The 57,671-nt window shown below is 72.3% G+C and carries 51 protein-coding genes (2 of these 51 running past the window's edge); 33 read left to right on the top strand and 18 right to left on the bottom strand.

Features of this window, described 5'->3' with window-relative positions; all coding sequences use genetic code 11:
* Together OHA99_RS03410 and OHA99_RS03405 are read left to right on the top strand one after the other, a co-directional pair.
* Positions 1–477: the 3' end of a C40 family peptidase gene (locus OHA99_RS03410; protein WP_153176762.1), read on the top strand. Its footprint begins 627 nt before the window's first position; 477 of the gene's 1,104 nt are visible here — the last part of the coding sequence; the start codon falls outside the window, past its left edge; its stop codon occupies positions 475–477.
* A gap of 4 nt (positions 478–481) precedes the next feature.
* Entirely contained in the window at positions 482–1,420 is a 939-nt protein-coding gene (locus OHA99_RS03405; RefSeq protein ID WP_366471461.1) for a hypothetical protein, read from the top strand.
* Positions 1,421–1,482: 62 nt separating this feature from the next.
* Here the strand turns inward: OHA99_RS03405 and OHA99_RS03400 are convergent, their stop codons facing one another.
* Entirely contained in the window at positions 1,483–1,992 is a 510-nt protein-coding gene (locus tag OHA99_RS03400; RefSeq protein ID WP_405693942.1) for an SRPBCC family protein, read from the bottom strand.
* Between the two features lie 129 nt (positions 1,993–2,121).
* Between OHA99_RS03400 and OHA99_RS03395 the strand changes: the two genes are divergently transcribed.
* The 4 genes from OHA99_RS03395 (at position 2,122) to OHA99_RS03380 (ending at position 6,805) form a co-directional block, all read left to right on the top strand.
* Positions 2,122–2,715 (top strand): GNAT family N-acetyltransferase, encoded by a 594-nt coding sequence (locus OHA99_RS03395; protein WP_153176759.1) that lies wholly within the window; start codon positions 2,122–2,124, stop codon positions 2,713–2,715.
* 624 nt (positions 2,716–3,339) lie between these two features.
* On the top strand, positions 3,340–4,665 hold the full coding sequence (locus OHA99_RS03390; protein ID WP_282881884.1) for a uracil-xanthine permease family protein: 1,326 nt from the start codon (positions 3,340–3,342) through the stop codon (positions 4,663–4,665).
* A complete protein-coding gene (locus OHA99_RS03385) occupies positions 4,662–6,098 on the top strand; it encodes an amidohydrolase family protein (protein WP_405693938.1) in 1,437 nt (478 codons plus the stop codon). Before OHA99_RS03390 ends, OHA99_RS03385 begins: the two co-directional genes overlap by 4 nt.
* Positions 6,095–6,805 carry a sulfite exporter TauE/SafE family protein gene (locus OHA99_RS03380; protein ID WP_108989050.1) on the top strand — a complete coding sequence of 237 codons (711 nt, stop codon included), beginning with the start codon at positions 6,095–6,097 and terminating at the stop codon, positions 6,803–6,805. The genes OHA99_RS03385 and OHA99_RS03380 overlap by 4 nt, the downstream gene beginning before the upstream one ends.
* Positions 6,806–6,994: 189 nt before the next feature.
* On the opposite strand, the gene OHA99_RS03375 is transcribed toward OHA99_RS03380, so the two are convergent.
* From OHA99_RS03375 to OHA99_RS03365, 3 genes are all read right to left on the bottom strand, one after another.
* The gene (locus tag OHA99_RS03375; RefSeq protein ID WP_366471465.1) at positions 6,995–8,035 is read right to left on the bottom strand and encodes a substrate-binding domain-containing protein; all 1,041 of its coding nucleotides are present in this window, start codon (positions 8,033–8,035) and stop codon (positions 6,995–6,997) included.
* 219 nt (positions 8,036–8,254) lie between these two features.
* Positions 8,255–8,977 (bottom strand): hypothetical protein, encoded by a 723-nt coding sequence (locus OHA99_RS03370; RefSeq protein ID WP_405693933.1) that lies wholly within the window; start codon positions 8,975–8,977, stop codon positions 8,255–8,257.
* A 321-nt stretch (positions 8,978–9,298) separates the two neighbouring features.
* Positions 9,299–9,700, bottom strand: coding sequence for a hypothetical protein (locus OHA99_RS03365; protein WP_153176755.1), 402 nt, complete (start codon positions 9,698–9,700; stop codon positions 9,299–9,301).
* Here OHA99_RS03365 and OHA99_RS03360 point away from each other — a divergent pair.
* Complete coding sequence (locus OHA99_RS03360) at positions 9,699–9,920, top strand: DUF5959 family protein (RefSeq protein ID WP_405693930.1); 222 nt, start codon at positions 9,699–9,701, stop codon at positions 9,918–9,920. The two genes, OHA99_RS03365 and OHA99_RS03360, sit on opposite strands and share 2 nt — an antisense overlap.
* 194 nt (positions 9,921–10,114) lie before the next feature.
* Here the strand turns inward: OHA99_RS03360 and OHA99_RS03355 are convergent, their stop codons facing one another.
* The 5 genes from OHA99_RS03355 to OHA99_RS03335 form a co-directional block, all read right to left on the bottom strand.
* Positions 10,115–10,897, bottom strand: a complete 783-nt coding sequence (locus OHA99_RS03355) for an SDR family NAD(P)-dependent oxidoreductase (protein ID WP_405693927.1) — start codon at positions 10,895–10,897, stop codon at positions 10,115–10,117.
* A 114-nt stretch (positions 10,898–11,011) separates the two neighbouring features.
* On the bottom strand, positions 11,012–11,539 hold the full coding sequence (locus OHA99_RS03350) for a carboxymuconolactone decarboxylase family protein (RefSeq protein WP_153176753.1): 528 nt from the start codon (positions 11,537–11,539) through the stop codon (positions 11,012–11,014).
* 97 nt (positions 11,540–11,636) lie between these two features.
* Positions 11,637–12,170, bottom strand: coding sequence for a DinB family protein (locus tag OHA99_RS03345; RefSeq protein ID WP_405693923.1), 534 nt, complete (start codon positions 12,168–12,170; stop codon positions 11,637–11,639).
* 9 nt (positions 12,171–12,179) lie between these two features.
* Positions 12,180–12,461: a hypothetical protein gene (locus OHA99_RS03340; protein ID WP_153176751.1), complete on the bottom strand. Its 282-nt coding sequence runs from the start codon at positions 12,459–12,461 to the stop codon at positions 12,180–12,182.
* A gap of 131 nt (positions 12,462–12,592) precedes the next feature.
* Positions 12,593–13,480, bottom strand: a complete 888-nt coding sequence (locus tag OHA99_RS03335) for a LysR family transcriptional regulator (protein ID WP_405698885.1) — start codon at positions 13,478–13,480, stop codon at positions 12,593–12,595.
* Positions 13,481–13,608: 128 nt separating this feature from the next.
* Here OHA99_RS03335 and OHA99_RS03330 point away from each other — a divergent pair, with 128 nt between their 5' ends.
* From OHA99_RS03330 to OHA99_RS03310, 5 genes are all read left to right on the top strand, one after another.
* Positions 13,609–14,637, top strand: a complete 1,029-nt coding sequence (locus OHA99_RS03330; protein WP_405693919.1) for an alcohol dehydrogenase catalytic domain-containing protein — start codon at positions 13,609–13,611, stop codon at positions 14,635–14,637.
* 141 nt (positions 14,638–14,778) lie between these two features.
* Positions 14,779–15,885, top strand: a complete 1,107-nt coding sequence (locus OHA99_RS03325; protein ID WP_405693916.1) for a flavin monoamine oxidase family protein — start codon at positions 14,779–14,781, stop codon at positions 15,883–15,885.
* Positions 15,886–15,981: 96 nt separating this feature from the next.
* The gene (locus OHA99_RS03320) at positions 15,982–17,244 is read left to right on the top strand and encodes an MFS transporter (protein ID WP_405693913.1); all 1,263 of its coding nucleotides are present in this window, start codon (positions 15,982–15,984) and stop codon (positions 17,242–17,244) included.
* Complete coding sequence (locus tag OHA99_RS03315) at positions 17,241–17,552, top strand: sulfurtransferase TusA family protein (protein ID WP_164381391.1); 312 nt, start codon at positions 17,241–17,243, stop codon at positions 17,550–17,552. The genes OHA99_RS03320 and OHA99_RS03315 overlap by 4 nt, the downstream gene beginning before the upstream one ends.
* A gap of 386 nt (positions 17,553–17,938) precedes the next feature.
* Entirely contained in the window at positions 17,939–18,301 is a 363-nt protein-coding gene (locus OHA99_RS03310; protein ID WP_153176746.1) for a hypothetical protein, read from the top strand.
* 91 nt (positions 18,302–18,392) lie between these two features.
* Here the strand turns inward: OHA99_RS03310 and OHA99_RS03305 are convergent, their stop codons facing one another.
* Positions 18,393–18,698: a barstar family protein gene (locus tag OHA99_RS03305; RefSeq protein ID WP_405693909.1), complete on the bottom strand. Its 306-nt coding sequence runs from the start codon at positions 18,696–18,698 to the stop codon at positions 18,393–18,395.
* Between the two features lie 662 nt (positions 18,699–19,360).
* On the opposite strand from OHA99_RS03305, the gene panD reads away from it, so the two are divergent.
* From panD to OHA99_RS03290, 3 genes are read left to right on the top strand one after another with little or no spacing between them, the layout of a single operon-like run.
* Entirely contained in the window at positions 19,361–19,780 is a 420-nt protein-coding gene (panD, locus tag OHA99_RS03300) for an aspartate 1-decarboxylase (protein ID WP_365554602.1), read from the top strand.
* 60 nt (positions 19,781–19,840) lie between these two features.
* On the top strand, positions 19,841–20,185 hold the full coding sequence (locus OHA99_RS03295; protein WP_164141769.1) for a GNAT family N-acetyltransferase: 345 nt from the start codon (positions 19,841–19,843) through the stop codon (positions 20,183–20,185).
* Positions 20,186–20,228: 43 nt separating this feature from the next.
* The gene (locus OHA99_RS03290; protein WP_405698883.1) at positions 20,229–20,990 is read left to right on the top strand and encodes an aspartate/glutamate racemase family protein; all 762 of its coding nucleotides are present in this window, start codon (positions 20,229–20,231) and stop codon (positions 20,988–20,990) included.
* Between the two features lie 510 nt (positions 20,991–21,500).
* On the opposite strand, the gene gndA is transcribed toward OHA99_RS03290, so the two are convergent.
* Entirely contained in the window at positions 21,501–22,940 is a 1,440-nt protein-coding gene (gndA, locus tag OHA99_RS03285) for an NADP-dependent phosphogluconate dehydrogenase (protein ID WP_153176742.1), read from the bottom strand.
* A 397-nt stretch (positions 22,941–23,337) separates the two neighbouring features.
* On the opposite strand from gndA, the gene OHA99_RS03280 reads away from it, so the two are divergent.
* Positions 23,338–24,648: a transglycosylase family protein gene (locus tag OHA99_RS03280; RefSeq protein ID WP_405693904.1), complete on the top strand. Its 1,311-nt coding sequence runs from the start codon at positions 23,338–23,340 to the stop codon at positions 24,646–24,648.
* Positions 24,649–24,660: 12 nt separating this feature from the next.
* Here the strand turns inward: OHA99_RS03280 and OHA99_RS03275 are convergent, their stop codons facing one another.
* Positions 24,661–25,812, bottom strand: a complete 1,152-nt coding sequence (locus OHA99_RS03275) for a DMT family transporter (RefSeq protein WP_405693901.1) — start codon at positions 25,810–25,812, stop codon at positions 24,661–24,663.
* Between the two features lie 228 nt (positions 25,813–26,040).
* Between OHA99_RS03275 and OHA99_RS03270 the strand changes: the two genes are divergently transcribed.
* The 8 genes from OHA99_RS03270 to OHA99_RS03235 all read left to right on the top strand — a co-directional run bounded on the left by OHA99_RS03270 (position 26,041) and on the right by OHA99_RS03235 (position 40,200).
* On the top strand, positions 26,041–26,799 hold the full coding sequence (locus tag OHA99_RS03270; RefSeq protein ID WP_366471476.1) for a (2Fe-2S)-binding protein: 759 nt from the start codon (positions 26,041–26,043) through the stop codon (positions 26,797–26,799).
* 99 nt (positions 26,800–26,898) lie between these two features.
* Positions 26,899–28,101, top strand: coding sequence for a glycogen synthase (gene glgA, locus OHA99_RS03265; protein WP_153176738.1), 1,203 nt, complete (start codon positions 26,899–26,901; stop codon positions 28,099–28,101).
* Between the two features lie 11 nt (positions 28,102–28,112).
* Positions 28,113–29,333 (top strand): glucose-1-phosphate adenylyltransferase, encoded by a 1,221-nt coding sequence (gene glgC / locus OHA99_RS03260; RefSeq protein WP_042822757.1) that lies wholly within the window; start codon positions 28,113–28,115, stop codon positions 29,331–29,333.
* A gap of 197 nt (positions 29,334–29,530) precedes the next feature.
* Positions 29,531–32,155 (top strand): PA14 domain-containing protein, encoded by a 2,625-nt coding sequence (locus OHA99_RS03255; RefSeq protein WP_405693897.1) that lies wholly within the window; start codon positions 29,531–29,533, stop codon positions 32,153–32,155.
* A gap of 99 nt (positions 32,156–32,254) precedes the next feature.
* Positions 32,255–34,645, top strand: a complete 2,391-nt coding sequence (locus tag OHA99_RS03250; protein WP_381500744.1) for an RICIN domain-containing protein — start codon at positions 32,255–32,257, stop codon at positions 34,643–34,645.
* Between the two features lie 101 nt (positions 34,646–34,746).
* A complete protein-coding gene (locus tag OHA99_RS03245; RefSeq protein WP_405693894.1) occupies positions 34,747–37,068 on the top strand; it encodes a GH92 family glycosyl hydrolase in 2,322 nt (773 codons plus the stop codon).
* A gap of 185 nt (positions 37,069–37,253) precedes the next feature.
* The gene (locus OHA99_RS03240) at positions 37,254–38,594 is read left to right on the top strand and encodes a wax ester/triacylglycerol synthase family O-acyltransferase (protein ID WP_405693891.1); all 1,341 of its coding nucleotides are present in this window, start codon (positions 37,254–37,256) and stop codon (positions 38,592–38,594) included.
* A gap of 103 nt (positions 38,595–38,697) precedes the next feature.
* On the top strand, positions 38,698–40,200 hold the full coding sequence (locus tag OHA99_RS03235; RefSeq protein WP_366471481.1) for an SDR family NAD(P)-dependent oxidoreductase: 1,503 nt from the start codon (positions 38,698–38,700) through the stop codon (positions 40,198–40,200).
* Positions 40,201–40,207: 7 nt separating this feature from the next.
* Here the strand turns inward: OHA99_RS03235 and OHA99_RS03230 are convergent, their stop codons facing one another.
* The gene (locus OHA99_RS03230; RefSeq protein WP_381500753.1) at positions 40,208–40,651 is read right to left on the bottom strand and encodes a hypothetical protein; all 444 of its coding nucleotides are present in this window, start codon (positions 40,649–40,651) and stop codon (positions 40,208–40,210) included.
* Positions 40,652–41,131: 480 nt separating this feature from the next.
* Here OHA99_RS03230 and OHA99_RS03225 point away from each other — a divergent pair, with 480 nt between their 5' ends.
* The gene (locus tag OHA99_RS03225; protein WP_007389762.1) at positions 41,132–41,305 is read left to right on the top strand and encodes a hypothetical protein; all 174 of its coding nucleotides are present in this window, start codon (positions 41,132–41,134) and stop codon (positions 41,303–41,305) included.
* 55 nt (positions 41,306–41,360) lie between these two features.
* Complete coding sequence (locus tag OHA99_RS03220) at positions 41,361–41,843, top strand: GNAT family N-acetyltransferase (RefSeq protein WP_405693886.1); 483 nt, start codon at positions 41,361–41,363, stop codon at positions 41,841–41,843.
* 7 nt (positions 41,844–41,850) lie between these two features.
* On the opposite strand, the gene OHA99_RS03215 is transcribed toward OHA99_RS03220, so the two are convergent.
* Both OHA99_RS03215 and OHA99_RS03210 read right to left on the bottom strand, forming a co-directional pair.
* Positions 41,851–43,194, bottom strand: a complete 1,344-nt coding sequence (locus OHA99_RS03215) for an amidase (RefSeq protein ID WP_153176730.1) — start codon at positions 43,192–43,194, stop codon at positions 41,851–41,853.
* A gap of 114 nt (positions 43,195–43,308) precedes the next feature.
* Complete coding sequence (locus OHA99_RS03210) at positions 43,309–44,355, bottom strand: LacI family DNA-binding transcriptional regulator (protein WP_164381361.1); 1,047 nt, start codon at positions 44,353–44,355, stop codon at positions 43,309–43,311.
* 223 nt (positions 44,356–44,578) lie between these two features.
* On the opposite strand from OHA99_RS03210, the gene OHA99_RS03205 reads away from it, so the two are divergent.
* The 5 genes from OHA99_RS03205 to OHA99_RS03185 all read left to right on the top strand — a co-directional run bounded on the left by OHA99_RS03205 (position 44,579) and on the right by OHA99_RS03185 (position 52,145).
* Positions 44,579–45,871 (top strand): ABC transporter substrate-binding protein, encoded by a 1,293-nt coding sequence (locus OHA99_RS03205; RefSeq protein WP_405693882.1) that lies wholly within the window; start codon positions 44,579–44,581, stop codon positions 45,869–45,871.
* A 6-nt stretch (positions 45,872–45,877) separates the two neighbouring features.
* Positions 45,878–46,810 (top strand): carbohydrate ABC transporter permease, encoded by a 933-nt coding sequence (locus OHA99_RS03200; protein ID WP_153176727.1) that lies wholly within the window; start codon positions 45,878–45,880, stop codon positions 46,808–46,810.
* Positions 46,807–47,733 carry a carbohydrate ABC transporter permease gene (locus tag OHA99_RS03195; RefSeq protein WP_165683830.1) on the top strand — a complete coding sequence of 309 codons (927 nt, stop codon included), beginning with the start codon at positions 46,807–46,809 and terminating at the stop codon, positions 47,731–47,733. The genes OHA99_RS03200 and OHA99_RS03195 overlap by 4 nt, the downstream gene beginning before the upstream one ends.
* A 31-nt stretch (positions 47,734–47,764) precedes the next feature.
* Positions 47,765–49,057, top strand: coding sequence for a cellulase family glycosylhydrolase (locus OHA99_RS03190; RefSeq protein ID WP_282881869.1), 1,293 nt, complete (start codon positions 47,765–47,767; stop codon positions 49,055–49,057).
* A gap of 64 nt (positions 49,058–49,121) precedes the next feature.
* Positions 49,122–52,145, top strand: a complete 3,024-nt coding sequence (locus OHA99_RS03185) for a glycoside hydrolase family 38 C-terminal domain-containing protein (protein WP_366471483.1) — start codon at positions 49,122–49,124, stop codon at positions 52,143–52,145.
* 18 nt (positions 52,146–52,163) lie between these two features.
* Here the strand turns inward: OHA99_RS03185 and OHA99_RS03180 are convergent, their stop codons facing one another.
* Positions 52,164–53,576, bottom strand: coding sequence for a lipase maturation factor family protein (locus OHA99_RS03180; protein ID WP_405693876.1), 1,413 nt, complete (start codon positions 53,574–53,576; stop codon positions 52,164–52,166).
* Positions 53,577–53,693: 117 nt separating this feature from the next.
* Between OHA99_RS03180 and OHA99_RS03175 the strand changes: the two genes are divergently transcribed.
* Positions 53,694–55,784 (top strand): SpoIIE family protein phosphatase, encoded by a 2,091-nt coding sequence (locus tag OHA99_RS03175; protein WP_153176722.1) that lies wholly within the window; start codon positions 53,694–53,696, stop codon positions 55,782–55,784.
* Between the two features lie 40 nt (positions 55,785–55,824).
* Positions 55,825–56,688 carry an Fpg/Nei family DNA glycosylase gene (locus OHA99_RS03170; RefSeq protein WP_405693872.1) on the top strand — a complete coding sequence of 288 codons (864 nt, stop codon included), beginning with the start codon at positions 55,825–55,827 and terminating at the stop codon, positions 56,686–56,688.
* A gap of 39 nt (positions 56,689–56,727) precedes the next feature.
* On the opposite strand, the gene OHA99_RS03165 is transcribed toward OHA99_RS03170, so the two are convergent.
* Together OHA99_RS03165 and OHA99_RS03160 are read right to left on the bottom strand one after the other, a co-directional pair.
* Entirely contained in the window at positions 56,728–57,378 is a 651-nt protein-coding gene (locus OHA99_RS03165) for an anti-sigma factor family protein (RefSeq protein WP_381500769.1), read from the bottom strand.
* A 206-nt stretch (positions 57,379–57,584) separates the two neighbouring features.
* Positions 57,585–57,671: the 3' portion of a hypothetical protein gene (locus OHA99_RS03160; RefSeq protein WP_164381351.1), read on the bottom strand. Its footprint extends 429 nt past the window's final position; only the last 87 of its 516 coding nucleotides appear in the window; the start codon falls outside the window, past its right edge — the gene reads right to left on this strand; the stop codon is at positions 57,585–57,587.

Genomic DNA, 57,671 nt, shown 5'->3' with positions numbered 1-57,671 from the left:
CAGTTGGAGAAGGACAGGGCCAAGGAGGCGGAGGCCAGGTGGACGGAGTCCGGCGGCTCCTCCGGTGGCTCGGCGGGCAAGGGGAAGGGCAAGGGAGGAGGGCCGGGCGGCGGCACGCAGGTGAGCGGAGCGGCCGGCAAGGCCGTCGGCTTCGCCATGGCCCAGATCGGCAAACCGTACGTGTGGGGCGCGGTGGGCCCGTCCTCGTACGACTGCTCCGGACTCACCTCCGCGGCATGGGCTGCGGCCGGGCACCCCATTCCCCGTACCTCGCAGGCGCAGTGGGGCGGCCTGACCCGCGTCAGCCTGTCCTCGGCCCGCCCCGGCGACCTGATCATCTACTACAACGACGCCACCCACGTGGGCATGTACATCGGAGGCGGACGGATGGTCCACGCCCCGCGGCCGGGCCGCAGCATCACGACCGCGCCGGCCGCCTCCATGCCCGTCCTCGGCGTCGTACGCCCCGGAGTCTGAGCGGATGAGCCACTCGCTGACGCCCCGTGACAAGGGGAACCTGCCCGCGCTCAACGCCGCGCCGCTGGTCCGCCTCGACGCCTATGTCGCCGAGGACGGTTCGACGGTGGTCAACGGTCACCTGCTGGAGATGGGCGGCATGCGGCAGCCCAACGAGGCGATCCTCGACGCCGTCGCCATGTTCGCCCGCACCCTGGGGGCCCCGGTCGCGGCCACCGTCATCGACCGCACCGCGCAGCAGGTGGCACGGCTGCGGGTGCACCCCGACGGGTCGAGCCGGACCATCGCCGAGGAGGACGACCTGCCGCCCGGGCGCGAGCGCACCGCCGCGGAGGAGGCCGCGTTCCCGCCGCTCGCCCGCGTCGAGCGCATCATCCAGCACGCGCAGCGCGAGGAACTGCACGCGGCGTTCGTCCTCGCCAGCGCACTGCGCGAGCACCTCACCCTGCGCCGGGGCGCCGAGGACGAACTCTCCCTGGAGGCCAGGGCGATCGAGGCCTATCTCGCGTACCTGCGCGGCGACCACATGCTCTCCACCGTCCTCGCGCTGACCGTCGCCCGTATCCGCTGCCGCACCGACCTGGACCGGGCCGCCCCCGACGTGGCCCGCGCCACCGCGGCGTGGCAACGGCTGTGGGACGAGGGCCAGGTGGCCACCCGGGGGCAGGAACTGCTCCACATGTGGGAACGGCTGTCCGCGGCGGGCCTGCTGCACGAACCGTCCCACCACGCCATGGCCGAGGCCGTACGGAGCCGGCTCGCACAAGGCGACCGCTCCCTGCCGCCGCAGTCGCCGCCCGCGGCAGCGGCAGCGGCACTGACCGCGGGCCCCGGCCACGCCCCGGCACCCGTGGCTCCCGAGGACAAACCCCTCAAGCCCGCCCGGCGCGGTCTGCGACGCTTCACCCGGCGGGCCGGCCGGTCACCGGGACCGTCCTCCTGAGGCGCGGGGCGCTCAGGAGGCTGTCGGCGAGGGCGGACGAACGGCCCGGCGGCCTCGCCCGGTCAGGTCCGGCGGGCCGCCTCCAGCTCCCGCTTGAGGTTGCGCAGGGTCTGGTCGATGTTGCCGACCTGGAACTCGGCGAACGTCCGGCCGCCCGTGACCACCCGGTCGAAGGCGGCGGCGACGGCGTCGGGCCAGGCCCGCCGGTCGTCGGTCCACGTCTCCGTCACCCGGGTGCCGCTCCCCTCCGCGGCGAAGCGGTACTCCCAGGTGGCGATCGGGCCGCGCAGCCGCGGCCGCCGCACTCCGATGGCGTGCACCCGGAACGAGAAACGCAGACCGGGGTCGGCCGCGGTGACCGTGCACCGCGTCACCCACCGGAACGCCCCGCGCTTGTTGCGTCCCACGAAGCTCGTGCCCGCCGTGGCGGGCCCGTCCGGCGTGCCCGCCGCCGTCCCGAGGTTCTCCGGGCTCCACCGGCCCATGTCGCCGGGACGCGACACCGCCGCGTACGCCTCGTCGGGCGGGACATCGACGACGATGCTGCGGGTCACGCTGAGAACGCGGGGCACGGGGGACACCTTCCGGCGGACGACGGAGCTACTGGCAAGTAGCCTCATGGTACGGCGAAGGGTGCGGCCGTCGGCCGGACCGGTGCGGGCCCCCTTCAACCGGCCGGTCGGGTAGGCCAAGATGCAGACATGACAGAGGGCTCCCTTTCCAGGCTTCCGCGCGAGAACATCCCACTGCCGGACGGATCCGTACTGCGACGGCGCTCTCTGGTCCCCGACGACGCGTTCATCGCCGCGGTGGCCGCCGACGTCGAGCACCTCGGTGAGTGGCTTCGCTGGGCCCAGCACCCTCCCACCCGCGAGGAGACCGCGGGGTTCCGCGCCGAACAGGACGCGGACTGGGACGCCGGCCGGTCGTTCGTCTACGTCCTCACCCCACGGGACCGCTTCGACCAGGTGATCGGCGGGGGCGCGATGTTCCCGAACGGTGCGGACGGCGTGCTGGAGATCGGCTACTGGGTCTGTTCCCCCGCCACCGGCCGCGGACTCGCCACCCGGGCCGCGGCCGCACTGACCGAGGAGGGCCTCGGGCTCCCCGGAGTCAAGGCCATGGAGATCCACTGCGACCGGGCCAACGTCCGGAGCGCCGAGATTCCGCCCCGGATCGGCTACCGGCTGCTCCGCGTCGAACCGGACGAGCCGCAGACCGCGGCGGAAGCCGGACAGAGCATGGTCTGGCGCCGCGACGGCGCCGGACCACACTCCGTGGTTCAGGCGCCCTGACTATTGCTGTCGCCGGTGGTCTCCTTCTTGTCCAGCGGGCGGATCTCGATCTTCTGCGCCATGTCGCGTCCTTCCGTTGGGAGACGGGGTGGCGGTGGTGCGTGGTGCTGGACGTGCTCATGCCAGGGTTCGGGGCGGAGGGCGCACTTGTCAACGACTGGTGGGCGACTGAGCCCGGGCCTCGTTCATCGGCTGCGCCACCGCGCGGCGGTCGCGGCCTTGACGCTGAGTCCGAGAGCTCCGCATACTGGCGGCCAAATCGATTTGGCCAAATCGATTTGGCTCTCCGTCCAGGGCCGGATCGCGGCTGAGAATCCGAACGTGCCCGTATGCCCGAACGGAGCCCGAAACGTGTCCAGTCCCCGTCAGAACCGTCCGCCGACCAATCCACTCGGTCCATCCGGTCCATCCGGTCCATCTGTTCCGTCCGGTCCATCCTGTACGTCCGGTCCGTCCGATCCCTTGACGACGGCTCCGCCACCGGCAGACCCGTCTCCGAAGTCCTCGACACGGAAACCGTCGACTCCGCCGACGCACGCGTCGCCGACGCACGCGGCTCCGGCCGAGGCAGGCTTTTCGCCCCCGGCCGGAGACGGCGACAGCAGCCGGGCCGGGGTGCACCCCGTGGACGAGGCACGTCCGCTCGGCCGGATCCTGCTCTTCGGCATCCAGCACGTCCTCGTCATGGCGGCGACCCCCATCTCGGCCATCTTCCTGATGAGCGCCACCCTCGGCCTCGACTCCGGTCTCACCGTGGACCTGCTCTCGGCGGCCTTCGTGCTCTCCGGCGTCGGATCCCTCGTCCAGTCGCTCGGCATCTGGAAGTTCGGACCCCGGCTGCCGTTCGTGATGCTTCCGGGCGGGGCACCCCTCATCCTCTTCCTCGCCATCGCCGAACAGCACGGCCTGCGCACCGCCACCGGCGCGGTGATCCTGACGGCGGTGTTCACCTTCGTCGTCCTGCCGCTCTTCTCCCGGCTCCTCGCCTACTTCCCCGCCCTCGTCATCGGCACGATGATCGTCATCGTCGGCGTCAACCTGGTGAAGGTCGGCGCCGTGCTGGTGACCGGTCAGCCGGGCTCGCCGGGCTTCGCCGATCCCGGCAACCTCGGCCTCGGCCTGGCCACGATCGGGTTCACCGTCGCCTTCTACCTGTTCTTCACCGGCGTCCTGCGCCAACTCGCCGTCATGCTGGGCCTGCTGGCCGGCGCCGTCCTCGCGGCCGCGACCGGCGCGATCGACGGGGCGGGCGCCGACGCCATGGGCGGCGGCCTGGTGAACCTGCCGCAGCTGATGCCCTTCGGTTCGCCCCAGTTCAACCTCGTCGCCGCGCTGCCCCTGATGCTCTACACCCTGGCCTCCATGGCCGAGGCCACCGGCCAGACCGTCATCAACGCCGAGGCCGTCGGCAAGCGGATCGACACCCGCACCGACGTACCGAAGACCGTCCGCGGCGACGCGCTCACCTCGCTCTTCGGCGGCTTCTTCGGCCTGCCGCTCATGGTCACCAGCGGCGAGAACATCGGCATCGTCCGCGTCACCGGCGTACGCAGCCGCTTCGTCACCGCTGCGGCGGGCGTCGTCCTCATCGCCATCGGCATCCTCGCCCCCGTCACCCGCGCGATCAGCGTGATCCCCACCCCGGTCGTCGGCGGCACCGCCATGGTCGTCTTCGGCGTCATCACCGTGCTCGGCATCCAGATGCTCGGCCGGTCCGACCTCGACAAGCACACCAGCACGTTCGTCTGCGCCGTCGCGCTCGCCCTCGGGCTGCTGCCCATCCTCGTACCCGGCGTGTACGGGGGTTTCCCGCCCAACGTCCGCATCCTCCTCGAAAGCGGCGTGGCCGTCGGCACGTTCACGGCCGTCGTCCTCAACATCCTCTTCCACCACGTCAGGCCCGGCGTCGTCGCCCGCCTGACCACACCGCGCACAGAAAGCGACCGATGAACCGACCCGACCGAGACGCCCTCGCCCACCCCGGCCCGCTCCTCCTCGTACCGGGCTCGGTGCTGCTGCCCGAAGGCCCCGTCGACGGCTGGGCGGTCGTGGTCGACGACGGCCGCTTCACCGCCGTCGGCCCCGCGGACGAACTGACGCGCGCCCACCCGCACCTGAACGCGGTGCGAGCCCCCGGGCACCTGCTGATGCCCGGCTTCGTCGACACCCACCACCACCTCACCCAGAGCTTCGGTGCCGCACTCGCCTTCGGCGAGCCGTCGGAGATCTTCCGCCGCGTCTGGGTCCCGCTGGAGGACGCGCTGGACGAGGAGTCGGCCTATACGGCGGCCAAGCTGGCGGCGCTCGAGGCACTGCGCGGCGGCTTCACCACCGTCGCCGACGCCGGCACCCGCGCCGACGTCGACGTGGACGTGGTCGCCTCGGCCGCGCGAGACGCCGGAATTCGCTGCGTACTCGGGCTGATCTGCAACGACGCCGACGGCACGGCCGGCGCGGACGGTACAGGGGGCGCCGGGGACCCGGCCGTCCTGGAGCGCGCGGAGAAGCACCTCGCCCGCTACGCCGGCGACCCTCTCATCCATCCCTCGCTGGCCGTGTCGATCCCCGAGGCGGCCACCGAACACACCCTGCGCGCGACGGCCCGTACGGCCGCGGAAGCGGGAGCCGTCGTCCAGATCCACGTCAACGAACACCTCGCCGCCGTGGAACGCTCCCTGATACGGCACGGACTGCGCCCCCTCGAACACCTGCACAGCGTCGGCGCCCTCGGCCCCCAGCTGCTCGCCGCGCACGCCACGCTCCTCACCCCCCGCGAGCTGACCCTGCTCGCCGACACGGGAACCGCCGTCAGCTACAACCCCGTCGCGAGCGCCTGGAAGGGCAACGCGGTCGCGCCCGCCACGGCCATGGCCGAGCGCGGCGTGCGCTTCGGCATGGGAACCGACGGCACCCGCGGCGACGGCTTCCGGCTCGCCGACGCCGCCGAGTTCGCCCAGCGGCTCGCGTACGGCCTGGCGACCGGCGACTCGTCCTGCGGCGCGGGCTGGACCTGGCTGGAACGGGCCGCCCGCGGGGGAGCGGACGCCGTCGGCCTCGGCGGCCTCATTGGAACCGTGGAACGGGGAAAGGCGGCCGACTTCCTCCTCGTCGACACCGACACCCCCGAGCTGGCACTCTCGTGGGACCTGCCGTGGGAACTCGTCAGGCGCGGCAACCGGGACCAGATCACCGCCGTGTTCGTCGCCGGACACCTGCGGATGTGGCAGGGCCGGCCCACCGGCTGGGACGGGCCCGCGCTGGTGAGCCGGGCGGCCGAACTGGCCCGCGCCGCCGTCGCCGGGGCCGGCGTCACCCGGGCGCACCCCACGTCGACGGCGGCGCGGGCACTGAGCGAGCACCGGAAGGGAAGTGCACGGCGTTGAGCGCGCAGATGCTGGCGGTTCTCGCGGTCGCGGTGCTCGTCGCCGCGTTCGTCCAGGGCAGCAGCGGACTGGGCTTCGCGCTGATCGTCGCCCCCGTCGCCGGGTTCGTCGACCCCGGCCTGGTCCCGGTGTTCGTCCTGGCGTCGATGATCCCGCTCAACCTGTACGTCGCCTGGCGGGAACGGGCCTCGCTCGACCTGCGCGGCGCCGGCTGGATCACCGGCGCGAGACTCGCCGCCACGCCGGCCGGCCTCGCCCTGCTCTGGCTCATCCCGGAACGCAGTCTCGGCCTCTTCGTGGGCGTCGCCACGGTGCTCGCGGCCGTCGTCAGCCTGACGGCACCCACGTTCGCGCCGGGACGGGCGGCGTACGTCGGCGCGGGCGCGGTCACCGGACTGACGGAGACCGCGACCGGTGTGGGCGGCCCGCCGCTCGCGCTCGTCTACCAGCACCGGCCGCCCGCCGAACTGCGCTCGACCGTCGCCGCCTGCTTCCTCGTCGGCGAGGTCGCCTCCCTGCTCCTGCTCTTCGCGACGGGGAAGGCCGCACCCGCGGAACTGGGCCAGGCCGCCCTGCTCCTCCCGGCGATCGCCGTCGGCGCCTGGCTCAGCCGCCTGGTGCACCACCGCCTGGACGCCCGCAGGATGCGGCTCTTCGTCCTGGTCTTCGCGCTGGTGTCGGGCTTGGTGCTGATGCTGGGGGTCTGAGGCCCCACGGGCCGACTGGGCCGACCGCGCCGACCGGGCGACCGCGCCGGGCCGACCTGGTTGAACCGGGCTGGCCCGGGATGGCCCGGGATGGCCCGTCCGGGTCCGTCCGGGTCGGGCCCCGACCTGCGTCGGGCTGCCGTCCCGTGTGGACCCCCGGCTTGTACCGGACTGCCGCCCCGCCCCCTGTCAGGTCCCGATCGCCCGCGCCGACGACGCGCGGGCGATCACCCGTGGCGGCGGGGACACCGTCACCGAGGCGGTGGCCGTGTCCCCGCGGAGCCGGGCCAGGAGCAGCTCCACCGCGTCGGACGCGGCGCGGTCCAGATGCAGGTCGACCGCGGTCAGCGGCGGCTCGCAGGTGCGGGCGCGCAGGCCGTCGTAGCGGGTGACGACCATGACGTCGTCCGGCACGGTCCGCCCGCTGTCCCGGATGGCCCGGACCGCGCCCACCGCGAAGGCGTCGACGAGCGCGCAGACGGCGTCGGTCTCCGGGTGCTCGGCGAGCAGGGCGGCGCAGGCGTCGTACCCGGCCTGCTCGCCCCCCGACTCCACGACGCGCGCCACGACCTGCTCCCAGCCGTACCGGTCGGCGGCCCGCTCGTAGGCGGTGAGCGCGTCGACGGACGAATGCCGGGAACCGGATCCCACGATCAGCGCCGGCCGCTCCGCCCCCCGTGCACGCAGATGATCGAGCAGCAACTCGGCCACCAGGCCACCGCGCAGATCGACGTAGGGGACGTCCTCGTCGGGCGCGACGGGCCGGCCCAGCGCCACGTACGGCAGCCCGCGCTCACGCAACTGGGCGGCCGCCGCGTCGTCCGTCTCCGGCTCGACCACGATGGCTCCGTCGATGTCCACGGAGTACAGCGCGGAACCCGACTGCACGGGCGGTACGAGCACGAGGGCGTAGTCGTGCAGCAGGGCGCTCTCGGCTGCGGCCGCCGCGACCTCCATGTAGAACCCGAGCCGCGAGGGCCCGCCCGCCACCGCGAACGGCATGGAGGAGGCCAGCGCGATGGCCTTCGCCTGCCCCCGCCGCAGCCGCTGCGCCCGCAGGTTGGGACGGTATCCCAGCTCCGCCGCGGCCTGCCGGACACGCTCCCGGGTCCGGGGATCGACCTTGCCCAGTCCGTTCAGGGCGTGCGACACGGTCGTACGCGAGACACCGGCGAGGCGCGCGACGTCGGCGATCGTCGGCGGCCGCGGACCGGGGGCGGAAGTGACCATCTGCGCGAAGACTCCTCGCTGGCGTGGACGGTGGACGAGACCATCTTCGCCGACGCGTCGACCCGCTGGTCGCACCGGCCGACGAGCCACTCCTGTCCACGCGTCCGGGCCGCGGCCTACGCTGGGCGCCGGGACCTGATGCAAGATGATCCGGTGTCAAGTCTCCGCAGCGACCCACGCACCTCTGCCGCCCTCCGTGGGAGCGGCTGGACGAGCAACTCACCGCAGGACGAACAGCTGTTGAGGCGTCTGGCTCCCGCCGAACGGGTCGATCTGCTGTTCACCACCCTTCGGTTCCACGGCGCACTGACCGCTGAACGTCTCCTCCTGTGGCGCGGCACCTTCAAGATCGAACACATGGAACTGCGCCGCCCCCTCACCGCACTTCGGGACGGGAGTCCGTCCAGGTTCGTCGGAGCAGTCGTGCTGGACGGGCCCGAAGGCACGATGGAGCTCAAGCCCCTCTCCACGGCTGCCACCCGCGCTTTGGACGAGGCCTGCCGATCCGCCGGCGGCGACACCCCTTCTGCTCCTCCGCGCGTCGCGCGGGACAACGGCGACGCCGCCGTAGCCGAGGGACGCACGGTTGATGAAACGGTCACCGAGTTCGCGCACAGGCGTGGGCTTCGACTGCTGGGCGGCGCTCTTCGCCGCGGACTTCTTCGGGGCAGCCTTCTTGCCGGCCGGACTCTTGGCCGGTGTCGCCTTCGCCTGCTTGGCGTTCTTCGCGGCCGGCGTGTTGCGCGCCGCGTACTTCTTCCGGAGCGCTGAGAGTTGCTCGCGTTCCTGAACGGTCAGGTTGGCGGGAAGCGCGTTGGTGAGGGCGCGGGCGCGGCTGAGCGCGTAACGCGCCTCGTTCCAGTGCTTCGTGCTGATTGCTGCGCGGGCCACCTTGACGGTCTGCTGCAAGGCCTTGATCTTCGCGGGCTGCCGCTTGGGCATGGGGGACTCGGCCCCACTGCTCCGCCGCTGCCCGGCGGCACGGGTGCCCCAGTCCGTACCCGAGGTCAGGACGACGACTGAACGGGGATTGCTGCTATGGCTTCGACGTACCACGTGCGCTGTTCCTCGGTTGAGCGGTGGGCGATGCCCTGGGGTGGTCCACCGGGCGGGGGCCATGGTCAACGCCTTGTCGTGGATATCTCCGACCGGCCCGACGCAGACCCCGAACGCCCCCGTCCGGCGGCCTCAGCCGGAGAAGCGTCCTGCTTGGCAGATGTTCGCTTCGGCGCCGTCGTCTCCGACGGCGCCGAAGTCGACTGGCTACCACTTGACCTGATGGAAGTCCATCGTGCCGAAGGTCGCGACGTCCATCGTGTAGCTCCACAACGCGTACTGCTGCTGATCGGCACGGCGATAGGTCTTGCCGAAACCGTTGTCGAGAATCTCGGTCCAGCCGTCGCCCTGTCCGTAGTGCGCGAACAGTCGGTCATTGCGCCGCGACGCGTCCTCCGCGGACTCCGCCGGGGTCTGGTAGATCACCTCATGCAGCCGGCCGCGCCAAAGAGTGAGAAGTAGCCGGCCGCCGTCGATCGTGTAGGCGTCCACCACCGCGTCGGGAGCGTTCTCGTGCGGGAGCGACGACTCGAGTTCGCCAGGGACCCGCACTTCGTCAGCGGCGCACAGCAACTCCAGCAACGGCAGATCATCGGTGAGGCAGCCCATGAGTGGCAATCCTAGGCCTGATCGGAGGAGGGGACCGGATCCGGTCGACAGCCTTTTCGTGTCCGGTCGTATCCACTTGTACCTTGCGAGGCTGGAGAGCTGGGCCAACGTGCTGGACCGGCTCGACGCCGGGGAAGACGTGGCCTGGATGGAGATGAGCAGGGGGCCGTCCATCTGCGTCCAGCTCACGGGCGAGTGCGACGGCCGGAGGTGGTCGTAGAGGATGAGTCCGGGCGGGTCCATGGTCACCGTGCGGGTCCCCGCGACGACCTGCCCCTGCCTCTCGAGGCGGTTTTCGACGAGGGCGGCCAGCTCCAGGCGGTACTCCTCGATCTCGATGTCCCGAGCGGAAGCCGGGGCGGTAAGGGTGACGGTGTAGCAGCCGGCGAGTGCCTGCGACAGGTACTCCGCGGGTCAGTTGCGTCCGGCCATGACGCCGCCGTCGACGTCCCAGATGGCGCCGGTGACCCAGTCGGTCTGGCCGGACAGGAGGAAGGCGACGGTGGCGGCGACGTCGTCGGCGGTGCCGGTGCGGCCGATCGGGTGGAAGGGGTCGAAGCCGTCCATCGCGGAGTCCATCTCCGACCTGGGGATGAACTCTTCGTAGATCGGGGTGCGTACGACGGCGGGGGCGACGGCGTTGGCGCGGATGCCGTGCGGGGCGAGTTCCATCGCGAGGTGCTGGGTCAGGGAGTGCAGGGCGGCTTTGGCCATCGAGTATGCGGAGGAGGGGGTGGCTGCGACGGCCTGGTGGGCCCACATGGAGCCGATGCTGACGATGGCGCCCTTCGCGCCGCGCCCGATCATGTTGGCGGCGACGGTCTGGGTGAGGAAGAAGAAGGCGCGGTTGAGGTCCTGGTAGCGGTCGTAGTCTGCGGCCGTGTGCTCCAGGAAGGGCTTGGGGGCGAAGACGCCGGCGGCGTTGACCAGCAGGGTGGCGTCGGCGTGCTCCTCCGTGAGGGTGGTGCGCAGGCGGTCGACGGCCGCGGGGTCGGTGAGGTCGGCGGCCAGGCCGACAACCGTGCCGTGGGAGGACAGGGCGGTCGCGGCCTGGTCGGCGCTGGACTGGGTGCGGCCGGTGACGACGGCGGTGCCGCCGGCGTCGAGGACGCGGACCGCGACGGCCTGGCCCATGCCGCTGGTGCCGCCGATGACGATGACCTTCTGGCCGGTGAAGTCGAGGGTGTTGCTGGACATGTGGTGCTCCTGTTTCAGGTGGTGTCGTGAGGGGGGCGGGGAGCAACCGGGCTGGCCGTGGGGGCCGGTAGCCACGGTGCCCGGTTGTCCTCTGGCCTCCCCCGCCCGGAGGTGTCAGATGGCCAGTGCGACCAGGAAGCGCGAGACCATGTTGTAGGCCGCGACGGTGGCGACCGCTTCGACCGTCCGGGCTTCACCGAACAGGCGCTTGACCTCTTCGATGACGTCGCCATCGACTTCGACCTGTCGGGTGGACTGATCGGTCAGGGCGAGCAGGGCGAGCTCTTCCTTGTCGAAGAGGCCGCTGTCCGCGGCATCTCCCTTGAGGGCTTCGCACTTCTCTTCCGTGCCACCCGCCCGCAGGTATGCCGGGTGATGCACGCCCCACTCGAACTCGGCGCGGTTGAGCACGGCCACGCGCAGCATGATCAGTTCGCGGTACTCCAGCGGCAGGTCGAACTCGGCGCGGACCCGGCCCAGCAGCCCGTTCCATCCTGTTGCGAGCGGAACGCTCTTCAGCAGGACACGGTCGATACCGATCAGCTCACCGCCCGGCCTGCGCGCCTTCATTCCCGCGAGCAGGTCGGGCGGGGGCGCGGGGAGACTGTCGTCCTGCCAGGGGGTGACTCGCACATCACTCACGTTGTGCTCCTTGATGGTGCACCGGCCCACGATGAAGGATCGGGTCGTGCCGGTGACGAAATCGCTGCCGGTTTCACCGGGACAGAGGTGCAGGCGTTCAGGCGTAGGGATTGCAGACCAGGTAGCCGTCGACGCGGCTGAGCCAGTCCGAGGCCGGGTCGGGCGGCAGCGCGTGGCCGAGGTTGTCGGCGCGGACCTCGCTGATCCACTGGTCGTGCTGGTACTCGTGGTTGATGAGCGCGACCAGCAGGTGATCGGCGACGATGGTCAGCTGGGTGGGGGCGCCGACCCGGCCGGCGGCGATGTCACCGATGCGGGCGTGCACGCGTTCGGCGACGGTGTCGCGGAACGTGGTGAGCCGTTCGACGGTGGGCAGCGCGCCGCGGAACTTCTCCGGATTCGCCGAGTCCATGAGCCCGTCCAGCTCCGGGTCGGGGCTGGGCTCGGCGGCGGTGAGGTTGCGGATCATGAAGTGGGCGACGTGGGCCTGATGGCCCAGGTGCCAGCCAATCGCGCTGGAGTCCTCGTGCGGTCGCCAGGTCACCTCGTCCGGGCTGAGGTCTTTCCACAGCTCATCGGTGTAGGCGCGGGCGCGGTCGTATTCGCGCAGCAGCGCGGTGAGTTCGTGCACGACCGGGCCTCAGGCGATGTCGTAGACGCGCACGTCTGGGTCGGCCTTCAGCAGTGGGGAGAGGCCGCCGACGACGTCGCGGGTGAACAACTCGCTGGTCAGGTATGCCTTGGCGTCGGCGACGCCCCGGAAGCCGTGGAGAACCTGGACGTCCTCGTCGCGGAGGAGGAGTTCCTTGCTGGTGGCGCCGGGGACGGTGTCGAGGAACGGCTGCTTGTACTTCTCGTACACGCCCGCGGCCGCGGCGCGGTGGGCCGGGTCGACCCGCAAGGTGATCTGGAGATACGCCATGGTTATGCCTCACTCGATTGACAGGGAGGGAGCGATGCGGCGATTTCCGCAACGTGCCTGCCACGTTAGGCATTCCCGTCGAGGTCCGGTAGAGGACTTCGCTGAATCGGGATATAAGCAGTGCGTATGGCCTAGGAGTGGCCGGCCGCGAGGCTGTCGGCGAGGCGGAGCAGGTCCTCGGCGAGCGGGGAGTCGGCGCTCCAGACCGCTTCGAAGGAGATCTGCACTTCGCGGCCCTGGTCGTGCAGGGGGCGGTGGCAGACGTCGGGCGAGGTGAGCTTGGAGCGGGGGACCATCGCCGAGCCCAGGCCGAGCTTCGTCCAGTCCTCCAGGACCCGGTAGCTGGCGGCCTCGCCCGGATAGGTGTTCAGCGGCATCTCGTGCGCCTGGAAGAGCTGCGTGGTGAAGGTGGTCAGGCCGCAGGTGTCGGGGACGAGGATGAACTGCTCCTTGCCGGCCTCCGCGAGTTCGACGGGGGTTGCCTCCGCCGTGTCGGGAGTGACGACGACCATCGGCTCGACGTCGATGACCCGGTGCTCGAAGCGGGGCATCGCCGCCACGGCCGGGATCAGGATGATGTCGAGCTGGCCGGCCAGCAGGCATTCCCGCAGCTCCTGCATGTTCGCCTCGCGCAGCACCAGGTCCCTCGGCGTGGGAAGGCCCTGGACCATGCTGAACGCGCGGGCGACCAGGTGCGAGCCGATCAACGGCGAGACGCCCATGCGGATCTTCTGCTCACCGGATTCGGTCAGGCGCCGGGCCTCCGCCCCGACGGCGTCGAGCGCGGCCAGGGCCCGCTCGATCAGCGGTAGGATCCTGACGCCGAACGCGGTCTGCGTCACGCCGCGCGGCGACCGCTCGAACAGCTTGCCGCCCAGGCGCTCCTCCAGCTTGGCGATCCCGTTCGACAGCGCGGGCTGCGTCACCCCGTACGCTCTCGCGGCGGCGCTGAACGACTTGGTCTCCGCCACCGCCTGGGCATAGCGGAGCCCCTCAAGATTAAGGCGTTCCGTTGCCATAGCCACGGCTTATCACTCCATTCACTGATGTCCTCTACCCGGCTGCGATTTCTCTGCCTACGGTGGGTCTCCCGCCAATTCAGCATAACCAGCAGCTATGAGCATCATCGTTCGGAACGGAAGGCACCATGTCGGACAGCGCCATGACCGTGGTCGTGACCGAGCCCCGCGGGCCTCTGCACCCGGAGGCGGCCGAGACGGTCCCGCCTCCTGCCGGGTGGGTCCGCGTATCGGTGGTGGCGAGCGGCGTGTGCAACGCCGACATCGGCACAGCCGCAGCCACCGGAGAGGACACCCCCTTCCCCGTCACCCCCGGCCACGAGGTCGCCGGTGTCATCGCCGAGACCGGCGACACGGTCGAGGGCTGGGCGGCCGGCGACCGGGTGGCCATCGGCTGGTTCGGAGGCAGCTGCGGACACTGCGCGTACTGCCGCACGGGCGACGTCGTCCACTGCGCCGAACGCAGGATCCCCGGCCTGTCCTACCCGGGCGGCTGGGCGCAGAGCATCACCGTCCCCGCCGACGCGCTCGCCCGCATCCCCGACGGCCTCGACCTCTTCGACGCCGCCCCCTTCGGCTGCGCCGGGGTGACGACCTTCAACGCGATCCGCAAGGCCGGCATCCGCGCCGGAGGACGGGTCGCCGTCTTCGGGATCGGCGGCCTGGGCCACCTCGCCGTCCAGTTCGCCGCGAAGCTCGGGTACGAGACCGTGGCCGTCGCACGCGGCGGCGACCGAGAGCACCTCGTCCGTGAGCTCGGCGCCCACCACTACGTCGACAGCGACGCCCGAGCGCCCGGAGCCGCCCTGAAGGAGCTCGGCGGCGCCGACCTCATCGTCTGCACCGCCTCCTCCACCGCCCCCGTGGACGAACTGCTCACCGGTCTGCGCACGCATGGGCAGCTCACCCTCGTCGGCGTCGACGCGGGATCCGTGACCGTCCCGGCGGCCCGGCTGGTCATGCACGGCCACACCCTCACCGGCCACCTGACCGGCAGCCCGCGCGAGACGGAAGAAGCCATGGTCTTCGCCGTCATCACGGGTGTCCGGCCGATGATCGAACGGATGCCGCTGGAGAAGGCCGACGATGCCGTCACCCGGCTGCGCTCCGGCGCTCCCCGCTTCCGCATCGTCCTGGACACCTCCGGCGGCGAGTAGCGGGACCCACGGCCACGCCGCGCGCCCCGGCCACGCGGCGCGCCCCGGCCACGCGGCGCGCGGCACTCCGCCCTGTCTTTCACCCGATGCCCGCAACCACCGACGACCGCGGGGGTTCAGTCTGCGCAGAACGGAGCCACAATGCCCCACCAGGAAACCCACGACGTCGTCGTCATCGGCGCCGGCGCATCCGGACTGGCCGCGGCCACCGTGCTGCACGCCGCCGGCCGCGATGTCATCGTTCTGGAGGCCCGTGAACGCGTCGGGGGCCGCCTGCTCTCCGTCCCCACCGCGCACCCCGAGCGGGCCCTCGACCTGGGAGCCACCTGGTTCTGGGACGGCGAGGAACGCGTACGGACCTTGGCCGCCCGCAGCAACATCGCCACCTTCGAGCAGCACCTCTCCGGCGACACCATGCTCCAGGAGACCACCGGCACCCGCCGTCTCACCGGCAACCTGATCGACGCCCCGTCACGCCGTTTCGCCACCGGTGCGCACAGGCTCGCCACCGCCCTTGCCGCCGGACTGTCCGCCGGGGCCCTGTGGCTGGGCACACCCGTCACCGCCGTCCACCCCGGCGGCCAAGGCGGCGGCCTCGACGTGCTCACCCCCACCGGCACGCTCCACACCGGGCACGTCATCCTGGCCGTCCCCCCGGCCCTCGCACTGGAGCGCATCGACTTCCCCAACGCGTTTCCCGCCGACCTCGTACGCCTGGCCCGGTCCACCCCGGTCTGGATGGGCGCGGCCGTCAAGGTCGTCGCCCACTACCCGACCGCGTTCTGGCGCGAGGACGGTCTGGCCGGTGCGGCGTTCAGCCGGACCGGCCCGCTGCAGGAGATCCACGACATGTCCGGGCCCGGCGGTGAGCCCGCCGCGCTGTTCGGCTTCGCCCACGCGCGCACCGTCCGCCCCGGCTTCGAGCAGGCCGTCACCGCCCAGCTCGCCCGGCTCTTCGGCCCGGCCGCCGCCTCCCCCCTCGCCCTGCACGTGCAGGACTGGAGCACCGAGGAGTGGACCGCCCCGTCCACCGTGCAGCGTCTCGCCGACTACTCGCTCTTCGGCCACCCCCTCTACCAGCGGCCGGCTCTCGACGGCCGGCTGCACTGGGCGACGACCGAGACGGCCACCGATCACGCCGGACACATCGAAGGCGCCCTGGCCGCCGGACAACGCGCGGCGCGGACCGTCCTCGCGGCCTCCGACGCGGACGACATCGCGCCGGGCGCCACCGCCCCCGGCAGGTAGGCCACCGGTCGGACGCCTCACGGAACCCGTACGACTCACCGCGTCCGGCCTTGCGCTCCCCGGCAATGCCCGGCTTCCTCACACACCAGGAGAGAGATGACCAACGCCGCACCCACCGCCCCGGGACTCATATCCGACCCCGCCCAAGCACAGCGGCGGATCCTGCGCGTCCTGGTCGCCTCCCAGATCCTCAGCGGCGCGGGTCTCGCCGCCGGCGTCACCGTCGGCGCCCTCCTCGCCCAGGACATGCTCGGCACCACCAGCCTCGCCGGACTGCCCAGCGCCCTGTTCACCGCCGGCTCCGCCCTCACCGCCGTTACCGTGGGCCGTATCTCCCAGGCCCGCGGCCGCCGCCCCGGCCTCGCCACCGGCTACCTCACCGGCGCCATCGGCTCCGCCGGCGTCATCGTCGCCGCCGTCCTGGACACCCCCGTGCTGTTGTTCCTCGCCCTGTTCGTCTACGGCGCCGGCACCGCCACCAACCTCCAGGCCCGCTACGCCGGAGCCGACCTGGCCCCGCCCGGCCACCGCGCCCGCGCCGTGTCCACCGTCCTGGTCGCCACCACCCTCGGCGGCGTCGCCGGACCCAACCTCGCCGCCCCCGCAGGCACCCTCGCCGAGCACCTCGGCATCCCCCACCTCGCCGGACTCTTCGTCATCTCCGGTGCCGCCTACGCGCTGGCCGCCCTCGTCCTCGCCCTCTGGCTGCGCCCCGACCCGCTGCTTCTGGCCCGAACCGTCGCCCGGGCCAAGGAGGCCGACGCCGCGACCGACCCGGCCGCCGACGGCGGTGACGCCGGCACCGGCGCGCACGGAGGCGTCGTCCTCGGCGCCCTCGTCATGATCCTCACCCAGCTCGTCATGGTCGCGATCATGACGATGACCCCGGTCCACATGCACGACCACGGCCACTCCACCGCCGCCTCCGGCCTCGTCATCGGCATCCACATCGGGGCCATGTATTTGCCCTCCCCACTCACCGGCTGGCTCGTCGACCGATACGGCCGCATGAAGATCGCCGCGGCGTCCGGCACCACCCTCCTGGCAGCCGGCCTCCTCGCCGCCGCAGCCCCCGGCGACTCCGTCGCACTCCTCGCCCTCGCCCTGGCCCTGCTGGGGCTGGGCTGGAACTTCGGCCTCGTCTCCGGCACCGCGATCATCACCGACACCGTCCCGCTCGCCACCCGCGCCAAGACCCAGGGCCTGGTCGACGTCTCCATCGCCATCGCCGGCGCCACCGGCGGCATCACCTCCGGCATCATGGTCGCCGCCACCAGCTACCCCGCCCTCGCCCTCACCGGCGGAGCCCTCTCCCTCGCCCTGCTGCCCGCCGTCGCCGCCACCGCCCGCCGCCGATGAACGCCACCAACCACGAAACCCCCGACCCCGACCTCACCGTCGACGGCACCGGCCTGCTCTGCGTCACACTCCTGCTCCGCCTGCGCAAGGACATCGACGGCGCCGAACCGGGCACCGTCGTGCACGTCGTCGCCACCGACCCCGCCGCCCCGCTCGACCTGCCCGCCTGGTGCCACATGACCGGCCACCACTACCTCGGCCCTGTGCCGAACTCCGCCGATGTGCCCGTGTACGCACTGCGGATCGCTGCCGGTGCGCGCCCCGTCCGAGCAGGCGCACCGTGGCATGCGGATGACCCGGGAGGCTGAAGGCTCACCTCATCTCGGTGGCTTGGCCGTGCGTTCGGGTGGGTGGTCCCGACGTAGTGCATGGCGGTCTGGCTGACCAGCAAATGCGGGTCCGTCGGGGCCGGCCAGCGGCGGTGGCGGTAGGTCAGCCACTCGGCAGTCAAGCGGTGGTGAATGCTCAAGGCAGAGGGTGTGCCGCAGCAGGCCGCGTCGGGCGGGCCGGTCCCCGGTTTGCAGGGCAGCCGGTTGCCGCGCCACCTGGGGGTTTGCGCGGGTAGGCGATGATGCGCCAAGCGCGCCCTGGGTGAGATGTTCGAGGGAAGGGCGGGCGGCTGCCCGACCCGTACCTACGACAGGAAACCCCCGTATCCGACATGCCGTCGCCTCCCAGCAGTGATACTGAATGCATGGACACGACGATCACCGCCGCTCGCGCCGAGGTCCTGCGGGACCGCTACCGCAGCCGGCTGCCCGAGCGCTTGCAGGAGCTGGCCGGTCCCGCCGAGGGCAACGTGGACCTGCCGCTCCACATCGTCTGGTCCGGGCGGACGAGCTACAGCCTGGACCGTCCGAAGTCCCGCATGACGCTCTACCGGACCGTCCTCGCCGAAGGGCTGCGCGAGGACGTGGTGACCCTCCTGCACCACCGGCTGCTCGCCGAGCAGTGGCCCGTGCTGCGGCGCTTGATCAGTCCCTACATCCGCGAGGTCTGGGAGGACGCCTTCCCCGAGCTGCTCCGCACCGCTCCGGCAGACACGACCGCCGCGTGAAGCTCACTCCGCTCCACGAGCGTCTCCTCGCCGACATCCCCATCTTGATCTGGGCCCGCCGCTGATATCGGGAAACCCATTCACTGCGCAATCAGGATGGCTCGTGCACGATCAGCCGCGACTGCCGCCCCGCGAACGAGCTCCGCAGGGCGCGAGCTTCACGATTCCGGACGGCGAAGACTCCGCGCTTGTCCACGTGGACGACCAAGACGTCGTAGCTGTCGATGACATCGGAGATGCCTCGTGTCTGAATGGTGTCGCGCCAAGCTTCGGTGTTCCGGCCAAACCACTCCGGCAGCCCGCAGGGCTCGGCGATGGCGTCCCAGAAGTCATCGAGGGTCTCGAGCGACCGACCTCGTAGGTCTACCTCCAGCTCCGTTTCCGTCTTCTTCGGCACCACAGCAGAGTAACCACCCCCTCAACCTGCCGAGAACGGTTCACCGAGGCAGTCCCTAACCTGCACTGGTTCCGCCGCCCGCGGGATCCGTTGGGAGATCCGCGTTTCGCGTCCCGAGCACTCAGTCCTGCTGCTCGCCGGCGCTTGCAGCAACGTCGGCAGCCGGGTCCGTGCCCGCTTCCGCCCTCAGGGCCGAAGCGGTCCGTGCGTCGTCGGCCGGGTCGGTTCGTACCGAGCCTCCGGCTCGCGAGTTCCACATTGTCGAGGGGCTCGGGCAGGCGGCAGGCAGCGAGCCGGCTTCTGGGACGGCCGAGCGCCGACCGGGCGATGGCCGAACGGACTGTGTTCCATGAACCTGGGCGATGTCGGTGCCCGACGGGTCGGTGACGCGTGGACGCACGTCGTCAGTGTGTGCGGAGGGGGCTCCCGCCCGCCTGATGGTCAATCAGGTGAGTCAGCGTTCGGTCAGCATGAGTCGGCGGGCATTCCCGGAGGATTGCCTGAGCAGGCGTCGGTGACGGCACGAAAGCCCAAGTGAGGGCCCGTATCGCCCGACCGGAGCGATGTTCCTCACAAGCATCGCTCGGCGCGTGCCGGTGTACAGTCGAGAACGCCCTTGACCTGCAGGAAGCAGGCAGGGAGCCGTCTCAGAGGAGTCCCAAGTGCTGCGTACTCTGTTCAAGTCCAAGATCCACCGTGCCACCGTCACCCAGGCCGACCTGCACTACGTCGGCTCGGTGACCATCGACGCCGATCTGCTGGACGCCGCCGATCTACTGCCCGGTGAGCTCGTGCACATCGTGGACATCACCAACGGGGCCAGGCTCGAGACGTACGTCATCGAGGGGGAGCGCGGGTCCGGGGTGATCGGGATCAACGGGGCCGCGGCTCACCTCGTGCACCCCGGTGACCTGGTGATCCTCATCAGCTATGCCCAGGTCGACGATGCCGAGGCGCGGGCGTTGAAGCCCAGGGTCGTGCACGTGGACGGCGACAACCGTATCGTCGCCCTGGGAGCCGACGCGTCCGAGCCGGTACCGGGGTCGGACCAGGAACGCAGCCCTCAGGCCGTGTCGGCCTGACGCACCGGCGTACGTGCCGATGTACTGACCTGCTGATCCCCTGGAAAGAGGAGTGTGGCCGTGAGTGACATCGAGATCCGTGACGACCGGGCGGCCGGGCGGCTGGAGGCGGTCGCGGCTGGAGAGGTCGTCGGCCGCATCGAGTACTTCGTGCTCGACGCCCCCGGGCAGGCTCTCGTCCCCGTCCACACGATCGTCGAACCGGCCCACGAGGGTCGGGGCATCGCCGGATCCCTGGCACGCGAGCTGTACGGGATCGCACGGCGGGAGGGCGTCACGGTCGCCCCGCTGTGCCCGTACGTCGTGAAGTGGGCCGAACGGCACCCGGACGAGGCGCCCGCCGCCGAGCCCGAGCTGCTGCGCGCGGCCAAGGAATGGCTCGTGGCGCACCCCGGACTGTTCTGATCGGCCTCCGACGGTGACGTCCGAGACACTCACGGGGGCGGGCGTGCTGGCGCTCCTGCATACCTCGCCCGTTCACGTTCCGGTCTTCGACGCGCTGCGTGACGCGGCGCATCCGGGGCTCACCCTGCGGCACCACGTCGACGCCGGGCTGCTGGAGCGGGCGCGGAGCGAAGGACCGGGTGCGGTGGCCGGCGCCGTCGCGGCCGTGCTGGGGCGGGCGGTGGCGGAAGGGGCGGGCGCCGTGTTGTGCACCTGCTCCACCCTCGGCGGCGTTGCCGAGGAGGCCGCGTCCCGGGACGGGGTCGGCGTGCCGGTCCTGCGTGTCGACCGGCCCATGGCCGCCGCCGCGGTGGCCAGTGGTCCGCGTGTGCTCGTCCTCGCCGCCCTGGAGGCCACGCTCGCTCCGACGGTGGCCCTGATCGAAGAGGAGGCCCGGCGCGCGGGCCGTGCCGTGACGGTGCGGACCCGGCTGGTGGACGGCGCCTGGGCGTGGTTCGAGGCCGGCGACACCGAGGGTTACGTGCGGCGGGTGACCGAGGCGGCCGACGCCGTGACCGGCGCGGACGTGATCGTTCTGGCTCAGGCGTCCATGGCGCCGGCCGGGGAAAGGGCGTCGGTCCGTGTTCCCGTGCTGGCCAGCCCCGTCCTCGGACTGGCCGCCGCGGCGGTGGCGGCACGCCTGGGCCATCCCGGGCCCGCTGGACATCCCGGATCCGTCGGCCACCCCGGGCTCGATGGGCATCCCGGGCTCGATGGCCGCCCCGGGTCCGCTGGGCATCCCGGTCCCGCTGCCCGGATCTGCTGAGCACCCTGGATCCGCTGGACTCGCCGGACCTGTGGCCCCGCTGGGCCGCCCGGGCCCCGGGGTTCGTACGGCTGGGTGAGTGGGGCGGCGGCCCTCGGGTAGGCGGGGGACAAGTCCAGAGAGCCGACGTCGACCGACTGGCCGGAGGACAGCGCCATGACGAACCCGCATCCGGATCCCGTCCCGCCCGGGCCCACCCCGGGACCCACCCCCGGTCCGGACCCCGAGCCCCCACACCCGCATCCCGACCCGGCGACGCCACCGGTCCCCGGCCCGGAACCGACCCCTCCGCCCCCGCCTCCGGGCCCCGGTCCGCAGCCCACGCCCCAGCCTCCTGGGCCCGGTCCGCAGCCGCCGCCCGATCCCCCCGGACCGCCCGGGCCCGCGCCGTCGCCGATCCCGCCGGGGCCCGAGCCCGTGCCCAGTCCCGAGCCGGGGCCACCGCTCACCTGAGCCCGAGGGACCTGAGGGACCCGAGAGAGACGGCACACGCCCGGGACGGGAAGGGGACTACGCGGTGACCTCCGACCGGTCCCCGCCCCACAGCGTGTGGAACGCGCCGTCCCGGTCCGTCCTGCGGTACGTGTGCGCCCCGAAGAAGTCCCGCTGCCCCTGGGTCAGCGCGGCCGGGAGCCGCTCGGCGCGCAGGGCGTCGTAGTAGGCGAGGGCGGCGGCGAAGCCCGGGGTCGGTACGCCCTGCCGGGTCGCCGCGACCAGGACCTCGCGCCAGTCGTCCTGCGCGGCGGCGATCTCCTGGGCGAACGTCTCGTCCGACAGCAGGCTCGGCAGGTCCGGCCGGGCGTCGTACGCGGCGCGGATGCGGTCCAGGAAGGCGGCGCGGATGATGCAGCCGCCGCGCCAGATCGCGGAGACCGCGCCCAGGTCGATGTCCCAGCCGTACTCCTCGCTGCCCGCCGCGATCTCGTGGAAGCCCTGCGTGTACGACACGATCTTCGACGCGTACAGCGCCTGCTCGACGCGGTCGGCGAAGGCGGCCGCCTCCGACTCGCCGAGCGGCGCCGCCTTCGGGCCCGCCAGGCCGCGCGAGGCCTCCCGCAACGCCGCGTGACCGGACAGGGAGCGGGCGAAGACCGCCTCCGCGATGCCGGACACCGGCACGCCCAGGTCCAGGGCGATCTGCACGGTCCAGCGGCCCGTCCCCTTCTGCTCCGCCTGGTCGACGACCACGTCCACGAACGGCTTGCCCGTCGCCGCGTCCACGTGCGACAGCACCTCCGCCGTGATCTCGATCAGGTACGAGTCCAGACGGCCGGTGTTCCAGGTCCGGAAGATCTCCGCGATCTGCGCGGGGGAGTATCCGGCGACGTCGCGCAGCAGCTGGTACGCCTCGCCGATCAGCTGCATGTCGGCGTACTCGATGCCGTTGTGCACCATCTTCACGAAGTGCCCGGCACCGTCGGGGCCGACGTGCGTGACGCACGGCGCCTCGTCCGCGGCCTTCGCCGAGATCTTCTCCAGCATCGGGCCGAGCGACCCGTACGACTCCTTCGAGCCGCCGGGCATGATGCTCGGGCCGTTCAGCGCGCCTTCCTCGCCGCCCGAGATGCCGGTGCCCACGAAGTGGATGTCCTGCTCGCGCAGCTCGCGCTCCCGGCGCCGGGTGTCGGCGAAGTGCGCGTTGCCCCCGTCGATGATCATGTCGCCGGGCTCCAGGAGCGGGGCGAACTCCCGGATGACCGCGTCGGTCGGGTCACCGGCCTTCACCATGATCACCAGACGGCGGGGCCGCTCCAGCGCCGCCACGAACTCCTTCGCGGTCTCGGTCGCGACGAATTCGCCCTCGCTGCCGAACTCCTCCACCAGCGCGTGCGTGCGCGACGCGGTCCGGTTGTGCACCGCGACCGTGTATCCGTTGCGGGCGAAGTTGCGAGCGAGGTTGCGGCCCATGACCGCGAGACCCGTGACGCCGATCTGCGCTGTAGTGCTCATTGGGTTGGCTCCTAATGACCTTGGTGTCCGTGGTGCCTTGTGTACGTGGTGCTTTGTGTACGTCGTGCCTTGTGTCCGTGGTGCCTTGTGTACGTCGTGCCTTGTGTGCGTGGTGCCGGTATCCGTGTGCCTGTGTCCGTGGTGCCGGTGCCCGTCAGTATGGCCGGTTCGGGTGCTCGACCATGCTGACGTGCCGGTATGCCGGTCGCACTTTCTGCTTCGCGGACTCCAGTACGGGCGGAAGGGGCCGGGTGCCTCAGCGGGCGGACACCGCATCGGGCCAACGGTCGCCCGATCCCGGCCACTCGGGCGGCCAACCGGCCGGTTGCCGTCTTGTCATGGCCTGTTCGCGGCGCTTACTTTTGCCGCTCCTGACGCAATGTCGAGGGGGACCTCCATGGCCGTACGCGGCCGGCACCGCCGGTATCAGCCGAACAGGATCAACCGCGCCTCACTGACCGTCACCGCGGGGGGCGCGGGACTGGCCCTCCCCCTCGTCGGTACCGGTACGGCCCACGCGGCCGACGTGGCGACCTGGGACAAGGTCGCCGCCTGCGAGTCCACCCACGACTGGGACATCAACACCGGCAACGGTTACTACGGTGGCCTGCAGTTCACCCAGTCCACCTGGGAGGCCTTCGGCGGCACGCGGTACGCGCCGCGCGCCGACCTGGCCACCAAGGACCAGCAGATCGCCGTCGCCGAGAAGGTGCTCGACGCGCAGGGCCCCGGTGCCTGGCCCGCGTGCTCCCAGCGGGCCGGGCTGACCCGCGGGGGCGACACGCCCGACATCCGGCCGGCCGGGGGAGCGGGGGCCGAGAAGTCGAACGGGAAGTCCGCCGGCGAGTCCGCGGTCAGGCCCGCCAAGAAGGCCGACTCCGTCAAGGACGTCCAGCCGCAGACCACACCGCAGTCCAGGGCGGGCACGGCCCGGATGTACACGGTGGTCACCGGCGACACCCTCTCCGGCATCGCCGACGCCCACGAGGTCCGGGGCGGCTGGCAGCGCCTGTACGAGGCCAACCGCGGCGAGATCGGATCCGATCCCGACCTGATCCTGCCCGGTCAGCGGCTCTCGATGCGCGGCCAGGGGGCCACCAAGGCGCCCGGCGCCCGGACGAGCAAGCAGGACAAGCAGAACGAGCAGGACAAGCAGGAGAAGCGGCAGACAGAGCAGAAGCGGGAGCCGAAGCAGCAGAAGCGGCAGGAGCAGCAGAAGGCGTCGAAGGCGCCGAAGAAGTCGTCCTCCGACAGCGGCAAGGCCGAGGCGGGCAAGAGCAAGGCGGGCGGAAGCACCGCCCAGCGGGCCGTCGTGGCCCCGGTCGACGCCGCCACCGGAACGCCCTACCACCAGGCGGGCTCCTCCTGGTCCAAGGGCTACCACACCGGCGTCGACTTCCCCGTCCCCACCGGCACCTCCGTCAAGTCGGTCACGGCCGGCCGCGTCGTCAGCGCGGGGTGGGGAGGTTCGTACGGCTACCAGGTGGTCGTGCGGCACGGTGACGGCCGCTACTCCCAGTACGCGCACCTCTCCGCGATCTCCGTGAAGGCCGGGCAGTCGGTCGGCGTCGGCCAGCGCCTCGGTCGCTCCGGCGCCACGGGCAACGTCACGGGCCCGCATCTGCACTTCGAGGTGCGGACGGGGCCCGGATTCGGTTCGGACGTCGACCCCCTGGCGTATCTGCGGGCCGGCGGGGTCAGGATCTGACCGTACCCGCGATCAGGACCTGATCCGTACCCGCCGGCGGCCGACCATGGGCGGCGGGACGAACGGGCCGCCGTAGAAGGGGCCGTAGGAGAGCGGCGTGTCGTCGCTCCCCGCCGGTGTCCGGACGTCGTACGTCTCCTCGACGGGGGCGGTGTCCGGAACCGGCGGCGCCACCGGGGAGGGCACGAGGACCTTGGCGGACAACGGGGCGGCAGGGGCCGCCGCGTTCACCGCGGCCGTCGCTGCCGAGGGCACCGCAGCCACGGCACTGCCACCCTGCTCCTGCCCCTGCTTCTGCTCCCCGTTCCCGTCCCGGACCTGGGCCTCGGCGCCCTCCCGTGCGATCCGCTCCGTCGTCAGCATGATCAGTCCGCCTGCGGCCACCACTCCGCAGCTCAGGGCGAGCGCGGTCCCGGTCGTGCCGTAGCGGAACGTCTCTTCGAACATGGTGATGCCGACCACCGCGGCCACCACCGGGTTCACGACCGTCAGCGTGGCCAGCGGTGCGGCGAGACCGGCGCCGCGGTAGGAGGCCTGCGAGAGCACCATGCCGGCCGTGGCCAGTACGCCGATCACGGCCAGCGACGGCAGGTCGGAGGCGGACACCCCGCCGGACCAGTCGACCGCGACCGTCTTGGTGAAGACCGACGACATGCCGAAGGCTATGCCGGACGCGGTCGCCAGCAGGATGCTGCGGACCGCCGGATGCCGGTGCGCGGCCCGGCCGGCGATCATCAGCGCCACGACCGCACCGCCGGTGACACCCGCCGCCCCGACACGCTGCGCCGTGTCCAGCGACTGCGCGTCCGAGGCACCGACCAGCGACAGCAGACCGGCGAGACCGACCGTGGCCATCAGCGCGCCGCGCCAGGCCGTCGCACCGGCCCTGCGGCCCACGAAGAACGCCGCCATGGGCAGCGCGAACACGATGGTGAGCGCTCCCAGCGGCTGCACCAGGCTCAGCGGGCCGAGCGCGAGGGCGACCACGTGCAGCAGACCGCCCAGGCCGTTGAGCGACACCGCGGCCCACCAGGCGGGCCGCCGCAACGGAGCGTACTGAGCACCCGGGGACGACGCCGCGACCCGCTCCTGCACGATCGCCCCGCCCGCGTACGCCACGGCGGAGACGAGCGACAGCAGCACGGACAACGCGAGGGCGCTCATCGGCTGCTCCTCTGCGTGAGGCGGGGGCGCTGGGCCCGGCGCGGCGAACGGTCGTCATCCATGAACAACACGATGCCGTCTCAGGGTCTTCCCGTCGTCGTCCCTGAGCATTCTTCGGGTCCTACTACCGATGGAGTACGCGGGCGCCGCCGTCCTCCCCAGGGTGGGCGACTCGCGGCCCAGGACCCCGGGATCAGCCCCTTAGGGGCCCTGATACTACTGCTCTCCGTGGATCTCGACCCCGGCCTCTCCGCCCTCCGCCCGCTCGGCGGCTTCTCCGTCCTGCGCGTCTCACGGCCCGCTCCGTCACGGCGGAGCGCCACTCTCGCGCCCCTGGCACACGCCTACCCACCGGGATACGCGGACGTGGCGGCGGACGTTCATGTTCCGGTTCAGCGCCCCGACCCGCTGGGCCTCCGCGTCCGCAAGGTCGCCGCCGCGCTCGGCACCCCGGAGACCCGGGTCGCCGCCTCCGTGGCCCAGCAGGGGCTCGCGGCCCGCCTCTGGTCGGTGGCCCTCGCCTGCGCCGCCCTCTACGGGAAGGTCCCCGACCTCGACCCCCGCCTGCTGCACTGGGACCCCGACGCCAGTGCCCCCGACGACCTGTGGCTCGCCGAGGTGCGCGCCCTGCCGGGGGACGCCGACACCGTCGCGGACGTCGTGCTCACCGCCCACCTCGCGCCGCTCGCCGAGGCCGTGCACGCCCGTTACGGCGTCGCGGCCGGGCTGCTGCGCGGCAACGCGGCCTCCGCCCTGGCCGGCGCCGGACGGGAACTGGAGCGCTGGGCCCGCCGCGAGGGCCGTACGGACACCGCCGCCCGCGCCCGTTCGCTCACCGTCGGCCTGCTGGCCCGCCCCCTGCTCGCCGGGACCGGCACGCTCACCGGCACCTCCTTCCGGCGCCGCAGCTGCTGCCTCTACTACCGGGTACCGGGCGGTGGCGTCTGCGGCGACTGCTGCTTCACGCGTCCCCCCGGATCCTCGTGACCCCGGGTCCACCCTCCGCCCCGAGCCCCCCGCGCTCTTCCCCAGGCGCCCGCTCTGGGTGACCATGAGGGAACCAGCCGCCGAGACGGGAGGTTCCGGGTGCGCGTGGGGCTGCTGACCCGTGAGTTCCCGCCGGACGTCTACGGCGGCGCCGGAGTCCACGTCGAGTTCCTCGCCCGGGAACTCGCCCGCCTCGTCGACCTGGACGTGCACAGCTGGGGCGAGGGCCGCAGCGACGGCGTGCTGCGCCACCGCCCCTGGTCCGCGCTCGACGGCGCCAACGACGCGCTGCGCACCTTCTCCGTGGACCTCGCCATGACCGCCGCCCTCGAAGGGCGCGAACTGGTGCACTCCCACACCTGGTACGCCAACCTCGGCGGCCACCTCGCCAAGCTCCTGTACGGCGTCCCGCACGTGATGACCGCCCACTCCCTGGAGCCCCTGCGCCCCTGGAAGGCCGAGCAACTGGGCGGCGGGTACACCCTGTCCGGGTGGGCCGAGCGCACCGCGGTCGAGGCGGCGGACGCCGTGATCGCCGTGTCCGCCGCGATGCGTGACGACGTCCTCGGCTGCTACCCCGCCCTCGACGCCTCCCGGGTCCACGTCGTGCACAACGGCATCGACACCCGGCTCTACCGGCCCGACCACGGCACCGGCGTACTGGACCGGATCGGTCTGGACCGCTCCCGCCCGTACGTCCTGTTCGTCGGCCGCATCACCCGCCAGAAGGGCGTGCCCCACCTGCTGCGCGCGGTACGGGACATCGACCCGGCCGCGCAGGTCGTGCTGTGCGCGGGCGCCCCGGACACCCCCGGGATCGACCAGGAGTTCCGCGAGCTCTTCGCCCGGCTGAGCCGCGCCCGCGAAGGCGTGCACTGGATCCCGCGCATGCTGCCCCGCGCCGAGGTGATCCAGCTCCTGACGCACGCCGCCGTCTTCGTCTGCCCCTCCGTGTACGAGCCCCTCGGCATCGTCAACCTCGAGGCGATGGCCTGCGGCACCCCCGTGGTGGCCTCCCGGGTGGGCGGCATACCCGAGGTCGTGGCTGACGGCGAAACGGGGGTACTCGTCCCGAGAGAGGGCGTCGGGGACGACGACTTCGAGGCGGGTCTCGCGCGCGCACTGGACTCCGTGCTCGGCGACCCGGCCGCCGCCCGGCGGATGGGCGAGGCGGGCCGGACGCGCGCCGTGGAGGAGTTCGGCTGGGACGCGGTCGCGCGCCGCACGGTCCGGCTGTACGAGGAGATCCTCAAGCGGGCTCGAGCCGCCCCGCCCGGGGCGGCCGAGGGTGAACGAGGGTGAGGGGAGCGGCCATGCGTCGTGGAGGTCCTTCGGTGCTCGGCATCGTGCTGGCGGGCGGAGAGGGCAAACGCCTGATGCCCCTGACCGCGGACCGCGCCAAACCCGCGGTCACCTTCGGCGGCACGTACCGCCTGGTCGACTTCGTGCTGTCCAACCTGGTCAACGGGGACATCCTGCGGATCTGCGTGCTCACGCAGTACAAGTCGCACTCCCTGGACCGGCACATCACCACCACCTGGCGGATGTCCAGCCTGCTCGGCAACTACGTCACCCCCGTCCCCGCCCAGCAGCGCCTCGGCCCGCGCTGGTTCCTGGGCAGCGCCGACGCGATCCTGCAGTCCCTGAACCTGGTGCACGACGAACAGCCCGAGTACGTCGCGGTGTTCGGCGCCGACCACGTGTACCGGATGGACCCGCGCCAGATGCTCGCCCAGCACATCGAGTCCGGCGCGGGCGTCACCGTCGCCGGGATACGGGTCCCGCGCGCCGAGTCGCCGTCCTTCGGTGTGATCACCCCGGGCTCCGACGGGCAGACCGTCACCGGCTTCCTGGAGAAGCCCGCCGACCCGCCCGGACTGGCCGACGACCCCGGGTGCGTCTTCGCCTCGATGGGCAACTACGTCTTCACCACCAAGGCCCTGATCGAAGCCCTGCACCGGGACGCCGAGGACGAGAACTCCGTGCACGACATGGGCGGTTCGATCCTGCCCCAGCTCACCGAGCGGGGCGAGGCCGCGCTGTACGACTTCAGCGCCAACCACGTGCCGGGGGAGACCTCACGGGACCAGGGCTACTGGCGGGACGTGGGCACGCTGGACGCCTACTACGACGCCCACATGGACCTGATCGCCGAGCGGCCCGCGTTCAACCTCTACAACCGGGACTGGCCCGTCTACACCCACTCCACCCAGCTCTCGCCCGCCCGCTTCAACGGCGGTGGCATCGCCGGCGAGTCGATCATCAGCGCGGGCTGCCTGGTCCGGGGCCAGGTCACCCGTTCCGTGCTCTCGCCGGGCGTGGTCGTCGACCCGGGGGCGGTCGTGCAGGGCTCCGTGCTGCACGACAACGTGCACATCGGCCGGGGCGCGGTGGTGCGCGGGGCGGTCCTCGACAAGAACGTGGAGGTGCCGCCGGGCGCGACGATCGGTGTCAACCCGCAGCGTGACGGCGAGTTGTACACCGTCTCGAAGGGCGGCGTGATCGCGCTGGGCAAGGGGCAGCGGGTGCCGTGACGCGGGGACGGCCGGACGGACCACGGCCCCGGGCCGCGCGATACGCGCGTCAATCCCGGGGCCGTTGTCATGTCCCTGGACGTCAAGCGGAATCCGTGCTGTCATGCCACTGCACCTCTGCCTTACATCGTTGTATGACGTTGCATGACATCGATGTCCGGGCCACCAGCCGTCACCCGTTCTCGAGGAGAGGGTCAGTGCGCACCAAACGACTCAGAGACAGACTCGCGCTGCTGCTAGCCGCCGCCCTCGGCGTCGCGGGACTCGCCGCCGTCCCGGCCGCCAACGCCGCCGACCCGGCGGGCACCGGCGACACCGCGGAGATCCACGGCCTGAAGGGCGAGTACTACACCCAGTCCGCCCCCGGTGCCTTCGACTTCCACGAACTCAAGGCCACCGGCTTCGACCAGCAGGTCGACTTCAACACCCTGGAGCCGCGACTCGCCTTCGCCACCGGCCAGTCGGACGACGTGAACGTCCGCTGGACCGGCAAGCTGGTCCCGGAGAAGACCGGCGCCCACACCTTCTCGATCATCGGTGACAACGGCTTCCGCCTCTGGATCGGCGGACAGCTCGCCATCGACCACTGGGTCGACGACTGGGACCGCGAACAGACCGCCCAGCCGATCGAGCTGACGGCCGGCCAGTCCTACGACATCAAACTGGAGTACTTCGAGCACTACGGCGGCTCCAACCTCCACCTGCGCTGGACCGAGCCCGGCGGCAGCAAGGAGGCGATCCCGCAGTCGGCGTTCCGTCTGCCCGACGGCTTCGAGTACAACGGCGCGACGGCGACCACCGTCCAGTCCACCGGCCGCACCCTCAGGCTCGACTTCGCGAGCCCCCTCGCCGTACCTCCGGCCGGCTTCACCGACCACCTCGAAACCGTGATCGGCGGCGCCGAGTGGCCGCTCGGCGAGACCAGGCTCGACCCCGCCGACCCGAGCGCCCTGCTCGTCGCCCTCGACCAGCCCGTCGTCGGCAACAAGGACGGGGACGCGCCCGGCACCGCCGACGTCCGCTACGACGGGGAAGGCGGCCTCACCGACGCCGAAGGCAACGTTGTCAACGCCTTCTGGAGCAGCGGCGGCAACGAGTCCACCTACGAGCTGCGCACCGAGTGGGCCGACGAGGTGGGGCCGGACAACGCCCTGCCGGAGTACCCGCGCCCGCAGCTGACCCGCGACGACTGGCAGAACCTCAACGGCCGCTGGCAGTTCGCCGCCGCCGAGGCGGGCGAGCAGCCGCCGGTCGGCAAGAACCTCAAGGAGCGCATCCTCGTCCCGTACCCGGTGGAGTCCCAGCTCTCCGGCATCCAGCGGCACGAGGACCGCATGTGGTACCGCCGCACCTTCACCGTGCCCCGCGACTGGCACATCGGCCACGGCCAGCGGCTCAGGCTGAACTTCGGCGCCGTCGACTGGCAGTCCGAGGTGTACGTCAACGGCACCAAGGTCGCCGGCCACAAGGGCGGTTACGACAAGTTCAGCGCCGACGTCACCGACGCCCTCAAGCCCGGCCGCACCCAGGAGCTGATCGTCGGCGTCTACGACCCGACCGACGCGGCGAACGGCGAGAACCCGCCGCTCGGCAAGCAGCGCCTGGACCCGAGCGGCATCTGGTACACGCCCAGTTCCGGCATCTGGCAGACCGTGTGGATGGAGCCTGTCGCCCGGGACCACGTGGACTCCCTGAAGCTCACCCCGCACGTGGACGGGTCGGCGAGCACCCTGACCGTCGAGCCCAAGGGCGTGCGCGACGGCGTACGCGTCAAGGCCACGGCGTACGCCGGGCACCGCAAGGTCGCCACGGTCAGCGGACGCACCGGTGAGCCGCTGACCCTGAAGATCCGTGCCCCGCGCCTGTGGTCGCCCGACGACCCCTTCCTGTACGACCTGAAGGTCACCGTCGGACACGACCGGGTCGAGAGCTACTTCGGGATGCGTTCCATCGCCGTCGAGAAGGTGAACGGCGTACCGCGCACCATGCTCAACGGCGAGCCCGTCTTCATGATGGCCACCCTCGACCAGGGCTTCTGGCCCGACGGTCTGCACACCGCGCCCACCGACGAGGCCCTCGCGTACGACCTGAAGGCGCACAGGGAGATGGGCTTCAACTCGGTCCGCAAGCACATCAAGGTCGAACCCGACCGGTGGTTCTACTGGGCCGACAGGCTGGGCCTGCTGGTGTGGCAGGACATGCCCGCGATGACCGCCGGCAAGAACCCGTCCACCGCCGCCCGCGCCGAGTACGAGCGCGAGATGAAGGAGATGATCGACGAACACGTCAGCCACCCGTCGATCATCATGTGGGTCACCTTCAACGAGGGCTGGGGCCAGTACGACATCGGCCGCGTCGCCGCGCAGGCCAAGGCCTGGGACCCGACCCGGCTCGTCAACAACCAGTCGGGCCTGAATCTCGGGGCCGACGGCGGCGCCGGCGACATCATGGACGAGCACGGCTATCCGAGCCCCGCGCTGCCCCCGTCGCCCGACGGCGAACGCGCCCTGGTCAGCGGCGAGTACGGCGGCCTTGGCCTCGCCGTGCCCGGCCACGCCTGGTCGGTGCAGCAGTCCTACGTCGACGTCGACCCGGCGACGTACACCGACGACTACCTCACCAAGCTCGACGAGGTGCGCGCCCTCGCCTGCAAGGGCGGCAACGGCGCGGTCTACACACAGATCACGGACGTCGAGGGCGAGCTGAACGGCCTGCTGACGTACGACCGCAAGGTCGTCAAGCCCGATGTGCAGCGGATCAGGGCGGCCCACGAGCAACTGATCGACGACATCTCCCGGGCCACCCCGGCGAACTGCGCCTGATCGCACGACACGCGACACCCACGGCGGGGCGCCTCGTGCGTCCCGCCCCCGCCCCCGCACTCCGGCACCTGCGACCCCTCCCGTCCCGTCTGGAGCTCCATGACTCTCGACCGACGCCGTTTCCTGCACCGCGGTTCCCTCGTCGTCGGCGCGCTCGCCGTGGGGGTGCCCGCACTGGGCGCACCCGCCGCCGCGGCCGGCGCCCCCGCCTCCGACGCCTTCACCCGGCTGGCGCCCGGCAGCGTCACCGCGCGCGGCTGGCTCGCCGGACAACTCCGCCTCCAGCTCGACGGATTGTGCGGCCGCTACGCCGAGCGCTCCCACTTCCTCGACTTCGCGACCTCCGGCTGGGTCCACCCCCAGAACGGCGGGTGGGAGGAACTGCCGTACTGGCTGCGCGGATACGTCCCCCTCGCCGTCGCCACCGGTGACGCCGAGGCGCTGGACCGGTCCCGCCGCTGGATCGACGCGATCCTCGCCACCCGCCAGGACGACGGCTTCTTCGGTCCCCGGGCGCTGCGCACCTCGCTCAACGGCGGGCCCGACTTCTGGCCGTTCCTGCCCCTGCTCCAGGCACTGCGCACCTGGGAGGAGTACGCGGGCGACCCGCGGATCCTGCCCCTGTTCACCGGGTTCCTGCGGTTCATGAACGCCCAGGGCAAGGGCGCCTTCGACTCCAGCTGGGTCTCGCTGCGCTGGGGCGACGGCATCGACCTCGCGCTGTGGCTGCACCGCCGCACCGGCGACGCCTTCCTGCTCGACCTCGTCGAGAAGATGCACACCTGGGGCGCCGACTGGACCGGCCCGCTGCCCAGCCCGCACAACGTCAACATCGCCCAGGGCTTCCGCGAACCCGCCCAGTACGCCCAGCTCTCCGGCTCCGCCGCCGACACCCGCGCCACCTATGACACGTACGAGCGGGTGATGGGCGGGTACGGGCAGTTCCCCGGGGGCGGGCTGGCCGGGGACGAGAACATCCGGCCCGGGTTCGGTGACCCGCGGCAGGGTTTCGAGACCTGCGGCGTCGTCGAGTTCATGGCCGCCCACGAGCTGCTGGTCCGGATCACCGGCGACCCGGTCTGGGCCGACCGCTGCGAGGACCTGGCCTTCAACGCGCTGCCCGCCGCCCTCGACCCCGAGGGCCGTGCCGTCCACTACGTCACCAGCGCCAACAGCGTCGACCTGGACAACGCCCGCAAGACGCAGGGACAGTTCCAGAACGGCTTCGCCATGCAGGCCTACCAGCCCGGCGTCGACAACTACCGCTGCTGCCCGCACAACTACGGCATGGGCTGGCCCTACTTCACCGAGGAACTGTGGCTCGGCACGCCCGACCGGGGCCTGGCCGCCGCGATGTACGCCCCCTCCCGGGTCACGGCCGCCGTCGGCGCCGACGGCACCCGGGTGACCGTCACCGAGGACACCGACTACCCCTTCGACGACACGATCACCCTCACCGTGTCGGCACCGCGCCGTGTCGCCTTCCCGCTGAGCCTGCGGATACCGGGCTGGTGCGAGGGGCCGCGGGTGCGGGTCAACGGCCGGCCCGTGCCCGCGGCCGACGGTCCGGCCTTCGTCCGCGTCGAGCGCACCTGGTCCGACGGCGACCGCGTCACCCTGCGCCTGCCGCAGCGGACCACCCTGCGCCCCTGGCCGGGCAACCACGGCTCGGTCAGTGTCGACCGGGGGCCGCTGACGTACGCCCTGAAGATCGGTGAGCGCTACGTCCGGTACGCGGGCGACGACACCTTCCCCGAGTACGCGGTCCACGCGACCACGCCGTGGAACTACGGCCTCGTGCCCGGCGCCGCGCCCGTCTTCCGCCGTGTCCGCGCCCGGGTCGCGGACAACCCGTTCACCCACGAGACCGTGCCCGTCCGGCTCACCGCCCGTGCCCGCCGCATCCCCGAGTGGGTCGCGGACGACGAGCACGTCATCGCCCCGCTCCAGCCGAGCCCGGCCCGCTCCACCGCACGGGTCGAGGAGGTCACCCTGATCCCGATGGCCGCCGCCCGGCTGCGCATCGCCTCCTTCCCGACCGCCGCCCCGGACGGCACCCCCTGGGTCCCCGAGCCGCCCTTCCGGCGCGTCCAGAACAAGCACAGCGGCAAGGTCCTCGCCGTCGACGGGATGTCCACCGCCAACAGCGCCCGAGTGGTGCAGTTCGCCAACACCGGCACCGGCGACCACGCCTGGCAGCGGATCGACCAGGGCGACGGCTGGTTCCTCGTCCGCAACGGCCACAGCGGCAAGGTCCTCGGCGTCGACGGGATGTCCACCGCCGACAGCGCGCGCGTCGTGCAGTACGAGGACAACGGCACCGACGACCACCTGTGGGCCTTCGCCGACCAGGGCGACGGCTGGTTCCTGATCCGCAACAAGCACAGCGGCAAGGTCCTCGGCGTGGACGGCATGTCGACCGCCGACAGCGCCCAGGTCGTCCAGTTCGACGACAACGGCACCGACGACCACCTCTGGCGTTTCGTCTGAGCGGCCGAGCGGGGCCGAGCGGGGCCGAGCGGGCCGGGCGGGACCGGAGAACACGAGAGAAGAAGACGGACGCACGAGAAAGAAAGACGGAGGCACCTTCCATGAGCTGGACCGAACGGCTGCGCGGCGCGGCGACGGCCGCCGCCGCGGCGGCGCTCCTCGCGAGCGCCCTCGCCGTACCCGCCGCCCAGGCGGCCCCCGACGGACCGTTGACCGACCTCGTGAACCCCTTCATCGGGACCGAGAACGAGGGCAACACCTACCCCGGTGCCGCCGTGCCCTTCGGCATGGTGCAGTTCTCGCCGGACACCGGCCACAACACCGGCTACGACCACTCCGACACCCACATCCGCGGCTTCTCCCTGGTCCACCTCTCCGGCGTCGGCTGCGGACTCGGCGGCGACCTGCCGGTGCTGCCGACCACCGGCGACGTCACCGAGACCGACTACGCGAAGTACGCCGCCTCCTTCAACCACGACGACGAGGAGGCGAGCCCCGGCTACTACCGCGTCGGCCTCGACTCCGGCGTCGACGCGGAACTGACCGCCACCGAACGCACCGGCGTGCAGCGCTACACCTTCCCGGCCACCGACAAGGCCAACGTCCTGCTCAACGCCGGCCAGTCGCTGCACAGGAACATCTCCGCCGAGGTCGAGGTCCTCGACAGCCGCACCGTGCGCACCGCGATCACCGGCAGCGGCTTCTGCCAGGACACGAAGCCGTACACCGTCTACACGATCACCCGCTTCGACCGGCCCTTCGCCTCCTACGGCACCTGGGACGACGGCACCGTGACCGCGGGCTCGAAGACCGGCGGCGACGGCGCCTACGTGCGCTTCGACACCACGAAGGACCGCACCGTCGAGGCCACCACCGCCCTGTCCTACGTGGACGCGCGCGGCGCCGCGCGCAACCTGCGCGCCGAGGGCGGGCACTCGTTCGACCACGTGCGCCGCGGCGCACAGCGCACCTGGGAGAAGCGGCTGGACGACGTCCGGGTCCGGGGCGGCGACGACACCCTGCGCCGCACCTTCTACTCGTCCCTGTACCGGTCCTTCCTCGCACCCAACGTCGGCAGCGACGTCGACGGCCGCTACACCGGCTGGGACCAGGAGATCCACCGCGCCAAGGGCTTCACGTACTACCAGAACTGGTCCCTGTGGGACACCTACCGCACCCAGTCCCAGCTCCTGTCCCTGCTCGCGCCCCGCGAGGCCCGGGACATGGCGATCTCCGTCATCAAGATCGACGAGGAGAGCGGCTGGCTGCCCAAGTGGGGCTATGGCACCGTCGAGACCAACATCATGACGGGCGACCCGGTGACCCCCTTCCTCACCAACGCCTACCAGCAGGGCCTGCTGCACGGCTGGGAGGAGAAGGCCTACCGGGCGCTGAAGAAGAACGCCGACGGCGTCCCGCCCACCGACTCGCCGGCCGTCGGCCGGGAGGCCAACCGGGAGTACCTCGCCGACGGCTTCGCGCCGTACGTCAAGGGCCGCCCGCACGCCAAGCCCGGCGACTCCGACTACGACCACGGCGCCTCCGCCACCCTGGAGTACGCCCTGTCCGACGCCATGCTCTCCCGCATGGCCCGCGACCTCGGCCACGACGCGGACGCCGAGCGGTACGCGGAGCGCGCCCAGAGCTACCGCAACGTCTTCGACCCCTCCACCGGCTTCTTCCGCGCCCGTGACGCCGAGGGCGCCTTCACCGGCCCGGCCGACCCGGCGCAGAGCGAGGGCTTCCACGAGGGCACGTCCTGGCAGTACCAGTGGCTGGTGCCGCAGGACCTGCCCGGCATGATCGACCTCATCGGCGGCACCGAGGCCGCGAACGAGCGGCTCGACTCCTTCTTCGCCTACGACCGGCTCCTCGCCGACCCGGCGAAGACCGCCCGCGAGGTCTGGGTGAACGGGCCGTACGACTACTACAACGCCGACAAGTACAACCCGCAGAACGAACCCGACCTCATCGCCCCGTACACCTACCTGTCCACCGGGCAGCCCTGGAAGACGACCGACGTGGTGCACGCGGCACTCACCCTGTTCACGGACACGCCGACCGGCATGACCGGCAACGACGACCTCGGGACCATGTCCGCCTGGAACGTCCTGTCCTCGATCGGGATCTTCCCGATCCAGCCCGGCTACGACACCTGGGGCCTGTCCACCCCGGTCTTCGACCGCGTCGACCTCACCCTCGACCGCCGCTACTACCCGCGCGGCGCCCTGACGATCACCGCGCCCGGCACCTCGGACACCGACCGGTACGTCCAGTCGGCCCGCGCCGACGGCTCGGCCTACGCCCGGACCTGGCTGACGACGGACGCCCTGCGCTCCGTGCGGTCGCTCGCGTTCACGGTCGGCCCGCAGCCGTCCGGGTGGGGAACCTCGACGGAGGCGGTGCCGCCGCCGCTGACGTAGGCCGACGTCAGCCAGATGCCCCATGAGTCGCAGCAGTCCCGCCCCTGCCGAAAGGGGCGGGACTTTATCCACTGTTAACTGTGCGTAACTTGATCGTACTTGACCGTAATCGACGGGAGGCGATTGACTGCTTGTCCACCCACGGCCCACCCGCCGCCCACGCGTCGTCCTTGCGAGGCAAGCCCTTGACTCCCGATCCGCTCGCTCCCCTCGACCTGGCGTTCTGGAACATCGAGTCCGCCGAGCACCCCATGCACCTGGGCGCGCTCGGCGTCTTCGAGGCCGACTCGCCCACCGCGGCCGCCCACGCCGCGGACCTGCTCGCGGCCCGCGCCCCCGCGGTGCCCGGACTGCGCATGAGGATCCGGGACACCTGGCAGCCGGAGCCGGGCCTGCGGGCACCCCTGTCCTTCGGCGGCGCGACCCGCGAGCCCGACCCGCGCTTCGACCCGCTCGACCACGTGCGGCTGCACGCCCCGGCCACGGACTTCCACGCCCGGGCCGGCCGCCTCATGGAGCGCCCCCTGGAGCGCGGGCGGCCGCCCTGGGAGGCGCACGTGCTGCCGGGCGCGGACGGTGGGGCCTTCGCCGTGCTCTTCAAGTTCCACCACGCCCTGGCCGACGGCCTGCGCGCCCTGACCCTGGCCGCCGGGGTCCTCGACCCGATGGACCTCCCCGCCCCCCGGCCCCGCCCCGCACGGCCGCCGCGCGGGCTCCTGCCCGACGTGCGCACGCTGCCGGGCAGGCTGCGCGACGCCCTCTCGGACGTCGGCCGCGCCCTGGACATCGGTGCCGCCGCGGCCCTGTCCACCCTGGACGTGCGCTCCTCGCCCGCGCTGACCGCCGAGTCCTCCGGGACGCGCCGGATCGCGGGCGTGGCCGTCGACCTCGACGACGTGCACCACGTCCGCAAGACCACCGGCGGCACGGTCAACGACGTGCTGATCGCGGTCGTCGCCGGTGCCCTGCGCCGCTGGCTGGACGAGCGCGGCGACGGCAGCGAGGGCGTCGCGCCCCGCGCCCTCATCCCCGTGTCCAAGCGCCGCCCGCGCACCGCCCGGCCCCAGGGGAACCGGCTCTCCGGCTACCTGATGCGGCTTCCGGTCGGCGACCCCGACCCGCTCTCCCGCCTCGGCACGGTCCGCGTCGCCATGGACCGCAACAAGGACGCCGGTCCCGGCCGCGGCGCCGGAGCGGTCGCCCTGCTCGCCGACCACGTGCCGGCGCTCGGCCACCGGCTCGGCGGGCCGCTGGTCTCGGGGGCCGCCCGGCTCTGGTTCGACATCCTGGTCACGAGCGTGCCCCTGCCCAGCCTCGGGCTGCGGCTCGGAGGTCACCCCCTCACCGAGGTCTACCCGCTGGCGCCCCTGGCCCGCGGCCACTCCCTCGCGGTGGCCGTCTCGACGTACCGGGGCCAGGTGCACTTCGGTCTGCTCGCCGACGGGAAGGCCGTGCCGGACCTCGACCGCTTCGCCCTGGCGGTGGCCGACGAGGTGGAGACGTTGCTCACGGCCTGCCGTCCCTGACCCCGGCCGGTTTGGATCCGGGCCGCACGCTGAATAAAATCCGCTGTTCGACAGCGGTCGCCTCCCGGAGCGCCGCAACGGTGACCAGGGAACGGCAGCGGCGATGACGGTGACACAGGACGGCCCGGCGACCACGGACGAGGCGGCCGCCTCCGCGTACGGCCCCGGCATCGACCCCGAACGGCTCGCCGTCTGCCTCGACGTACTGAGGGAACTCGACGAGCTGGACGTCGACCACCCCGACGCGGTCGCGGTCCGCCGGGCCACCTCGCACATCTACCGCATGGTCAAGCAGCGCCGCCGCCAGGAGCGCCGGGCCGCCAAGACCGCCCACGACAAGTCGGTCACCGAGGCCACCGCCACCGGCTCCGCCGAGCGCATCGACGACGAGACCGAGGGCCTGCTGCCCTCCTCGCGCACGGAGGAGGGCACGATCGCGGGCATACTGCAGCGCCCGCGCTCCTGCTACATCTGCAAGCAGCGCTACGTCGAGGTCGACTACTTCTACCACCAGCTCTGCCAGGACTGCGCCGCCGAGAACCGGGCCCGCCGCGACGCCCGCGCCGACCTCACCGGCAAGCGGGCGCTGCTCACCGGCGGCCGGGCCAAGATCGGCATGTACATCGCACTCAGGCTGCTGCGCGACGGCGCGCACACCACGATCACCACGCGGTTCCCCAAGGACGCCATCCGCCGCTTCAAGGCGATGGACGACTCCGCGGACTGGATGCACCGCCTGGAGGTCGTCGGCATCGACCTGCGCGACCCCGCCCAGGCCGTGGCCCTGGCCGAGCAGGTCACCGAGCAGGGGCCGCTCGACATCCTGATCAACAACGCCACCCAGACCGTGCGCCGGCTGCCCTCCGCGTACGGCGCGCTGGTCGAGGGCGAGAGCGCCCCGCTGCCCGCCGGGGAGCTGCCCGCCCACCACGTCATCGGCGCCTTCAACTCCGGCGCCGTGGACGGACTGGCCGCGCTGCCGCTGGGCACCTCGGGGCTCGACGCGCAGCAGGTGGCCGACCTCGCCCTGGTCGCCGGCAACGCCAGTGTGGTCCGGCACCGCGAGGGGACCGCCATCGACGCGGGCGGACTGGTCCCCGACGTGGTCGACTCCAACACCTGGGTGCAGACCATCGAGCAGATCTCCCCGGTGGAACTGCTCGAGACCCAGCTGTGCAACTACACCTCGCCGTTCATCCTCATCAGCGCGCTGCGCGCCTCGATGGCCGAGGCCGCGCGCAAGGCCCCGGCGGGGCGCGCCTACGTCGTCAACGTCTCGGCCATGGAGGGCGTCTTCGCCCGCGGCTACAAGGGCGCCGGGCACCCGAACACCAACGCGGCCAAGGCGGCGATGAACATGGTGACCCGGACCAGCGGCCAGGAGATGTTCGACACCGACAAGATCCTGATGACCTCCGTCGACACCGGCTGGATCACCGACGAACGCCCCCACTACGACAAGCTGCGCCTGGCCGAGGCCGGCTTCCACGCCCCGCTCGACCTGATCGACGGCGCCGCCCGCGTCTACGACCCCATCGTGCGCGGCGAGGCGGGCGAGGATCTCTACGGCGTCTTCCTCAAGGACTACGCACCCGGAAAGTGGTGAGGGAGCCTCAGTCCACCAGGCCCAGCCGCGAGTTCCGCGCCGCCGTCAGCTCCAGCACCGAACGCCAGTCCTCCAGGACCCCCGCGTCGAAGTCGGCGGTGCGGGCCTCGTCGTCCGCCTGAAGCAGGCTGACCAGGTCGTCGTCGTGGGCCCGGTCGCCGGGACGGGCCTGACGGCGCACCAGGCGGGCGACGCGCACGCCGAGCAGCGGCCGTACCGCGTCGGCGGTCCGGGCCGCCGGGGCGCCCGGCCACAGCAGCCGGCCCACGGGCGACACCAGCCCGGCGACCTGGAGCTCCTTGTCGGCCGGGCGGCGCCGGCGCAGCAGCGCGGCCGTCCGCAGGGCGTGCCCGTGCGGATCGCGGGGTCCACCGCCGGGCCCGGCCGCGGGCCGCTCGCCCCGGCAGGCGTACAGCAGGTCCATCAGCTCCTCGACGCTGCGCAGTTCCATGCCTCGGTCCTCCCACGAGACAGCCGTTGCCGACCGGCAGCAGACCATGGCGAGCTTGCGAGGCAGCCAACGGCAACTTAATTGCGCCCGAGCCCTCCACCCGTATTCGCAGGTGCGGACGTCGGTGTAGGCCGAACGGGTGAGTTGCGCGCGGTGCGGAAGCGGAGGAATCGGGGCAGACTTGGGCCAACTGCGCGCGAGGTGAAGGGCAATGGTTCTCCCATCTTTTGAGCCCCATAGAGCGCGCCCCCGCTCATTTGGTTAATCTGGTCCGGACGGACGGCAGCACAGGGCACTACCCACACCCAGAGTCCGTCATGGGACGAGCCGGTTCACAACGGCCTGCTTCCGTACGAGTTCCGGCGCCACCGCGTCCGATCTGCATCTGCATTCGACCCACACTCGAGCGGGCGCCGGGTGCCGGACAGGAGACTGGCGTCGGCAGGCCCCGAGGGTGACCCGACACATAAGGAGTGCGCGGTGACACCGGAAACGACGACGAAGCCAGAACAACGCACCGAGGAACGCAGCGGGCGCGCCCGCAGGCCCGGAGAGATCGGCAGCCTCGACGTGTGGGCGCGCTCCGCCCCGATCCGTCTCGCGGGCTACGAGGAGGACCTCGCCGAGCCGCACATCCTGCCGAGCGTGGACTGACCCGCCCGCCACCCACCGAGGCCGCCGGGCGCATGGGCGTGCCAGACTCACGCCCATGCTGATCAGGGAAGCCACGCCCGGCGACTGGCCGCACATCTGGCCCTTCTGGCACCGCATCGTCGCCGCCGGCGAGACCTACGCCTGGGACCCGGACACCTCCGAGGAGGACGCCCGGGCCCTGTGGACGAACCCCGCCAAGCGCGTCTACGTCGCCGAGGACGACTCCGGCGCCGTCGTCGGCTCCGCCTACGTCACGCCCAACTACGGCGGCCCCGCCGCCCGCATCGCCAACGCCGGCTTCATGGTCGACCCCGGCCGGGCGGGACGCGGCACCGGCCGGGCCCTCGCCGAGTACGTCCTGGAGGCGGCCAGGGCCGAGGGATGCCGGGCCATGGTCTTCAACGCCGTCGTCGAGACCAACCCCGCCGTGCGGCTGTGGACCTCCCTCGGCTTCACGATCCTGGGCACGGTGCCGGACGCCTTCGACCACCCCCGGCACGGGCGGGTCGGCCTGTACATCATGCACCGCGCCCTGTAGGACCGCCTCAGTCCAGCGGTGCGGTCCGGCGCCAGGGGCGGAGCGCCTCGATCCGCTCCGCCAGCTCCAGCAGCGTCGCCTCCGAGCCCGGGCGCCCCACCAGCTGCACGGCGCAGGGCGCGCCCGAGTCCAGCGTGCCGAACGGCACCGACATCGCGGGCAGGCCGGTCAGGTTCCACGGCGGCGTGAACGGCGAGTACGCGGAGTTCGCCACCACGTTGCGCAGCCAGCCCCGTTCGTGCCAGGGCCCGGCGCCGGGGGAGCGGCGGGCCAGCGCCGGGGTGAGCAGGACGTCGTACTCGGCGAAGAACGGCTCCAGGCGTTCGCGCAGCCGCTCCCGGTCCGCGCCGTCCGCCACCCGGGCGACGAAACGCCGCCCGAGGGCCGCGTGCACCCGCGTGCGCCTGGTCAGCAGCCGCCGGTCGAGGCCGCGTGCGTCCACCGACGTACCGGCCGTCCAATGGGTCAGTGCGGTCACCCCCAGGGACGCCGGGTAGGGCGGGTCGGCGCGCCGTACCTGGTGGCCCGCCTTCATCAGGACCCCGGCCGCCTCGCGCAGGGCCCGCGCGTACGGCCGGGCGACGGGGACGCCGGCCAACGGACTGCGCAGCGAGGCGGCGACGCGCAGGGCGCCGGAGTCCTCGCGCTCCGGCAGGGGGTCGTCCGCGAGGACCGTGAGCATCAGGCGGGCGTCCGCGACCGTGGTGGCCAGCGGCCCGTTCTCCGACATGCCGAACCAGTCGCCCTCGCCGATGCCCGCGGGGACCACGCCCCGGCCCGGCTTGAGGGTGACGAGCCCGCAGTTGGCCGCGGGGATGCGCAGCGAGCCCATGCCGTCGTTGCCGAGGGCGAGCGGCACCATCCCGGCGGCCACCGCGGCCGCGCTTCCGCCCGACGAACCGCCCGCCGAGCGGGCCGGGTCCCACGGATTGCGGGCCGTGCCGAGCACCCCCTCGGTGGTGCCGAACACGCACAGCTCCGGCACGTTCGTCACCCCCACCACCACCGCGCCGGCCGCCCGCAGCCGGGCCACGGTGACGTGGTCGGCGTCGGCGGGCGTGTGCGGGGTTGCGGCCGAGCCCACCCGGGTGGACTCCCCGCGCACCGCGAGATTGTCCTTGACCGCCACCGGCACGCCGGCCAGCGGCAGTTCGCCCAGATCACCCCGGGCGCCCACCTCCTCGGCCTCGGCGAGCGCCGCCTCGGCCCGCACCGCGCGGAAGGCGCCGACGCGGCCGTCCAGCCGCTCGATCCGGGCCAGGTGCTCCGCCACCACCTCGCGGGGCGTGGCCCGCTTCTCCCGTACGGCGGCGGCGATCTCGACGGCGGTGCGGCCGGCCCGGTCGGTCACGGAGGGCTCCTAGGGGTGCGGTGACGGGGGTGCTGGATTACTGATGAGTACGCAGGACAGCACTCTGCCCGTCCGAGGCGCGCACGTCGAGAGCGCGGGGCCGCCCGGCCGCGTTCAGATCCCCCGGGCCGGTCCCGTGCTGTCCCGCTCGATCAGGCGTGGCACGGGCACCCGCACCGTCCGGGCCGGACCGCCGTCGAGCAGGGCGGTCAGCTCCGTGGCCGCCGTACGGCCGAACTCCACACTGTCCCGGGACAGGGCGGACAGCCACGGCTTGACCATGCGGCACAGCGCCGAGTCCTCCCAGGCCACCACGGACACGTCCGCCGGTACCGAGAAACCCAGTTCGGTGGCCGCGGCGACCCCGGCGACGGCCATCACGTCGTTGTCGTAGATCAGGGCCGTCGGGGGAGCGGGCGCCTCCAGCAGGCGGCGGGTGACGGCCGCGCCCTCCGCGTCCGAGTAGTCGGTGGTCACCGACTCGACCTCGCCGAGACCCCGCCGCCCGGCCTCCGCGCGCAGCGCGCGGATACGGCGCTGGGTGTGGGCGAGGCCCGGCAGCCCGGCGATGTGGACGATCCGCCGGTGCCCGAGCGCGTGCAGCCCGTCCACCAGGGCGGCCATCGCGCCCGCGTCGTCCGCCCACACCGTCGACAGCCCCGGATGGCGCTCGTCCGGCGCGCCGCCGATCACCACGGCGGGCAGGCCGAGTTCGTCGAGCAGGTCCGGACGCGGATCGTCGGTGCGCGGGTCGACCACGAGGACGCCGTCCACGCGGTGTTCGGCCCACCAGCGCCGGTAGACCGCGCACTCGTCCTCGACGTCCGGCGCCACCTGGAACAGCAGCCCCAGGTGCCGGCCCGCCAGCACCTCCTGGATCCCCGAGACCAGTTGCAGGAAGAAGGAGTCGACGCCGAGGGTGTGCGCGGGCCGCGCCAGCACGAAGCCGACCGTCGCCGAACCCTCCCCGGACAGGGCGCGCGCCGCCGTACTGGGCCGCCAGCCGAGCTGCTCGGCCACCCGGCGCACCCGGTCCCGGGTGACCTCGGAGACCCCCGGCCGGTCGTTCAGCGCGAACGACACCGCGCTCTCGGAGACGCCGGCCCGCCGCGCGATGTCCTTCATCGTCGGCCGGCGCGCGGCGGGCCGCTTGGCCGGCATGCGCGTTCCTTTCCTCGGTGCGAGCGTCAGAGCTAAAGCGCTTGAGTGCGAAGATCCTAAAGCGCATTAGTAGTTCCTGGCAAGTTCTCGCTCGCACTGCTCTGACCTGGACTAATGCTGTGTCTTTCGCTTTAGTTGGCGGGAATCCATTGACTTTCCGCGGAAACGCCGTGCATGGTCGCTGGCATCCCACCGCCGACGTCCTTCAGGGAGACGTGCCACCGTGCCCACCTCGCGCAGAACATTCGCCGTCGCCGCCGTAGCCGCCCTCGTCCTGCCGCTCAGCGCCTGCGGTTCCGGGGGCGACGGCGGCGGCTCGACCGACGCCTCGGGCAAGGTCGAGGGCGACATCACCTTCGAGACCTGGAACCTGCGGGCCAACTTCAAGGACTACTTCGAGGGCCTGATCGCCGACTTCGAGAAGAAGTACCCCGACGCCCACGTCAAGTGGGTCGACCAGCCCGGCGAGGGCTACGCCGACAAGATCAGCGCCGACGCCGCCGGCGGCACCCTGCCCGACGTCGTCAACGTCTCCCCGGACCTCGTCGCCCCGCTCGCCAAGGCGGGCCTCGCCCTCGACCTGGAGAAGGCGGCCGGCCAGTACGAGAAGGAGTACCTGGAAGGGGCCTGGGCCAGCCACCGGATACCGGGCATGGACGGCACGTACGCCTTCCCCTGGTACCTCAACACCGGCCCGCTCTTCTACAACAAGTCCCTCTTCGAGAAGGCCGGACTCGACCCCGAGCAGCCGCCGAAGACCTACGACGAGGTCTTCGACGCCGCCCTGAAGATCGCCGACAAGACCGACGGCGAGGTCGCCACGCTCGCCAACGTGCCCACCATCGAGGACTTCGGCCGCTACGGCGTCCCGCTCATGAACAAGGAGGGCACCGCCTTCGCGTTCAACGACGCCAAGGGCGTCCAACTCCTCACCCACTACAAGGAGCTGTACGACGCCAAGGCCCTCGGCCCGCAGGCGCTGACCGCCACCCCCGAGTCCTCCGGGAAGAAGTTCCTCACCGGCGCCGTCGCCATGAACCCGGGCAGCGCGCTCGACCTCGCCAACTTCAAGAAGCAGGCGCCGAACCTGTACAAGAACATCGGCATCACCGACCAGATCACCAGCACTGGCCACGTCAACATGTACGTGATGGGCCTGATGGTGAACGCGCAGAGTCAGCGCAAGCCCGCCGCGGTCGCCTTCGCGCACTACGTCACCGACGCGGCGCACCAGATGTCGTTCGCCAAGCAGGTCGCCATCTTCCCGAGCACCGCCGGTTCGCTGGACGACCCGTACTTCACCAAGGAGGACGGCACCGACGAGACCCGCGTCCGGGTCGCCGCCGCCAAGTCGCTGAAGACGGCCGTCAACTACACGCCCGTGCTGTTCAGCGAGCAGATGAAGACCGAGCTGCGCAACGAGGTCGCCAAGGCGCTCCAGGGCAAGCAGAGCCCGAAGGAAGCCCTCGACAACGCTGTCAAGGCGTGCGACCGGCTCCTCCAGCAGCAGGGCTGAGACGTCATGGCGAGTCCCACCCTCACCACCGGCACCCCGGGCGCCCGCAAGGGCCCCGGCCCCCGGCGCGTGCGACGGCAACTGCCCGCCAGCCCCTGGCTGTTCGCCGCGCCCGGCCTGCTGATCGCCGGCGCGTTCATCCTGTACCCGTTCGTCTCCACCCTCGTCAACGCCTTCACCGACCGCCGCACACTGGTCCCGGGCGAGTTCGTGGGCCTCGCCAACTTCCGCGAGCTGCTCCACGACGACATGTTCTGGATCGGCCTGCGCAACAGTTCCCTGTACGTCCTCGGGGTCGTCCCCGCGCTGGTCCTGCTGCCGCTGCTGCTCGCGCTGCTGGTGCAGAAGAACATCCCCGGCATCACCTTCTTCCGCTCGGCCTTCTACACCCCGGTCGTCGCCTCGATCGTCGTCGTCGGGCTGATCTGGGTCTGGCTGCTCGACGAGCGCGGCCTGGTCAACTCGCTGCTGGAGATGCTCGGTGCGAGTCCCGTGGGCTTCCTCAGCGACCAGTGGCTGATCCTGCTGAGCGCGATGGCCGTCACGGTCTGGAAGGGCCTCGGCTACTACATGATCATTTACCTGGCGGCGCTCGCCAACGTGCCGCGCGAGCTGCACGAGGCCGCCGCCGTGGACGGCGCGGGCGCGGTCCGCCGCTTCCTCACCGTCACGGTGCCCGCCGTCCGCTCCACCATGGTCCTGGTCGCCGCGCTCTCCTCGGTCGCCGCCTTCAAGGTCTTCTCCGAGGTGTACCTGATGGCGGGCCCCAACGGCGGACCGGCCGGCGAGGACACCACCCTCGTGATGCTGGTCCAGCGCACCGGCACCGGCCTCACCGGCCGCGTCGGCTACGCCTCAGCCATCTCCGTCGTCGTCTTCGTCGTCACCGTCGTCCTGATGCTGCTGGTCCTGCGGGCCGACCGGAAGGAGGAGTCGTGAGCCTCGCCGAGAAGACCCGGCCCGCCGAGAAGCCCCGGGCCACCGGCCGTGAGCGGAAGCGGCGACGCGAACCCCGGATCACCGACGAGCACGGCCGCCGCATCCGCGTGTGGGAACTGGCCCTGCGCTACCTGCTCCTGCTCGGCGTCCTCGCCCTGACCATCGGCCCGTTCCTCTGGCAGCTGTCGACCTCGCTCAAGGGCCCCACCGAGGACATCTTCAGCTCCCCGCCGAAGTTCCTGCCCTCCGAACCCACCCTGCACAACTACGACCGGGTCGCCGACACCATCCCCGTGTGGGACTACGCCCTGAACTCCCTGAAGGTCGCCGCGGCCAACGTCGTCACCAACTGCGTCGGCGCCGCCCTCGCCGGGTACGCCCTGGCCCGGCTGCGCTACCGCGGCCGGCGCGTCGCCACCCTGGTGTTCATCCTGACCATGCTCGTGCCCGTGGAGGGCATCATCATCGCCCAGTTCACCACCATGCGGGAGCTGGGCCTCAACAACACCCTCGTCGGCGTCCTGCTGCCCGGCTGTGTCAGTGCCCTCAACGTGCTCCTCATGCGCAACGCCTTCCTCAACCTCCCCTACGAGATCGAGGAGGCGGCCTTCGTCGACGGCGCCAACGTCTGGCAGCGGTTCTACCGGATCGCGCTGCCCGCGGTGAAGGGCACCCTCGCCGTCGTCGCGATCTTCGCCTTCATGGGCGCCTGGGACGACTTCCTGTGGCCCCTGATCGTGCTGAGCGACCCGTCCAGGTTCACCCTGACCATCGGCCTGAACTACCTCCACGGCACCTTCGCCAACGACGAACGCCTCGTCGCCGCCGGCACGATCATCGCCGTGGCGCCGCTCATCCTCCTCTTCGCCTGCCTCCAGCGGTACTTCTTCCGCGGCGTGGGCGAGGGCGCCGTCAAGGGCTGAACCACCCGCTTCCCCCTCACAAGGACACCGCATGCCTTCTGCCGTGCGCTTCGGCGTCAACTACACCCCGAGCGAGGGGTGGTTCCACCACTGGCTCGACTTCGACCTCGACTCCGTACGCGCCGACCTGGACTCCATCGCCGCACTGGACGTGGACCACGTCCGCGTCTTCCCGCTGTGGCCGTACTTCCAGCCCAACCGCGCCCTGATCCGCGAGCGCGCGGTCGAACACCTGGTGGCGCTGGTCGACGCGGCCGGCGAACGCGGCCTCGACGTCAACGTGGACGGCCTCCAGGGTCATCTGAGCAGCTTCGACTTCGTGCCGGCCTGGACCCGCACCTGGCACCGCCGCAACCTGTTCACCGACCCCGACGTCGTCGAGGGCCAGGCCACCTACCTGCGCACCCTCGCCGCCGCCCTGGCCGGCCGGTCCAACTTCCTCGGCATGACCCTCGGCAACGAGGTCAACCAGTTCTCCGCCGGCCCCCACCCCGACCCGGACCGCGCCACCAGCGCCCAGATCGACGCCTGGCTGGAGCGGATGCTGGCCGCCTGCGAGGAGGGCGCCCCGGGCCGGATGCACCTGCACGCCGAGTACGACGCCACCTGGTACCAGGACGACCAGCCCTTCACCCCGGCCCAGGCCGCCCGGCGGGGCGCCGTCACGGCCGTGCACTCCTGGGTCTTCAACGGCACCGCCCAGCGCCACGGCCGCACCTCGGTGCCCAGCGAGCACCACGCCGCCTACCTGGTCGAACTGAGCAAGGCCTGGGCCGACGACCCGCACCGTCCGGTGTGGCTCCAGGAGGTCGGCGCCCCCGCGCCCCTCGTCCCCGCCGAGCACGCCGCCGCCTTCACCGAGGCGACCGTCGAGAACGCCCTGGACTGCCCCGGTCTGTGGGGCGTCACCTGGTGGTGCTCCCACGACGTGTCCCGGTCGCTGGCCGACTTCCCGGAGCTGGAGTACGGGCTCGGGCTGCTGACCAACGACCGCCGCCCCAAGGACTCGGCACGGGTCCTGGCGAGCGCGGCCCGTGCGGCGCGGGAGGGTGCCCGCCCCGCGCCCGCTCCGCGCACCACCGCCCTCGCCGTTCCGGCCGATCCCGCCGCGCGCTCGGCCTGCGCCCCCGGCGGTGCCGTCTTCGACGCCTTCTTCCGGCTGGTCGCCGACGGCGCCCGCCCCACCACCGTGCTCGACACGCGCGTCGCCGACACCGCACACCTCGCCGCGCGCGGCATCACCGAGGTCGTCGCCCCCGACGACGTACTGGCCGCTCCCGGTCCGCACGGTTCGGACCGCGCCCGGCGGGGGAGCAGTACCTGACGTCGGCCCCGTCATCGTGACCCACCCCTGGTAACCACCCGCCCCCCAACCCCGGAGCACCCGCATGCATGACGACCGCAACCTGGTCGAAGCCCGCCTCAAGCGCGTCCTCGACGAGCGCGTCCGCCCCGCCGTCTACCCCGAGTCCGTGCCACTGGACGTCGCGGTGTGGAACGCGCCCGGCGAGCCCGTCCCGGTGGAGGAGGGACTCGCGGCCGAACCCGAGCCCATCCAGGCCGGCGCCCGCTGGGGCGCGCCGTGGGGCACCAGCTGGTTCCGCGTCACCGGCACCGTGCCGAAGGAGTGGGCCGGGAGGACCGTCGAGGCGATCCTCGACCTCGGCTTCGACGAGAACATGCCCGGCTTCCAGTGCGAGGGCCTAGTCTACCGCCCCGACGGCACCCCGGTGAAGGGCCTCAACCCGCGCAACCAGTGGGTGCGGATCGGCGCCCCCGTCGAGGGAGGCGAGGAGGTCCGCCTGCACGTCGAGGCGGCCTCCAACCCCGTGATCCTCGACTACCACCCCTTCGTGCCCACGCAGCTCGGCGACAAGGACACCGCGGGCAGCGAACCGCAGTACACCCTCGCCCGCATGGACCTCGCCGTCCTCGACGAGACGGTGTGGAACCTGGTGCTCGACCTGGAGGTCCTCGGCGAGCTGATGGCCGAGCTGCCGGTGGACTCGCCGCGCCGCTGGGAGATCCTGCGCGCCGTCGACCGTGCGCTGGACGCCATCGACCTCCAGGACGTGGGCGGCACGGCGGAAGCGGCCCGTTCCCGCCTCACCGAGGTGCTGTCGGCCCCCGCCGTGCCCTCCGCGCACCGCATCAGCGCCGTCGGACACGCGCACATCGACTCGGCGTGGCTGTGGCCGCTGCGCGAGACCGTGCGCAAGGTGGCCCGGACCACCTCCAACATGACCGCCCTCCTGGAGGACGAGCCGGACTTCGTCTTCGCCATGTCCCAGGCCCAGCAGTGGGCGTGGGTGCGCGACCACCGGCCCGAGGTGTGGGCGCGGGTCAAGAAGGCCGTGGCCGACGGGAGGTTCGTGCCGGCCGGCGGAATGTGGGTGGAGTCGGACACCAACATGCCCGGCTCCGAGGCGATGGCCCGCCAGTTCGTGCACGGCAAGCGGTTCTTCCTCGACGAGTTCGGCGTCGAGAACGACGAGGCGTGGCTGCCGGACACCTTCGGCTTCGCGGCGGGCCTCCCGCAGATCATCAAGGCGGCCGGCGCCAAGTACCTGCTGACGCAGAAGATCTCCTGGTCCCAGACGAACAAGTTCCCGCACCACACCTTCCGCTGGGAGGGCATCGACGGCACCCGGATCTTCACCCACTTCCCGCCCGTCGACACCTACAACTGCTCCATGAAGGGCAGCGAGATCGCCCACGCGGCGAAGAACTTCAAGGACAAGGGCGTCGCCCGGCACTCCCTCGCCCCCACCGGCTGGGGCGACGGAGGCGGCGGCACCACCCGCGAGATGATCGCCAAGGCCGCCCGGCTGCGCGACCTCGAAGGCTCGGCCACCGTCGAGTGGGAGACCCCGCACGCCTTCTTCGAGAAGGCCGAGGCCGAGAACCCCGAGCCGCCCGTCTGGGTCGGCGAGCTGTACCTGGAACTGCACCGCGCCACCCTCACCAGCCAGGCCAAGACCAAGCAGGGCAACCGCCGCAGCGAACACCTCCTGCGCGAGGCCGAGCTGTGGGCGGCCACGGCCGCCGTGCGTGCCGGGTTCCCCTACCCCTACGACGACCTGGACCGGATCTGGAAGACGGTCCTGCTGCACCAGTTCCACGACATCCTGCCCGGCTCCTCCATCGCCTGGGTGCACCGCGAGGCCCGCGCCACCTACGACCGCGTCGCCGAGGAGCTGAACGGCATCATCGACGCCGCCCAGCGCGCCCTGGCCGGCGAGGGCGACACCCCGCTGGTCTTCAACTCCGCCCCGCACGCCCGGACCGGGGTCCCGGCGGGCGCCGCCGCGTCCCCCGCCACGGAGGGCCGGACCGGCTCGGCCCCCCGTCCCGGCGGCGGCCACATCCTCGACAACGGCCTGCTGCGCGTCGAGATCGACGACCGCGGCCTGGTCGTCTCCGCGTACGACCTCGCCGCCGACCGCGAGACCATCGCGCCCGGCGGCGCGGGCAACCTGCTCCAGCTCCACCCCGACTTCCCGAACATGTGGGACGCCTGGGACGTCGACGCCTTCTACCGCCACACCGTCACCGACCTCACCGACGCCGACGAGGTCGCACCCGGCGACGACGGCAGCTCGGTGCGCGTCGTCCGCTCCTTCGGCTCCTCCCGCGTCACCCAGGTGCTGACCCTGGTGCCGGGGGAGCGGCGGCTGGAGGTGGACACCGAGGTCGACTGGCACGAGACGGAGAAGTTCCTCAAGCTCGCCTTCCCGCTCGACGTGCACGCCGAACGGTACGCGTCGGAGACCCAGTTCGGGCACTTCCACCGGCCCACCCACACCAACACCAGCTGGGAGGCCGCCAAGTTCGAGGCCTGCAACCACCGCTTCGTGCACCTGGAGGAGCCCGGCTGGGGCGTCGCCGTCGTCAACGACTCGACGTACGGCCACGACGTCACCCGCACCGTCCGCACCGACGGCGACTCCGGTACGACCACCACGGTCCGGGTCTCCCTGCTGCGCGCCCCGCGCTTCCCCGACCCCGAGACCGACCAGGGCGTGCACCGGTTCCGGCACGCGCTGGTGCCGGGCGCGGGCATCGGCGACGCCGTGCGCGAGGGCTGGCGGATCAACGTGCCCGAGCGGCACGTCACCGGCGGTGCCGGGGAGGTCGCGCCGCTCGTCACGGTCGACCGGGACGCGGTCGTCGTCACCGCCGTCAAGCTCGCCGACGACGGCAGCGGCGACGTCGTGGTCCGCTTCCACGAGGCCCACGGCGGCCGGGCCCGCGCCACGCTCACCACCGGGTTCGCGGCCGCCGACGTGCAGGTGACCGACCTGCTGGAGCGCCCGCTGCCGGACACGGAGGCCCCCCGGACGGAGGGCGACCGGATCACCGTACGGCTGCGTCCGTTCCAGCTGATGACCCTGCGGCTGAAGCGCGCGTAGCGCCCCGGCCGGCCCGGCTCACGCGGAAGAGGTGAGCCGGGTCGGCGGCAGGTACTCCCGCACATACGTCCGCTCCCAGCACGCGCCCGTCTCCCGCAGCTCGTGCCAGGTCGTGTACCGGTACCGGAAGAGCCGGGCGCGCACGAAGCGCGGCGGCGCGTCCGGCGGGAACGGGGAGCGGCGCAGCAGCCGCAGCGTGGCGCGGTCGTTCTCCAGCAGCCGTTCCACGAAGGTGCCGAACCACGACCCGGCGTAGGAGGGCGACAGCGCCGCGAACCACATCAGCCAGTCCAGGCGCAGATGGTACGGCGCGAACTGGCGCGGCCAGCGGCGCGGATCACCGGGTTTGCCCTTGAACTCGTACTCCCGCCAGTCCCCGTCCTTCCGGGCCACCTCGTCGGCGGTGCCCTCGACCACGATCTCGTACCGGACCCGGCTGACCGAGCCGAAGGCGCCGTAGGTGTTGACCAGGTGGAGCGAGTCGAAGGAGCGGTTCATCACCTGGCGGCGGGAGATCATGTTGCGCACCGGCCGATGGCTCAGGAACACGAGCAGCACCGCCACCGCCAGGACCACCACCTCGTACCAGAGCGGCGCGGCGGCCGTGGACGGGTGGCCGCCCGGGAAGCGGACCACCGACAGGGCCAGCACGATGGTGATCCAGTTGAGCCAGGAGAAGTTGCCCGACAGCACCAGCCACAGCTGGGTCGCGATCATCAGCGCCGCGGCAGCCGTCGACACGGGGTGCGGGGCGAACAGCAGGAACGGCACCACCAACTGGGTGACGTGGTTCGCGGCGACCTCGACCCGGTGCAGCGGCCGGGGGAGGTGGTGGAAGAACCAGCTCAGCGGGCCCGGCATCGGCTGGGTCTCGTGGTGGTGGTCCAGGCAGGTCAGCTTCCGCCAGCACTCGTCGCCGCGCATCTTGATCAGCCCCGCCCCGAACTCCACCCGGAACAGCAGCCAGCGCAGCAGGAACAGGACCACGACCGGCGGCGCCACCTCCTCGTTGCCGAGGAACACCGCGACGAAGCCCGTCTCCAGCAGCAGCGACTCCCAGCCGAACGAGTACCAGGTCTGTCCGACGTTGACGATCGAGAGGTACAGGATCCACGGCACCAGCCACAGCAGCATCGCGCCCCACAGCGGCAGCAGCGAGTCGGCGCCCGCCGCCAGCGCCGCCGACACCGCGCAGCCCGCCCAGGCGCAGCCCGCGAAGAGCCGGTCCGAGTAGCGCCACTGGAACAGGCTCGGCGCCCGCCGGAACGGCACCCGCTCGACGAAGCGGGGCACCGGCGTCAGCCCGCGCTCGCCGAGCAGCGCCCGGAACTGGAGCGCGGCCGTCAGGAAGGCGACCAGGTACACGACGGCCAGGGCCCGCTGGAAGACCAGCCGGGCCGGCCAGTAGTCGGGTGCGGTGAACCACTCCACGGCCGGGCTCCTCTCGTACGCGCTCCGTGTACCCGCCCCGGCGGCCCGGATCTCCTCCTGCTCTGTCCGGCGGACCAGGACTCGAAGATTCCGGCAAATCCTGGCAAGGTGGGGTCCATGTCTGATCGGGGAGCGAGCGCCCCGTCACTCCCGGACGACTGGCCCGCCCACCCGGACCCGATCCTGGCGCTCAACCGCATGGGCAGCTTCGACTGGGACCTGGACGCCGGACTGTTCCACATGGACGCCCAGGCCCACGAGGTGTTCGACCTGCGCCCGGAGGAGTACGACGGGCGCCCCGAGTCGCTGTCGCTGCGCGTGCCCACGGCGGAGAGCCGCCGCATGGACACCATCGTCGCCCGCGCCATGAAGGACGGCAGCGAGAACTACGGCACCTACTTCCGGCTGCGCCGCCGCGACGGCACCCTGCGCTGGACCCACACCCAGGGCTACATCCGCCGCGACGAGACCGGCCGCCCCCGCCGCATCATCGGCATCGTCCGCGACGCCACCCAGGAGATGGCCGACATCGCGGCCAACCGCGAGCAGGCCGCGCTGGACGAGGCCCGCCGGCGGCTCACCAACGTCGTCCAGCTCGCCACGGCCGCCCTCGCGCACGCCCGCACCGTGGACGACGTCATCGACGTGCTGCGCGACACCCACGGCCTCACCCGGCTGGGCGCCACCAGCCTGGTGATGGGCCTGGTCGAGGCCGGCCGCATCCGGCTGGTCGCCGACGGTCCCGAGAACAGCTTCATCCCCGGCACCCGCGTCACCCGGATCGACGAGCCCTACCCGATGAGCGAGGCCGTGCGGACCCTCAGCCCCCGCTTCATCGAGTCGCCGCAGGAGTTCGCGGAGCGCTACCCCGGGCTGTGGGAGGGCATCACCCACCTGAACATCACCGCCGCCGCCTACCTGCCCCTGATCGCCCAGGCCCGGCCGATCGGCGCCATCGGGCTGCTCTACAGCGACCGGCAGGGCTTCTCGGCGGAGGACCGCAACGTCCTGGTCGCGCTCGGCAGCGGCATCGCGCAGAGCCTCCAGCGGGCCATGCTCTACGAGCAGGAGATGGACCTCGCCGAGGGCCTCCAGCAGGCCATGCTGCCGCGCACCATCCCCAGCGTGCCCGGCTGCGACGTCGCCGTCCGCTACCGCGCGGCCTCCATCGGGGGCACCCTCGGCCGGGACATCGGCGGCGACTGGTACGACCTGATCCCGCTGCCCGGCGGCCGCGTCGGCGCCGTCATCGGCGACGTCCAGGGCCACGACACGCACGCCGCCGCCGTCATGGGCCAGCTGCGCATCGTGCTGCGCGCCTACGCCGCCGAGGGCCACCCGCCGGCCACGGTGATGGCACGGGCCTCCGTCTTCCTGCACGAGCTGGACACCGACCGCTTCGCGACCTGCCTGTACGCCGAGGCCGACCTGGGCACCGGAGTGGTCCAGGTGGTGCGCGCCGGACACATCGACCCGCTGCTGCGCTTCGGCGACGGCACCTGCCGGCTCGTCCGCGTCGAGGGCGGACTGCCGCTCGGCCTGTCCGCCGAGTTCGGGCGCCTCGCCTACCCGGTCGCCACGCTGGAGCTGGACCCGGGCAACACCCTGCTGCTGTGCACCGACGGCCTGGTCGAGCAGCCCGGCGCCGACCTCGACGAGGGCATGGCGGTCCTCACGGCGCTGATCAGCTCCGGGCCCCAGGACGTGCGGGACCTCGCCGACCGGCTCATCGACGTGGCCGACGAGCGCCGCGGCGACGACGACGTCGCGCTGCTCCTGCTGCGCCGCCACGGCCTCGGCGCCCCCAAGACCTTCGGCCGCGTCCAGCAGCACGTGTCGCCGGGCGACCCGGAGGGCCTCACCGAGGCCCGGCACATGGTCCGCGCCGCCGTCCGTTCCTGGGGGGCCAGGGGCCAGAGCGACGAGATCGAACTGGTCGCCGACGAGCTGATGACCAACGCCCTCATGCACACCGAGGGCTCCGCGATCGTCACCCTGCGGCTGCTCACCGGGACCGACCGGCGACTGCGGGTCGAGGTCGAGGACTCCTCCAGCGCCCTGCCGCGCCGCCGCGAGGCCGGGGACGACGGGGTCTCCGGGCGGGGGCTGCTCCTGGTCGACACGCTCGCCGACGGATGGGGCGTGGAAGCGCGCGGCGGCGGCAAGGTCGTCTGGGCGGAGTTCGTGGTGGCGCACGCCGCGGGCTGACCCCACTGGCACTGTCGGCGGCCGGTGGCACTCTTGACGTATGCCAGAACTGCCCGAGGTCGAGGCGCTCCGCGACTTCCTGACCGAGCACCTCACCGGCCGCGAGATCGTCCGGGTCCTGCCCGTGGCGATCAGCGTCCTCAAGACGTACGACCCCCCGCTCACGGCGCTGGAGGGCCACCGGGTGGCGGGCGTGCACCGGTACGGCAAGTTCCTCGACGTCCAGACCGCGGGCGGCCCGCACCTGGTGACCCATCTCGCCCGGGCCGGCTGGCTGCACTGGAAGGACAGCCTCCCCAGCGGCATGCCGAGGCCCGGCAAGGGCCCGCTCGCGCTGCGGGTGGCCCTGGAGACCGGCGCCGGCTTCGACCTGACGGAGGCGGGCACCCAGAAGCGGCTCGCGGTGTACGTCGTGGCCGACCCGCAGCAGGTGCCCGGCGTGGCCCGGCTCGGCCCCGACCCGCTCGCCGACGACTTCGACGAGGCGCGCTTCGCCGCCCTCCTCGACGGGGAGCGGCGGCAGCTCAAGGGCGCCCTGCGCGACCAGAGCCTGATCGCGGGCGTGGGCAACGCGTACAGCGACGAGATCCTGCACGCCGCGAGGATGTCTCCGTTCAAACTGGCCGCCTCGCTGACCGACGAGGAGACCGCCCGGCTGTACGCGGCCCTGCGCGGCACGCTCACCGAGGCGGTGGAACGCTCGCGGGGCGTCGCCGCCGGGCGCCTGAAGGCCGAGAAGAAGAGCGGACTGCGGGTCCACGGGCGGGCCGGGGAGCCCTGCCCGGTGTGCGGCGACACCGTCCGCGAGGTCTCCTTCAGCGACTCCTCGCTCCAGTACTGCCCGACCTGCCAGACCGGCGGCAAACCGCTGGCGGACCGCAGGATGTCCCGGCTGCTGAAGTGACGGCGGCGCCGCGGTGGGGGAGGTCCCCCGGGGCGGCGGTCATCCGGCCGGCAGGGTCACCAGGTGGTCGCCGTCCGCCGTCCGCACCTCGTAGCGGTCGATCTGGTCGGGATGCAGTGCCGCCCCGCCGCGCACGGTGTGCGGCCGGTCCTCCTGCCCCGGGACCATCCAGCTGGTGATCGTCTGCTCGGACCCGTCGCGGCCGACGGCCACGAGCCGGCACGAGCGCGGGCCGGCCCCGTCCTTGACCTCGAGGCGCACGCCGGTGCCCCAGGCCTCGTCCTCGGCCGTGATCCGCGCCCACACCCCGGAGCGGGCGTCGGTCGCGGTGAGCGGCGCCGCCGGGTCGCCCTGGCTCGCGTACAGCACGGCGCCGGGCCCGGCCACGGCGCACACGACGGCGGCGGCCACGGCGTACAGCACCCGCCTGCGGCCCGCCCGGTGGCGCGTGGCCACCTCGGACAGCAGCCGGTCGAGCAGGCGCGGGGCCGGACTGGCCAGGGGGTGGACCAGACGGGGTGTCGCCTGCCGGTACAGCATCAACTGGCGGGTGGCCGGACCGAATTCCGTCACCTGGGCCGTGCACCTGGGGCATTCCATGAGGTGGTCCTCGAAGCGGAACGCTTCCACCTCGTCCAGCACGCCCAGCGCGTAGGCGCCGACGTCACCATGCCCTTCCAGGGACCTCATGCCGAATCCTCGTACCGTTGGGTGCGGGTGGGGTTACTCCTTGCTCCCACCCGTACGCACCCGACAGCCGAATCACTCAAGCCGCGATCGAATCGCAACCTAGGTGTTCGGAGCGGTCCGGGGCGCGGATTGGTCCGTCCCCGGGGAGAGTCCGGGAGCCGGCCCGCGAGCCGGCCGCGAGCCCGCCGCGGCGTCCGGCAGGACGGCTAGAACAGGTGGATGGCGAGGTGCCCGAGCGGCAGCCCGAGCTGCCAGGCCGGCGTCCATACCTTCGGCCCCTCGTCCTCCCCGGT

Source organism: Streptomyces coelicoflavus, from assembly GCF_045041415.1.
GTDB classification, from domain to species: domain Bacteria; phylum Actinomycetota; class Actinomycetes; order Streptomycetales; family Streptomycetaceae; genus Streptomyces; species Streptomyces coelicoflavus.
This window is presented reverse-complemented; position numbering and strand designations above follow the sequence as displayed.

What these genes read in the sequence shown, in the direction of transcription:
- OHA99_RS03405 (WP_366471461.1), top strand. Translation starts at nt 482, where the DNA reads ATGAGCCACTCGCTGACGCCCCGTGACAAGGGGAACCTGCCCGCGCTC.
- OHA99_RS03395 (WP_153176759.1), top strand. Translation starts at nt 2,122, where the DNA reads ATGACAGAGGGCTCCCTTTCCAGGCTTCCGCGCGAGAACATCCCACTG.
- OHA99_RS03385 (WP_405693938.1), top strand. Translation starts at nt 4,662, where the DNA reads ATGAACCGACCCGACCGAGACGCCCTCGCCCACCCCGGCCCGCTCCTC.
- OHA99_RS03375 (WP_366471465.1), bottom strand. Translation starts at nt 8,035, where the DNA reads ATGGTCACTTCCGCCCCCGGTCCGCGGCCGCCGACGATCGCCGACGTC.
- OHA99_RS03370 (WP_405693933.1), bottom strand. Translation starts at nt 8,977, where the DNA reads ATGCCCAAGCGGCAGCCCGCGAAGATCAAGGCCTTGCAGCAGACCGTC.
- OHA99_RS03360 (WP_405693930.1), top strand. Translation starts at nt 9,699, where the DNA reads ATGAGTGGCAATCCTAGGCCTGATCGGAGGAGGGGACCGGATCCGGTC.
- OHA99_RS03365 (WP_153176755.1), bottom strand. Translation starts at nt 9,700, where the DNA reads ATGGGCTGCCTCACCGATGATCTGCCGTTGCTGGAGTTGCTGTGCGCC.
- OHA99_RS03355 (WP_405693927.1), bottom strand. Translation starts at nt 10,897, where the DNA reads ATGTCCAGCAACACCCTCGACTTCACCGGCCAGAAGGTCATCGTCATC.
- OHA99_RS03340 (WP_153176751.1), bottom strand. Translation starts at nt 12,461, where the DNA reads ATGGCGTATCTCCAGATCACCTTGCGGGTCGACCCGGCCCACCGCGCC.
- OHA99_RS03335 (WP_405698885.1), bottom strand. Translation starts at nt 13,480, where the DNA reads ATGGCAACGGAACGCCTTAATCTTGAGGGGCTCCGCTATGCCCAGGCG.
- OHA99_RS03330 (WP_405693919.1), top strand. Translation starts at nt 13,609, where the DNA reads ATGTCGGACAGCGCCATGACCGTGGTCGTGACCGAGCCCCGCGGGCCT.
- OHA99_RS03325 (WP_405693916.1), top strand. Translation starts at nt 14,779, where the DNA reads ATGCCCCACCAGGAAACCCACGACGTCGTCGTCATCGGCGCCGGCGCA.
- OHA99_RS03320 (WP_405693913.1), top strand. Translation starts at nt 15,982, where the DNA reads ATGACCAACGCCGCACCCACCGCCCCGGGACTCATATCCGACCCCGCC.
- OHA99_RS03315 (WP_164381391.1), top strand. Translation starts at nt 17,241, where the DNA reads ATGAACGCCACCAACCACGAAACCCCCGACCCCGACCTCACCGTCGAC.
- OHA99_RS03310 (WP_153176746.1), top strand. Translation starts at nt 17,939, where the DNA reads ATGGACACGACGATCACCGCCGCTCGCGCCGAGGTCCTGCGGGACCGC.
- gndA (WP_153176742.1), bottom strand. Translation starts at nt 22,940, where the DNA reads ATGAGCACTACAGCGCAGATCGGCGTCACGGGTCTCGCGGTCATGGGC.
- OHA99_RS03280 (WP_405693904.1), top strand. Translation starts at nt 23,338, where the DNA reads ATGGCCGTACGCGGCCGGCACCGCCGGTATCAGCCGAACAGGATCAAC.
- OHA99_RS03275 (WP_405693901.1), bottom strand. Translation starts at nt 25,812, where the DNA reads ATGAGCGCCCTCGCGTTGTCCGTGCTGCTGTCGCTCGTCTCCGCCGTG.
- glgC (WP_042822757.1), top strand. Translation starts at nt 28,113, where the DNA reads ATGCGTCGTGGAGGTCCTTCGGTGCTCGGCATCGTGCTGGCGGGCGGA.
- OHA99_RS03250 (WP_381500744.1), top strand. Translation starts at nt 32,255, where the DNA reads ATGACTCTCGACCGACGCCGTTTCCTGCACCGCGGTTCCCTCGTCGTC.
- OHA99_RS03245 (WP_405693894.1), top strand. Translation starts at nt 34,747, where the DNA reads ATGAGCTGGACCGAACGGCTGCGCGGCGCGGCGACGGCCGCCGCCGCG.
- OHA99_RS03235 (WP_366471481.1), top strand. Translation starts at nt 38,698, where the DNA reads ATGACGGTGACACAGGACGGCCCGGCGACCACGGACGAGGCGGCCGCC.
- OHA99_RS03230 (WP_381500753.1), bottom strand. Translation starts at nt 40,651, where the DNA reads ATGGAACTGCGCAGCGTCGAGGAGCTGATGGACCTGCTGTACGCCTGC.
- OHA99_RS03220 (WP_405693886.1), top strand. Translation starts at nt 41,361, where the DNA reads ATGCTGATCAGGGAAGCCACGCCCGGCGACTGGCCGCACATCTGGCCC.
- OHA99_RS03210 (WP_164381361.1), bottom strand. Translation starts at nt 44,355, where the DNA reads ATGCCGGCCAAGCGGCCCGCCGCGCGCCGGCCGACGATGAAGGACATC.
- OHA99_RS03200 (WP_153176727.1), top strand. Translation starts at nt 45,878, where the DNA reads ATGGCGAGTCCCACCCTCACCACCGGCACCCCGGGCGCCCGCAAGGGC.
- OHA99_RS03190 (WP_282881869.1), top strand. Translation starts at nt 47,765, where the DNA reads ATGCCTTCTGCCGTGCGCTTCGGCGTCAACTACACCCCGAGCGAGGGG.
- OHA99_RS03185 (WP_366471483.1), top strand. Translation starts at nt 49,122, where the DNA reads ATGCATGACGACCGCAACCTGGTCGAAGCCCGCCTCAAGCGCGTCCTC.
- OHA99_RS03175 (WP_153176722.1), top strand. Translation starts at nt 53,694, where the DNA reads ATGTCTGATCGGGGAGCGAGCGCCCCGTCACTCCCGGACGACTGGCCC.
- OHA99_RS03170 (WP_405693872.1), top strand. Translation starts at nt 55,825, where the DNA reads ATGCCAGAACTGCCCGAGGTCGAGGCGCTCCGCGACTTCCTGACCGAG.
- OHA99_RS03165 (WP_381500769.1), bottom strand. Translation starts at nt 57,378, where the DNA reads ATGAGGTCCCTGGAAGGGCATGGTGACGTCGGCGCCTACGCGCTGGGC.